48 protein-coding genes, 1 tRNA gene and 4 pseudogenes (1 of these 53 only partly in view) are annotated in these 56,198 nt (G+C 65.9%); 26 read left to right on the top strand and 27 right to left on the bottom strand.

Annotated features, from left to right (window positions below; genetic code table 11):
* Window positions 1-274 precede the first annotated feature (274 nt).
* Both ACFLEY_RS35035 and ACFLEY_RS35030 read left to right on the top strand, forming a co-directional pair.
* Window positions 275-2,071: a tetratricopeptide repeat protein gene (locus ACFLEY_RS35035; RefSeq protein WP_011085312.1), complete on the top strand. Its 1,797-nt coding sequence runs from the start codon at window positions 275-277 to the stop codon at window positions 2,069-2,071.
* Between the two features lie 28 nt (window positions 2,072-2,099).
* On the top strand, window positions 2,100-2,984 hold the full coding sequence (locus ACFLEY_RS35030) for a 4-(cytidine 5'-diphospho)-2-C-methyl-D-erythritol kinase (protein ID WP_038965922.1): 885 nt from the start codon (window positions 2,100-2,102) through the stop codon (window positions 2,982-2,984).
* 130 nt (window positions 2,985-3,114) lie between these two features.
* Here ACFLEY_RS35030 and ACFLEY_RS35025 read toward each other — a convergent pair whose 3' ends face one another.
* The 5 genes and pseudogenes from ACFLEY_RS35025 to ACFLEY_RS35005 form a co-directional block, all read right to left on the bottom strand.
* Window positions 3,115-3,993: an alpha/beta fold hydrolase gene (locus tag ACFLEY_RS35025; RefSeq protein ID WP_060910862.1), complete on the bottom strand. Its 879-nt coding sequence runs from the start codon at window positions 3,991-3,993 to the stop codon at window positions 3,115-3,117.
* Entirely contained in the window at window positions 3,986-4,618 is a 633-nt protein-coding gene (locus ACFLEY_RS35020) for a LysE family translocator (RefSeq protein WP_060910863.1), read from the bottom strand. Before ACFLEY_RS35020 ends, ACFLEY_RS35025 begins: the two co-directional genes overlap by 8 nt.
* A 44-nt stretch (window positions 4,619-4,662) precedes the next feature.
* Window positions 4,663-5,925, bottom strand: a complete 1,263-nt coding sequence (fabF, locus tag ACFLEY_RS35015; RefSeq protein WP_060910864.1) for a beta-ketoacyl-ACP synthase II — start codon at window positions 5,923-5,925, stop codon at window positions 4,663-4,665.
* Window position 5,926: 1 nt separating this feature from the next.
* Window positions 5,927-6,434 (bottom strand): annotated as a pseudogene (locus tag ACFLEY_RS35010) (winged helix-turn-helix transcriptional regulator).
* Window positions 6,435-6,840: 406 nt separating this feature from the next.
* On the bottom strand, window positions 6,841-7,848 hold the full coding sequence (locus tag ACFLEY_RS35005; protein WP_028175606.1) for a polyprenyl synthetase family protein: 1,008 nt from the start codon (window positions 7,846-7,848) through the stop codon (window positions 6,841-6,843).
* 132 nt (window positions 7,849-7,980) lie between these two features.
* Between ACFLEY_RS35005 and ACFLEY_RS35000 the strand changes: the two genes are divergently transcribed.
* From ACFLEY_RS35000 to glyS, 6 genes are all read left to right on the top strand, one after another.
* Entirely contained in the window at window positions 7,981-8,208 is a 228-nt protein-coding gene (locus tag ACFLEY_RS35000; protein ID WP_060910865.1) for a DUF2007 domain-containing protein, read from the top strand.
* Complete coding sequence (locus tag ACFLEY_RS34995; RefSeq protein WP_011085320.1) at window positions 8,201-8,962, top strand: tRNA1(Val) (adenine(37)-N6)-methyltransferase; 762 nt, start codon at window positions 8,201-8,203, stop codon at window positions 8,960-8,962. Before ACFLEY_RS35000 ends, ACFLEY_RS34995 begins: the two co-directional genes overlap by 8 nt.
* A gap of 216 nt (window positions 8,963-9,178) precedes the next feature.
* Window positions 9,179-10,087: a S49 family peptidase gene (locus ACFLEY_RS34990; protein WP_060910866.1), complete on the top strand. Its 909-nt coding sequence runs from the start codon at window positions 9,179-9,181 to the stop codon at window positions 10,085-10,087.
* A 116-nt stretch (window positions 10,088-10,203) separates the two neighbouring features.
* On the top strand, window positions 10,204-10,395 hold the full coding sequence (locus tag ACFLEY_RS34985) for a hypothetical protein (RefSeq protein ID WP_028175609.1): 192 nt from the start codon (window positions 10,204-10,206) through the stop codon (window positions 10,393-10,395).
* A 188-nt stretch (window positions 10,396-10,583) separates the two neighbouring features.
* Window positions 10,584-11,519 carry a glycine--tRNA ligase subunit alpha gene (locus ACFLEY_RS34980; protein ID WP_211433788.1) on the top strand — a complete coding sequence of 312 codons (936 nt, stop codon included), beginning with the start codon at window positions 10,584-10,586 and terminating at the stop codon, window positions 11,517-11,519.
* A complete protein-coding gene (glyS, locus tag ACFLEY_RS34975) occupies window positions 11,519-13,618 on the top strand; it encodes a glycine--tRNA ligase subunit beta (protein ID WP_060910867.1) in 2,100 nt (699 codons plus the stop codon). The genes ACFLEY_RS34980 and glyS overlap by 1 nt, the downstream gene beginning before the upstream one ends.
* A 306-nt stretch (window positions 13,619-13,924) precedes the next feature.
* Here the strand turns inward: glyS and ACFLEY_RS34970 are convergent, their stop codons facing one another.
* Window positions 13,925-14,278 (bottom strand): DUF1236 domain-containing protein, encoded by a 354-nt coding sequence (locus ACFLEY_RS34970; protein ID WP_038965925.1) that lies wholly within the window; start codon window positions 14,276-14,278, stop codon window positions 13,925-13,927.
* A 224-nt stretch (window positions 14,279-14,502) separates the two neighbouring features.
* Between ACFLEY_RS34970 and ACFLEY_RS34965 the strand changes: the two genes are divergently transcribed.
* From ACFLEY_RS34965 to ACFLEY_RS34955, 3 genes are all read left to right on the top strand, one after another.
* The gene (locus ACFLEY_RS34965; RefSeq protein WP_074077234.1) at window positions 14,503-14,658 is read left to right on the top strand and encodes a DUF3096 domain-containing protein; all 156 of its coding nucleotides are present in this window, start codon (window positions 14,503-14,505) and stop codon (window positions 14,656-14,658) included.
* 96 nt (window positions 14,659-14,754) lie between these two features.
* Window positions 14,755-17,691 carry a pyruvate, phosphate dikinase gene (gene ppdK / locus ACFLEY_RS34960; protein WP_060910868.1) on the top strand — a complete coding sequence of 979 codons (2,937 nt, stop codon included), beginning with the start codon at window positions 14,755-14,757 and terminating at the stop codon, window positions 17,689-17,691.
* A 520-nt stretch (window positions 17,692-18,211) separates the two neighbouring features.
* Entirely contained in the window at window positions 18,212-19,666 is a 1,455-nt protein-coding gene (locus ACFLEY_RS34955; RefSeq protein WP_060910869.1) for a cell wall hydrolase, read from the top strand.
* A 189-nt stretch (window positions 19,667-19,855) separates the two neighbouring features.
* On the opposite strand, the gene nadC is transcribed toward ACFLEY_RS34955, so the two are convergent.
* The 3 genes from nadC to nadA all read right to left on the bottom strand — a co-directional run bounded on the left by nadC (window position 19,856) and on the right by nadA (window position 23,647).
* On the bottom strand, window positions 19,856-20,734 hold the full coding sequence (gene nadC, locus ACFLEY_RS34950) for a carboxylating nicotinate-nucleotide diphosphorylase (protein WP_060910870.1): 879 nt from the start codon (window positions 20,732-20,734) through the stop codon (window positions 19,856-19,858).
* An 11-nt stretch (window positions 20,735-20,745) separates the two neighbouring features.
* Window positions 20,746-22,356, bottom strand: coding sequence for an L-aspartate oxidase (locus ACFLEY_RS34945; protein WP_060910871.1), 1,611 nt, complete (start codon window positions 22,354-22,356; stop codon window positions 20,746-20,748).
* A gap of 172 nt (window positions 22,357-22,528) precedes the next feature.
* Window positions 22,529-23,647 carry a quinolinate synthase NadA gene (gene nadA / locus ACFLEY_RS34940; protein ID WP_060910872.1) on the bottom strand — a complete coding sequence of 373 codons (1,119 nt, stop codon included), beginning with the start codon at window positions 23,645-23,647 and terminating at the stop codon, window positions 22,529-22,531.
* A 341-nt stretch (window positions 23,648-23,988) separates the two neighbouring features.
* Between nadA and ACFLEY_RS34935 the strand changes: the two are divergent.
* The 7 genes and pseudogenes from ACFLEY_RS34935 (at window position 23,989) to ACFLEY_RS34905 (ending at window position 33,494) form a co-directional block, all read left to right on the top strand.
* A pseudogene (locus tag ACFLEY_RS34935) lies at window positions 23,989-25,243 on the top strand (MFS transporter).
* 41 nt (window positions 25,244-25,284) lie between these two features.
* On the top strand, window positions 25,285-26,271 hold the full coding sequence (locus ACFLEY_RS34930) for an MDR family oxidoreductase (RefSeq protein WP_011085331.1): 987 nt from the start codon (window positions 25,285-25,287) through the stop codon (window positions 26,269-26,271).
* 113 nt (window positions 26,272-26,384) lie between these two features.
* Window positions 26,385-26,984 (top strand): hypothetical protein, encoded by a 600-nt coding sequence (locus tag ACFLEY_RS34925; protein ID WP_011085332.1) that lies wholly within the window; start codon window positions 26,385-26,387, stop codon window positions 26,982-26,984.
* 163 nt (window positions 26,985-27,147) lie between these two features.
* Window positions 27,148-27,381, top strand: coding sequence for a DUF6894 family protein (locus ACFLEY_RS34920; RefSeq protein ID WP_028175619.1), 234 nt, complete (start codon window positions 27,148-27,150; stop codon window positions 27,379-27,381).
* A 232-nt stretch (window positions 27,382-27,613) separates the two neighbouring features.
* Window positions 27,614-29,356: a methyl-accepting chemotaxis protein gene (locus tag ACFLEY_RS34915; protein WP_396604341.1), complete on the top strand. Its 1,743-nt coding sequence runs from the start codon at window positions 27,614-27,616 to the stop codon at window positions 29,354-29,356.
* A 205-nt stretch (window positions 29,357-29,561) separates the two neighbouring features.
* Window positions 29,562-31,532, top strand: a complete 1,971-nt coding sequence (locus ACFLEY_RS34910; protein WP_060910873.1) for a methyl-accepting chemotaxis protein — start codon at window positions 29,562-29,564, stop codon at window positions 31,530-31,532.
* Between the two features lie 273 nt (window positions 31,533-31,805).
* The gene (locus tag ACFLEY_RS34905) at window positions 31,806-33,494 is read left to right on the top strand and encodes a methyl-accepting chemotaxis protein (protein WP_211433787.1); all 1,689 of its coding nucleotides are present in this window, start codon (window positions 31,806-31,808) and stop codon (window positions 33,492-33,494) included.
* Between the two features lie 3 nt (window positions 33,495-33,497).
* Here ACFLEY_RS34905 and ACFLEY_RS34900 read toward each other — a convergent pair whose 3' ends face one another.
* The 6 genes from ACFLEY_RS34900 to ACFLEY_RS34875 form a co-directional block, all read right to left on the bottom strand.
* Window positions 33,498-36,203 (bottom strand): DUF2339 domain-containing protein, encoded by a 2,706-nt coding sequence (locus ACFLEY_RS34900; RefSeq protein WP_211433786.1) that lies wholly within the window; start codon window positions 36,201-36,203, stop codon window positions 33,498-33,500.
* A gap of 50 nt (window positions 36,204-36,253) precedes the next feature.
* A complete protein-coding gene (locus ACFLEY_RS34895) occupies window positions 36,254-37,222 on the bottom strand; it encodes an NrtR DNA-binding winged helix domain-containing protein (protein WP_028175624.1) in 969 nt (322 codons plus the stop codon).
* Window positions 37,223-37,241: 19 nt separating this feature from the next.
* Window positions 37,242-37,748 carry a tyrosine phosphatase family protein gene (locus ACFLEY_RS34890; RefSeq protein WP_060910876.1) on the bottom strand — a complete coding sequence of 169 codons (507 nt, stop codon included), beginning with the start codon at window positions 37,746-37,748 and terminating at the stop codon, window positions 37,242-37,244.
* A 141-nt stretch (window positions 37,749-37,889) separates the two neighbouring features.
* Window positions 37,890-38,504: a YfbR-like 5'-deoxynucleotidase gene (locus ACFLEY_RS34885; RefSeq protein WP_011085339.1), complete on the bottom strand. Its 615-nt coding sequence runs from the start codon at window positions 38,502-38,504 to the stop codon at window positions 37,890-37,892.
* Window positions 38,501-39,127 (bottom strand): DNA-3-methyladenine glycosylase I, encoded by a 627-nt coding sequence (locus ACFLEY_RS34880; protein ID WP_060910877.1) that lies wholly within the window; start codon window positions 39,125-39,127, stop codon window positions 38,501-38,503. The genes ACFLEY_RS34885 and ACFLEY_RS34880 overlap by 4 nt, the downstream gene beginning before the upstream one ends.
* Window positions 39,124-40,005, bottom strand: a complete 882-nt coding sequence (locus ACFLEY_RS34875) for a folate-binding protein YgfZ (RefSeq protein WP_028175625.1) — start codon at window positions 40,003-40,005, stop codon at window positions 39,124-39,126. The genes ACFLEY_RS34880 and ACFLEY_RS34875 overlap by 4 nt, the downstream gene beginning before the upstream one ends.
* 101 nt (window positions 40,006-40,106) lie before the next feature.
* Here ACFLEY_RS34875 and ACFLEY_RS34870 point away from each other — a divergent pair, with 101 nt between their 5' ends.
* The 5 genes and pseudogenes from ACFLEY_RS34870 to ACFLEY_RS34850 all read left to right on the top strand — a co-directional run bounded on the left by ACFLEY_RS34870 (window position 40,107) and on the right by ACFLEY_RS34850 (window position 44,237).
* Window positions 40,107-41,441, top strand: coding sequence for a dihydroorotase (locus ACFLEY_RS34870; protein WP_060910878.1), 1,335 nt, complete (start codon window positions 40,107-40,109; stop codon window positions 41,439-41,441).
* A gap of 180 nt (window positions 41,442-41,621) precedes the next feature.
* Window positions 41,622-42,493, top strand: a pseudogene (locus ACFLEY_RS34865) (sulfurtransferase).
* Between the two features lie 81 nt (window positions 42,494-42,574).
* Window positions 42,575-43,279 carry an RNA polymerase sigma factor gene (locus tag ACFLEY_RS34860; protein WP_028175628.1) on the top strand — a complete coding sequence of 235 codons (705 nt, stop codon included), beginning with the start codon at window positions 42,575-42,577 and terminating at the stop codon, window positions 43,277-43,279.
* A gap of 93 nt (window positions 43,280-43,372) precedes the next feature.
* Window positions 43,373-43,906, top strand: a complete 534-nt coding sequence (locus ACFLEY_RS34855; protein ID WP_060910880.1) for a DUF4142 domain-containing protein — start codon at window positions 43,373-43,375, stop codon at window positions 43,904-43,906.
* Between the two features lie 10 nt (window positions 43,907-43,916).
* The gene (locus tag ACFLEY_RS34850; protein WP_060910881.1) at window positions 43,917-44,237 is read left to right on the top strand and encodes a cupredoxin family copper-binding protein; all 321 of its coding nucleotides are present in this window, start codon (window positions 43,917-43,919) and stop codon (window positions 44,235-44,237) included.
* Between the two features lie 196 nt (window positions 44,238-44,433).
* On the opposite strand, the gene ACFLEY_RS34845 is transcribed toward ACFLEY_RS34850, so the two are convergent.
* From ACFLEY_RS34845 to ACFLEY_RS34830, 4 genes are all read right to left on the bottom strand, one after another.
* Window positions 44,434-44,700 (bottom strand): hypothetical protein, encoded by a 267-nt coding sequence (locus ACFLEY_RS34845; protein ID WP_008135624.1) that lies wholly within the window; start codon window positions 44,698-44,700, stop codon window positions 44,434-44,436.
* Between the two features lie 185 nt (window positions 44,701-44,885).
* Window positions 44,886-45,263, bottom strand: coding sequence for a TIGR02301 family protein (locus tag ACFLEY_RS34840; RefSeq protein ID WP_060910882.1), 378 nt, complete (start codon window positions 45,261-45,263; stop codon window positions 44,886-44,888).
* Between the two features lie 201 nt (window positions 45,264-45,464).
* Entirely contained in the window at window positions 45,465-45,899 is a 435-nt protein-coding gene (locus ACFLEY_RS34835; RefSeq protein WP_060910883.1) for an NUDIX hydrolase, read from the bottom strand.
* Window positions 45,900-45,902: 3 nt separating this feature from the next.
* Window positions 45,903-46,403: a hypothetical protein gene (locus tag ACFLEY_RS34830; protein ID WP_011085349.1), complete on the bottom strand. Its 501-nt coding sequence runs from the start codon at window positions 46,401-46,403 to the stop codon at window positions 45,903-45,905.
* Between the two features lie 63 nt (window positions 46,404-46,466).
* Between ACFLEY_RS34830 and ACFLEY_RS34825 the strand changes: the two genes are divergently transcribed.
* Window positions 46,467-47,231, top strand: coding sequence for an SOS response-associated peptidase (locus ACFLEY_RS34825; protein ID WP_011085350.1), 765 nt, complete (start codon window positions 46,467-46,469; stop codon window positions 47,229-47,231).
* Between the two features lie 85 nt (window positions 47,232-47,316).
* Here the strand turns inward: ACFLEY_RS34825 and ACFLEY_RS34820 are convergent, their stop codons facing one another.
* From ACFLEY_RS34820 to ACFLEY_RS34795, 6 genes are all read right to left on the bottom strand, one after another.
* Complete coding sequence (locus tag ACFLEY_RS34820) at window positions 47,317-48,510, bottom strand: CaiB/BaiF CoA-transferase family protein (protein ID WP_060910884.1); 1,194 nt, start codon at window positions 48,508-48,510, stop codon at window positions 47,317-47,319.
* A 36-nt stretch (window positions 48,511-48,546) separates the two neighbouring features.
* Entirely contained in the window at window positions 48,547-49,476 is a 930-nt protein-coding gene (locus ACFLEY_RS34815; protein WP_060910885.1) for a glycine reductase, read from the bottom strand.
* Between the two features lie 292 nt (window positions 49,477-49,768).
* Window positions 49,769-50,350, bottom strand: coding sequence for an NUDIX domain-containing protein (locus ACFLEY_RS34810; RefSeq protein ID WP_038965911.1), 582 nt, complete (start codon window positions 50,348-50,350; stop codon window positions 49,769-49,771).
* Between the two features lie 16 nt (window positions 50,351-50,366).
* The gene (locus tag ACFLEY_RS34805) at window positions 50,367-50,807 is read right to left on the bottom strand and encodes a GNAT family acetyltransferase (RefSeq protein ID WP_060910886.1); all 441 of its coding nucleotides are present in this window, start codon (window positions 50,805-50,807) and stop codon (window positions 50,367-50,369) included.
* Window positions 50,804-52,231 (bottom strand): FAD-binding oxidoreductase, encoded by a 1,428-nt coding sequence (locus ACFLEY_RS34800; RefSeq protein ID WP_211433785.1) that lies wholly within the window; start codon window positions 52,229-52,231, stop codon window positions 50,804-50,806. The genes ACFLEY_RS34805 and ACFLEY_RS34800 overlap by 4 nt, the downstream gene beginning before the upstream one ends.
* 76 nt (window positions 52,232-52,307) lie before the next feature.
* Window positions 52,308-53,297, bottom strand: a complete 990-nt coding sequence (locus ACFLEY_RS34795; RefSeq protein WP_060910888.1) for an L-threonylcarbamoyladenylate synthase — start codon at window positions 53,295-53,297, stop codon at window positions 52,308-52,310.
* 68 nt (window positions 53,298-53,365) lie between these two features.
* Between ACFLEY_RS34795 and ACFLEY_RS34790 the strand changes: the two genes are divergently transcribed.
* Window positions 53,366-53,442: transfer RNA gene (locus ACFLEY_RS34790), tRNA-Pro, on the top strand.
* A gap of 219 nt (window positions 53,443-53,661) precedes the next feature.
* Here ACFLEY_RS34790 and ACFLEY_RS34785 read toward each other — a convergent pair.
* A pseudogene (locus ACFLEY_RS34785) lies at window positions 53,662-54,171 on the bottom strand (site-specific integrase); the annotation flags it as partial.
* Between ACFLEY_RS34785 and ACFLEY_RS34780 the strand changes: the two are divergent.
* Window positions 54,097-54,396: a hypothetical protein gene (locus tag ACFLEY_RS34780; protein WP_060910889.1), complete on the top strand. Its 300-nt coding sequence runs from the start codon at window positions 54,097-54,099 to the stop codon at window positions 54,394-54,396. The pseudogene ACFLEY_RS34785 and the gene ACFLEY_RS34780 overlap by 75 nt on opposite strands.
* Before the next feature lie 825 nt (window positions 54,397-55,221).
* On the opposite strand, the gene ACFLEY_RS34775 is transcribed toward ACFLEY_RS34780, so the two are convergent.
* Window positions 55,222-56,198, bottom strand: partial view of an IS1380-like element ISBdi2 family transposase gene (locus ACFLEY_RS34775; RefSeq protein ID WP_060907971.1) — the 3' portion only. 367 nt of this gene lie beyond the right edge of the window; the window shows 977 of its 1,344 coding nt (coding positions 368-1,344); its start codon lies off the right edge, out of view; it ends in the stop codon at window positions 55,222-55,224.

Below are 56,198 nucleotides of genomic sequence, written 5' to 3'. Positions count from 1 at the left end.
GGTCACAAAGGGTGATCTGCCGCACGTTCGCGTGAGAACCGGGCCGCGGCCACCTGTCGCGGCCACGATAAGGCCATAGTGGCGGCGTCTTGGGGCGCTCTTGTCCGATTTGGGGCGTTCGGAGGCGATCGCCCGGTCCGAATCCTTGCGGTAAACCGCCAAAAGCGGCATTGTCCGGCCTGACGGTTCCGGGTCCCGATGCCACCGGCCGCGTTCGCATGCGAGACGGCTTTCTGCTGCAAACCCAGGCACTACCAACTCAAGGCGAGCCCTGATGCTTTCAAATCGTTTCAACCGCTGGACTGTCGCCGCCATCGCCCTCATGGGCACAGCGATCGCGACGGTCCCCGGCAGGGTCCTGGCGCAGACGCCGGATCATCCGTCCGATACGGCGGCGCAGTTTCCGACCCGGAACGATCTGAAGTCGCTCACGACCTCCGGCAGCTATCTCGCCGCCCGCCACGCCAGCGTCGAGCGCGACGCAACCTCGGCCGCCGCATTCTACCGCTCGGCGCTCCGCACCGATCCGAAGAACAACGAGCTGCTCGACCGTGCCTTCATCTCCTCGGTCGCCGACGGCGACATCGACGAAGCGGTCAAGCTCGCCGAGCGTGTCCTCACCATCGACAAGACCAACCGCGTCGCGCGCCTCGTCGTCGGTGTGCACGATCTCAAGATGAAGAAATACGCGACTGCGCAGACCAACATCAACCAGTCGATCCGCGGCCCCATCACCGATCTCGTCGCCACGCTGCTGTCGGGCTGGGCGGCCTATGGCGCCGGCGATTCCAAGGGTGCTGTCGCCACCATCGACAAGCTCGCCGGTCCGGAATGGTATCCGCTGTTCAAGGATCTCCACGCCGGCATGATCCTCGAACTCGCCGGCAAGGAGAAGGACGCCGGCACGCGCTTCGAGCGCGCCTACAAGCTCGACGATTCCATGCTGCGCGTCACCGAGGCCTATGCGCGCTGGCTGTCGCGCAACAAGGATGCGGCCGCCGCGACCACCGTCTACCAGGCCTTCGACAAGAAGCTCGCCCGCCATCCGCTGATCGTGGAAGGGCTGCGCGACACCAAGGCCGGCAAGAAGCTGCCGCCGCTGGTCGATTCCGCGCAGGCCGGCGCTGCCGAGGCCCTCTACGGCATCGGCGCCACGCTGACCCGCCGCGGCGGCGAGGATCTGGCACTGGTCTATCTCCAGCTCTCGCTCTACCTCCAGCCGACCCATCCGCTGGCGCTGCTCTCGCTCGCCGATCTCTATGAATCGGTGAAGCGGCCGCAGATGGCGATCAAGGTCTATGAGCGCGTGCCGTCGACCTCGCCGCTGAAGCGCAACGCGCAGATCCAGCTCGCCATCGATCTGGATTCCGCCGACCGCACCGATGAGGCGATCAAGATCCTCAAGGGCGTCACGTCAGAGGATTCCAAGGATCTCGAAGCCATCATGGCGCTAGGCAACATCGAGCGCGGCCGCAAGAAGTTCGGCGACTGCGGCGCGACCTATTCGCAGGGCGTCGACGTGCTGCCGGCCGGCAACGACAAGGCCAACAGCGTCTGGTACTATTATCGCGGCATCTGCGAGGAGCGCTCCAAGCAGTGGGCCAAGGCCGAAGCCGACATGAAGAAGGCGCTCGAGCTGCAGCCCGACCAGCCGCATGTCCTCAACTATCTCGGCTATTCCTGGATCGACCAGGGCGTGAACCTCGACGAAGGCATGAAGATGATCAAGCGCGCCGTCGAGCAGCGTCCCGACGACGGCTACATCGTCGACTCGCTCGGCTGGGCTTACTACCGCATCGGCAACTACGAAGAGGCGGTGAAGAACCTCGAGCGCGCGATCGATCTCAAGCCCGAGGATCCCACCATCAACGATCACCTTGGCGATGCCTATTGGCGCGTCGGCCGCACGCTGGAAGCCAAATTCCAGTGGTCGCACGCCCGCGATCTCAAGCCCGAGCCGGATGAGCTTCCGAAGATCGAGGCCAAGATCGCCAACGGCCTCACCGAGGACAATTCGAACTCTTCGGCCGCGCAGGCGGAGAAGAAGAAGGACGACGGCAAGGGCGGCTAAGCTGAGTGAAGTTGGGGGCGTGTCGCCGATGCCGGCGTTGATTGAAGAGGGGCGCGCGAAGGTCAATCTGAGCCTTCGCGTGGTCGGCCGTCGTGCCGACGGCTATCATGATCTCGAAAGCGTGGTGGCGTTTGCCGATTGCGCCGACCGGCTCACGTTGGAGCCGGGCGGCGAGCTGAAGCTCGCCACCACCGGGCCGCTGGCCGCAGCATGCGGCGATACTGCCGACAATCTCGTGTTCAAGGCCGCAAAGCTTCTGGCCGAGGCCGTGCCGAACCTGAAGCTGGGCGCCTTTGCGCTCGACAAGGTGCTGCCCGTCGCGGCCGGCATCGGCGGTGGCTCGGCGGATGCAGCGGCAGCGCTGCGGCTGCTGGCGCGTCTCAACAACCTGTCGCTCGATGATCCCCGCCTCCAGAAGGTCGCGCTCGCGACCGGCGCCGACGTGCCGGTGTGCCTGTATTCGCGCGCCTGCGACATGACCGGCGTCGGCGAGCAGCTGCTGCCGCTCGCGCTGCCGAGCATGCCCTGCGTGATGGTCAATCCGCGCGTGCCGGTCGCGACCAAGGACGTGTTCCAGGCGCTGGGCCTGCGCAACGGCGAGCTGCTGGTCGGCGCCACCTCCGTCATCGGAGCCCCGGCCTGGCCGGAGGAGGGCGCCTCGATTGCCGACTGGGTCGAGGTTCTCGAAACCGTCGCCAACGACCTCGAAGCCCCCGCGATGCGCATCGAACCTGTCATCGGCGAGGTGCTGGAGGCGCTACGCGACTCCGCCGGCGTCAAGCTCGCCCGCATGTCCGGCTCGGGCGCGACCTGCTTTGCGATCTATGGCGCGCCGGCCGAGGCCCATGCTGCCGCGGAAAAGATCCGGCGCGATCACCCCGGCTGGTGGGTGCATGCGGGGACGTTGAGCTAATTTAGGTATTTCTCCGACGACACTGCCGTAGGGTGGGCAAAGGCGCGATAGCGCCGTGCCCAACATGCATCCAAGTGACGCGATCGAAGTGGTGGGCACGCTTCGCTTTGCCCACCCTACGGCAGAGGAGCTAACCTGCGCCGTCCTCGGCCAGCCCGAGAAACCGCCGGATCTCACCCAACACCTCCTGCGGCTTGTCATGCTGCAGCCAGTGCCCCGCGCCGGCGATGGTCTCGACACGCGCCTGCGGGAAATAGCGCTCCAGGCCTGCTGCCCTGGCACCCGCCAGAAAGCTTTCGCCGGCATTCAGCAGCAGTGTCGGGCAGGCGATGCGCGACCAGAGTTCGACGTGATCGTCCGGCCAGAGCCGGTGCGGCGCAGAGGCGCGCTGGTAGGGATCGAACTTCCAGCTATAGGTGCCGTCCTCGTTCTGCCGCGCGCCGTGCGTTGCAAGATGCAGCGCGAGGTCGCGGGAGAGCCGCCTGTTGTGAAGCACCATCTGCGCTGCGGCATCCGCGAGGGTGGAATAGCGGCGCGGCGTGCGGTCGTGCAGCTTGTCGAGCTGGCCGACCCATTTGCTGATGCGCTCGTGCGCCGGCGGCTTCGGCGCGTCCGGCAACATGGTCACGCCGTCGAGCACGACCAGCTTCGCGACCTGCTCGGGGAACGATCCCGAAAAGATCAGGCTCACCATGCCGCCCATCGAATGGCCGACGAGAGTCACTTGGGGCGCTGCGACGCCGCGGACGAGCTGGGCGAGATCGTACACATATTCCGTCAGCGCGTAGCTGCCGCCCTTGGTCCAGTCGGAATCGCCGTGGCCGCGCAGGTCGGGCGCCAGCACGTGAAAATGCGGTTGCAGCGATCTGGCGATGACGTCCCAGCTGCGGCAATGATCGCGGCCGCCGTGGACCAGGATGAGGGGCGGCGCGCCCTCGTTGCCCCAATCGGCATAATGCAGCCGCAGGCCGTGCGATTCATAGAAGCGGCTTTGCGGGGCGCTAGCCATTTGCCGGCCGCCGCGCCAGCGCGAGCGAGAGTCCGAGGCCCGCGATGAAGACGCCGGAGCCCTGGGTGAGGCGCCGCATCAGGTGCGGCCGTCCGATCAGTTGCGTGCGCGTCGCGGACGCCATCAGCACCACGACGACATCGGCGAGTGTGTTCAGCGTCACCGAGATCGCGCCGAGCACGATGAATTGCAGCGTGGGGTTCGATCCCATGGGATCGAGGAATTGCGGAATGAAGGCAAGGAAGAACGCCGCGGTCTTCGGGTTCAGCGCCTCGACCAGCACGCCGTCGCGGAATGCGCGCCTGTCGCCGACGGGCTCGCTTTCGAGCGACAGTGCGCGGCCGGCGCTACGAAACGTCTTGATGCCGAGCCAGACCAGGTAGAGCGCGCCGACGAATTTGACGGCGCCAAACAGCTCGGCGCTGGCGAGAATGATGGCGGAGATGCCGAGACTGCCGGCGATGACATGAACCAGCCCGCCCAGCGCCGTGCCTGCGGTCGAGGCAAAGCCGCTGCCGCGCCCCTCGGACAAGGTCCGCGCCGCGACGTAGAAAATGCCGGGGCCGGGAATGGCGGCAATGAGAGACGCCGCGGCAAGGAACAGCCAGAAATTCGTGTCGGTCATCCTGCTGTCGTAGCGATGCTTGGGGCGATTGCAAGGCCCGTCGTTTAGTCCATCCGGCGGAAGATCACGCTGGCATTCACCCCGCCGAAGCCAAATCCGTTGGAGATGGCGTGCCGCATCGGCATCGGCCGCGCGCTACCTGAGACGATGTCGATGCCATCAGCGCTCGCGTCGGGGTTCTCGAAATTGAGCGTCGGCGGCGCGACCTGGTCGCGCAAGGCGAGCACGGTGAAGATCGCCTCCAGCCCGCCGGCGGCGCCGAGCAGATGGCCGGTGGCCGATTTGGTCGCGCTCACCGCGATGCTGCGGCTACGGCCGAACAGCGCGCCGATCGCGCCAAGCTCGCTTTCGTCACCGGCGGGCGTCGACGTCGCATGCGCGTTCAAATGCTGCAATTCGCCGGGCTCAAGCCGCGCCTGCTGCAGTGCGATCTCCATGGCGCGGCGCGCGCCGTCGCCATCGGGCGGCCCCGACGTCATGTGGTGGGCGTCCGCCGTCGTGCCGTATCCGACGATCTCCGCGATCGGTGTCGCGCCGCGCGCCAGCGCATGCTCGAGCGTCTCGATCACCAGGATGCCGGCGCCTTCGCCCATGACGAAGCCGTCGCGGTCGCGATCGAACGGGCGCGAGGCGCGCCTCGGCTCCTCGTTGAAGGAGCTCGACAGCGCGCGCGCCGCGGCGAAGCCGCCGAGGCTGACGATGTCGATGCAGGCCTCCGCGCCGCCGCAGATCGCAACGTCGGCCTCGCCGGCGCGGATCATGCGTGCGGCATCGCCGATCGCCTGGACGCCGGCGGCGCAGGCCGTGACCGGCGTTCCCAGCGGTCCCTTGTAGCCGTATTTGATCGAGACGTGGCCGGCGGCGAGATTGGCGAGGAACGAGGGGATCGTGAATGGCGAGAGCCGGCGCACGCCGCGCTGCTCGGTGATGCGCACCGCCTCCGCCATCGCCGGAAAGCCGCCGACGCCGGAGCCGATGACCGTCGCGGTCCGTTCCAGCGCGCTCGCATCCTGCGGCGTCCATTTGGCCTGCGCGACCGCCTCGGCGGTGGCGAGCAGCGCAAACAGGATGAAGCGGTCCATCTTGCGCTGGTCTTTCGGCGCGGCGGCCTGCGCGGGATCGAAGCCGCCGTCCGCATCGCCGGCCTTGTCGGGCACGAGGCCCGCGATGCGTGCGGGGAGCGCCTGCGCCCATTCGGGCAGGGGACGCAGCCCGCTTTGGCCGGCGAGCAGCCGGCGCCAGGACAGCTCGACACCGCAGGCGAGCGGCGACACCGCGCCCATTCCCGTCACGACGATACGACGCATGTCAGTCTCCAGCCGGCGCAATGGCCGGGTTCATGGCCTTGAGCGAAGCGAGCCGTTTGCGCATCCCGCGGCTGGCGCCCGGCCCAGCGATGATGACCGCATTGTCGAGCGTGATCGGCTGCATGTCGGCGGCATCGACCACGACCGGGTCGAACGGTCGACGATCGGCCCGGCTCGCCAGCAGAATGGATTCACCCTTCGGTGCGAGATGCCTGTTGCCCCAGGCGAGCAGCGCGGCGACCACGGGGAAGAAATCCCGCGCCTTGTCCGTCAGCACATATTCGTAACGCGGTGGCCGCTCGCTGTAACGGCGGCGGACGAACATGCCTGACGCGGTGAGATCGCCGCGACAGGATGTTCGGCGCGATCCCGAGATTTTGCGAGAACTCGTCGAACTTCGTCGCGCCCTGGAACGCATCCCGCAGGATCAAAATGCTCCACCATTCGCCGACCGTCTCCACGGCGCGGCCGACCGGGCATTCCAGGATGGAGGGGGATTTGGGCTGCATGGCGGGAGGATAGGAGAGTAACTTGCAAAATGCAAGTTACTAGGTGAGCAGCTTCATCGCGCGCGGGCGAGTTGTGCGATTGCGAACCTGTCTCTGTGATTTGAAAATGCGAATTGGCGAGCAGGGCTTGCGCGCCTTGCTCCGTCGTTGCGAGCGCAGCGAAGCAATCCAGACCGTTTCCGCGGAGGGACTCTGGATTGCTTCGCTGCGCTCGCAATGACGATCTGGGGGCAATGCGCACTGATCGAACACCGTCACCCTGAGGTGCTCGCCTCTTCGGCGAGCCTCGAAGGGCGACGGCCCGGGCCGTGCATCCTTCGAGGCTCCCGGCGCGATGCTTCGCATCGCGCCACTCGCGCCTCAGGATGACGGGGTTGATAGCAGAAGCAGAAAGACCCTCAGGCCGCTAATGCGACCGCGCCAGGCAGAACGCCACGACCTGCTCCAGCGCGCTCTTCATCGGCGACGACGGGAACAGTGCCAGGGCGTCCACCGCCATGGCGCCGTAGTGCTGGGCGCGGCTCAGCGTGTCCTCGAGCGCGCGGTGCTTGTTCATCAGGCCGATGGCGTGGTCGAGGTCGGAATCGCCGATCTCGCCGCGCTCCAGCGCCTTGATCCAGAAGGCGCGCTCGGTGTCGTTGCCGCGGCGGAAGGCGAGCACGACCGGCAGCGTGATCTTGCCCTCGCGGAAATCGTCGCCGGTGTTCTTGCCGAGCTTGGCGCTCTTGCCGCCATAGTCGAGCACGTCATCGACGAGTTGGAAGGCGATGCCGAGATTCATGCCGACCGAGCGGCAGGCGGTCTGTTCCGCCTTCGGGCGGTTGGCGATCACGGGGCCGACCTCGCAGGCGGCGGCGAACAACTCGGCGGTCTTGCCGCGGATCACGGCGAGATATTCGTCCTCGGTGGTCGCGGTGTTCTTGGCGGCCGCAAGCTGCATCACCTCGCCCTCGGCGATGGTGGCGGCCGCCGCTGAAAGAATGTCGAGCGCGCGGAGCGAGCCGACCTCGACCATCATGCGAAACGCCTGGCCGAGCAAGAAGTCGCCGACCAGCACGCTCGCCTCGTTGCCCCAGAGCATGCGCGCCGAGAGCTTGCCGCGGCGCATCTCGCTCTCGTCCACGACGTCGTCATGGAGCAGGGTGGCGGTGTGCATGAACTCGACGGAGGCCGCCAGCTTGATGTGGCCGTCGCCGGTGTAGCCGGCAAGGTTCGCCATGGCGAGCGTCAGCATCGGCCGCAGGCGTTTGCCCCCGGAGGAGATCAGATGGTTGGCGACCTCCGGGATCATGGTTACGTCGGAACCGGTCCGCGACAGGATCGTGGCGTTGACGCGCTCCATGTCACCGGCGACAAGGGCAACCAGCTCTTCGATCGACGCGCCGGGAGTTTCGAAAGGTACGATGACGGCCACGCCGGTCTCCAATATTTGCCCCGGAAGGGCTATTCTGATGGAAATACAATAGAAACTGGAGGCGGACGCGGCAAGTGCCGCGGAACCATTGACATTTGCCGCTTAACCCCTTTCAGGCAGGAGACCTGCGTTTTGCGTGAACTGGTTCGGACCAACGATATGGTGCTGGTGTCGGCGATCGGCGCGCTGCTCGACGGCGCCAATATCCATCATCTGGTGCTGGACCAGAACATGAGCATCATCGAGGGCTCGCTCGGCATTTTGCCGCGGCGGATCCTGGTCTATGAGGACGACGCCCAGGAGGCCCGGCAGCTCCTGACCGAGGCGGGGCTCAGCCACGAACTGCGCGGCGATGATTGAGGCCGACATCACCGAGGACGCCTTTCTCGGCGGCCAGTTGCGGCTGAAGCAGAAGCGGTCCGGGCATCGCGCCGGGCATGACGCCATCCTGCTCGCGGCGGCGACGGAGGCGAGAGCGGGCGACCGCGTGGTCGATCTCGGCGCCGGCATCGGCACGGCCGGGCTGGCGCTTGGCCGGCGCGTGGCGGGGATCAGGCTCAGCCTGGTCGAGATCGATCCGGAACTGGCGGAGCTCGCGCGCGCCAATGCGGCGGCGAACGCGATTGCCGCCGAGACGATCGTGCTCGACGTCACGGCCGATGCGCAGGCTTTCGTGGCACATGGGCTCGTGCCCGACAGCGTCGATAGTGTGCTGATGAACCCGCCCTTCAACGATCCGGTGCGCCATCGCGGCTCGCCGGACCAGGCGCGCCATATCGCGCATGTGGCGACGGAGGAGACGCTGCATGCGTGGGTGCATGCAGCGCGGCGTATCCTCCGGTCGAACGGTGTGCTGACGTTGATCTGGCGCGCGGATGGAATCGCCGAGATTTTGGCAGCGCTGTCACGCGGCTTCGGCAGCCTTGCGATCCTGCCGGTTCATGGCGAAGCGGGACGGCCCGCGATCCGCGTGCTGGTGCGCGCGATCAAAGGCGGCAGGGCGCCGACGCGCCTGCTGCCGGGCCTCATGCTTAACGAAGAGTCACACGTGCCTAAAAAAGAGGTGACGGATATTCTGGAGGGAAGGGCAGTCTTGCCGCTGGCGGAGCTGTGACGGCCTACTGCGGCAGCGATTCCGACTGCTGTTCTTGCGGGGACGTAAAGCGAATCGCCGTGAAAAGCGCACCGATCAGCATCAACAGCAGATAGATCTTCATGGCGTTTCCTCCGCTGCTTCATTGCAGCTTCCCGACGGGAATTCTGCAAAACACGTTCCAGGCACTTTCAATGACAGTCGCGTGATAAAAAATGGTTAAACAGAGGTAACGGCATGGCCGAACAATTGAACGATCGTGAGAGTTCCGGCCTGGCCGACAAGCTCATGCAATATCTGCCGGCGCGCTTCCGCCCCGGCACGGCGGTGGTGCCGGTGGTGCGGCTGTCAGGCGTGATCGGTGCAGTGACGCCGCTGCGTCCGGGCATGACGCTCGCAGGCGTCGCGCGGGTGCTGGAGCGGGCCTTCTCGATGCGGAACGCCAAGGCGGTGGCGCTGGTGATCAATTCGCCCGGCGGCTCGCCGGTGCAGTCGCGCCAGATCTATCTGCGCATCAAGCAGCTCGCGGCGGAGAAGAAGCTGCCGGTGCTGGTGTTCGTCGAGGACGTCGCGGCGTCGGGCGGCTACATGATCGCCTGTGCGGGCGACGAGATCTTCTGCGATCCGTCCTCGATCCTCGGCTCGATCGGCGTGGTCGGCGGCAGCTTCGGTTTTCAGGACGCGATCAAGCGGCTCGGCATCGAGCGGAGGCTCTATACCGCCGGCGCGCACAAGGCGATGCTCGATCCGTTCCTGCCCGAAAACCCCGACGACGTCGCCAAGCTCAAGGCGCTCCAGCGCGAGATCCACCAGATCTTCATTGCGCTGGTGAGGGAGAGCCGCGGCGCGCGGCTCAAGGGCGAGGACGACACCTTGTTCACCGGCGAATACTGGGCCGGCGCGAGTTCGATCGCGCTGGGGCTGGCCGACGGCATCGGCGATCTCCGCTCAACTCTTCGTGCCCGCTATGGCGAGAAGGTTCTCACCCCCGTGATCGCGCAGCCGACCGGGCTGCTGTCCGGCCTTCTGGGGCGCAAATCGCCCGGCGCAGGCCAGCTTTTGGCCCTGGAATCAATGGCCGGGCTGCCGGACGAGCTGATCTCGGCGGTCGAAACGCGGGCGATTTGGGCGAAATTCGGGTTCTAGGGCGCGGTCTTCCGCGCCATTTGGTCCCAAGGAGACTTGAAGCCGGGCCAATTGCGGCGCGGCCCGGTCTGCGCAAGAATGTCCGTGGGGGCTGAGCACTAGACAAGGATCGACAGATGCCGCCGTTCGTCGCTTTCGCGGGCGTCCTGGGCGGGCTTGCCGTGGTCCGCTGGGCCTACAAGACCGCTGTCCGGATCAACCAGGAGCTGGAGGAGATGCGCCTCGCGCGCGTCGCCGAGGCCGCCCATATGGGGGACATCCAGACGCTGAAGCGTGACCCCGTGACCGGGGCGTATCGGCCGGGTTAGCTGCACCTTCCACACGGCGTCATTCCGGGGCGGTCCGCAGGACCGAACCCGGAATCTCGAGCTTCCGGGTTCGCCCTTCGGGCGCCCCGGAATGACGGCCATTTCCACCCCCTTTGCCTTGATTCCCATCCCTGCCGTCGATACGGTCCCGCGCGATTCAAAACCCCCCGCGAGAGCCTGATCTGACGATGGACGCCTCCTTGCCCGCCCATATGCGCCCGGAACGCTCGTTCCAGGGCTTCATCCTCGCGCTCCAGCGGTTCTGGGCCGAGCAGGGCTGCGTGATCCTGCAGTCCTACGACATGGAGATGGGCGCGGGTACCTTCCATCCGGCGACCACCCTGCGCGCGCTCGGGCCGAAACCCTGGAACGCTGCCTATGTGCAGCCCTCGCGCCGGCCCAAGGACGGCCGCTACGGCGAGAATCCGAACCGGATGCAGCACTATTACCAATTCCAGGTGATCATGAAGCCGTCGCCGCCGAACCTTCAGGAGCTGTACCTGAAGTCGCTCGCCGCGATCGGCATCGATTCCGCCGTGCACGACATCCGCTTCGTCGAGGACGATTGGGAGAGCCCGACGCTGGGCGCCTGGGGCCTGGGCTGGGAATGCTGGTGCGACGGCATGGAGGTCTCCCAGTTCACCTACTTCCAGCAGGTCGCGGGCTTCGAATGCGCGCCGGTCGCGGGTGAGCTCACCTACGGGCTCGAGCGCCTCGCGATGTATGTGCAGGGCGTCGACCGCGTCTACGACCTCAATTTCAACGGCCGCGACGGCGACGCCAAGGTCACCTATGGCGACGTCTTCCTCCAGGCCGAGCGGGAATATTCGAAGCACAACTTCGAAGTTGCCGACACCGCGATGCTGTTCGAGCAGTTCAAGATGGCGGAAGCGGCCTGCCGGAAATATCTCGACGCGGGCTGGCGCGAGGGCAACCGGAAAGAGCACCTGATGGCGCTGCCGGCCTATGACCAGTGCATCAAGGCGAGCCATGTCTTCAACCTGCTCGACGCGCGCGGCGTGATCTCCGTGACCGAGCGGCAGAGCTATATTCTTCGCGTGCGCGAGCTGGCAAAGGCCTGCGGCGAGGCCTGGATCCATACTGAAGCGGGCGGAGCGGCCTGATGCCCGATCTTTTGCTTGAACTGTTCTCGGAAGAAATCCCCGCGCGCATGCAGGCGAAGGCGGCCGACGATCTGCGCCGCATGGTCACCGACAAGCTGGTCGCCGAAGGCCTCGTCTACGAGGGTGCGAAAGCCTTCGCGACGCCGCGCCGCCTTGCGCTCACCGTGCACGGAATCCCTGCGCGCCAGCCCGACCTGAAGACCGAACGCCGCGGACCGAAAATGGGCGCGCCCGATGCGGCCGTGCAGGGCTTTCTCAAAGCGACTGGTTTGAAGTCGCTGGACGAGGCCAAGATCCAGCGCGATCCGAAGGGCGACTTCTACATCGCGCTGATCGAAAAACCCGGCCGCGACGCGATCGACGTGCTTGCGGAGATCCTGCCCGTCATCATCCGCACCTTCCCCTGGCCGAAATCGATGCGCTGGGGCGCGCGTTCGGGCAAGCCGGGCTCGCTGAACTGGGTGCGTCCGCTGCACGCCATCACCGCGACGTTTGGGCTCGAGACCGAAGAGCCCGATGTCGTGAAATTCGCGGTGGACGGCATCGAAGCCGGCCAGACCACCTACGGCCATCGCTTCCTGGCGCCCGCCGCGATCAACGTGCGCCGTTTCGAGGACTATGAAGCGAAGCTGCTGGACGCGAAGGTCGTGCTCGATCCCGAGCGCCGCAAGGACGCGATCCTCACCGACGCCAAGCAACTTGCGTTCGCGCAGGGTTTTGAGCTCGTCGAGGACCAGAACCTGCTCGACGAGGTCGCCGGCCTCGTCGAATGGCCGGTCGTGCTGATGGGCTCGTTCGAACCGGAATTCCTGGCGACGCCCGCGGAAGTGATCCGCGCCACGATTCGCAACAACCAGAAGTGCTTTGTCGTGAGCGATGCCAAGACGGGCAAGCTCGCCAACAAGTTCATCCTGGTCGCCAACATCGAGGCGACGGACGGCGGCAAGACCATCATCGCCGGCAACGAGCGCGTCATCCGCGCGCGGCTTTCCGATGCGAAGTTCTTCTACGAGACGGACCTCAAAACCAAGCTCGATGACCGCCTGCCGAAGTTCGAGCAGATCGTGTTCCACGAGAAGCTCGGGACGCAGGCCGCGCGCATCAAGCGCATCGAGCGGCTCGCCGCCGAGATCGCGCCGCTGGTCGGCGCCGATGTTGCCAAGACGGCGCGTGCCGCGCATCTGGCGAAGGCGGATTTGCTGACCGAAGTCGTCGGCGAATTCCCGGAGGTGCAGGGCCTGATGGGCAAGTACTACGCGCTGGCCCAGGGCGAGGATGCCTCCGTCGCGGCGGCCTGCGAGGAGCACTACAAGCCGCAGGGCCCCGCCGATCGCGTGCCGACCGACCCGGTCAGCGTCGCGGTGGCGCTCGCCGACAAGCTCGACACGCTCGTCGGATTCTGGGCCATCGATGAGAAGCCGACGGGCAGCAAGGACCCGTATGCGCTGCGTCGCGCGGCGCTCGGCGTGATCCGGTTGATTGCCGAGAACACGTTGCGGCTGTCGCTCATGAAGGTGGCTGCGTCCGCACTCGCCGGCTTGTCGGTGAAGCCAGCCGATGTGCAGAAGCTTCCGGGTGACCTGCTTACCTTCTTCGCCGACCGCCTGAAGGTCCAGCTCCGCGAGCAGGGCGCGCGGCACGATCTCGTTGACGCCGTGTTCGCCCTCGGTGGCCAGGACGACCTGCTGATGATCGTTCGCCGCGTCGATGCGCTCGGCAAATTTCTCGAATCCGACGACGGCAAGAACCTGCTGGCCGGCACCAAGCGCGCCAGCAACATCCTCTCGATTGAGGAGAAGAAGGACAAGCGCACGTTCGACGGTGCGCCGGATGCTGCGCTCTACAGTCTCGGCGAGGAGAAGGCGCTGGCCAGGGCGATCGGCGAGGTGCAGGCGGAAGCCAGCACCGCCGTCGCGAAGGAGGACTTTGCCGCCGCGATGAGCGCGATGGCGAAGCTGCGTTCGCCGGTCGATGCGTTCTTCGACAAGGTTCGCGTCAACGACGACGATCCGAAGGTGCGCGAGAACCGCCTGAAGCTGCTCAACGAAATCCGCAGCGCCACGCGTGCGGTCGCGGACTTCTCGAAGATCCAGGATTGAGGCGCGGCCGCGCGGCAAACACTACTGTCATTCTGGGGCGCGCGAAGCGCGAACCCGGAATCCATTCATCGTCACGCGCTGTGGCCCGATGGATTCCGGGCCCACGCCTCCGGCGTGTCCCGGAATGACGGCTCTTGCTGAGGATAAAAAAGCCCCACCCGGCGGGGGAAACCGGGCGGGGCCTGATGTCCGATCCTAACACTGCACGCGTCAGCCTGATTTAACGCGCCGGACATCGAGTTGAACGATGCGTTTTCGAGCGAAGTGGATACCGGTTCGCTCGAAAGGAACGTGTCCGTCGAGGATCTAGTCTAGCACCTCGACGATGCGCCGCGAGCGCGGCTCGACCAGCACGGTCTCGCCGTTCACGACGGTGTAGCGATAGGTGGTGGCGCCGAAACGTTGCGGCACGTCATAATAGGTGACGCCGCTCTCGGGTAAGGTGGCGCCGACCACCACGCGATCCGGAATGCGAAAGGCCGGTACACGTTGTTCGACCACATAGTCGCGGAAGGCTGGCCGCTGCTCGACCGCGATCGTCGGGCCGCCGTCGACCACGACGGGCGCGCGTCCAACCGTAATGCCTGTTTGCGCCTGTGCCGCAATCGGCGCACCGAGCGCGACGCCAAGCGCTGCGAGAGCGAGAATCCTGTTCCGCATGGGCAACTCCTTCGACATGATTTCAGCCGGCGCCAGTGGCGCGACCGGTTGCCAATGCTGCGACGCGCGCGATGTTCCGGAAAATGCCTTGCCGCATTCGCGGCATTTTTGGGCAGTTTTCGCGAAGAGGGGAACTCGTGCGACCCCTAGTGCGTCTCTACCCGCGGAACCGGGTCCGCTATGATCCGCCCGCGATTCGCCCCACCACCACGGAAAGATAATTCATGCACATCACTGTCGCCCACATTTCGCCGATCCTGTCGTTGATTGCGGGCGTGCTCATCCTGATCATGCCGCGGCTTCTCAACCTCATCGTCGCGATCTTTCTCATCATAAATGGTGCGATCGGGCTCGGATTGTTGAAGTGGCTCCATCTCTAGGCCTTCATTTTCCGGAACTCTTCGACTTGCGCGGGCCTGCCCAAAGTGGTGTAAGGCGCGCGATTTCCCTTTCCTCTCGCAGGTTGTGTGCAAGCTATGGCCAAAGCCGCCTCGAAGCCTAAGAAAATACCAGCGAAATCAAAGTCCTCCGTCAAGGCGAAAGCCGCGCCGGCGGCTCGCAAGGCGCTTTCCAAGAGTGCCCCGAAGCCGATTGCCAAGCCCGCGGCCAAGCCGGCTGCGAAGCCCGCCGGCAAGGCGGTTTCAAAGGCTGCGACCAAGCCGGTTGCGCCGAAGGCCGCCGCCAAGGTCGCTCTGAAGCCGGCACCGAGCAAAGTTGCGCCAGCTGCAGCCAAGGCCGGCAAATGGGTGTTCACGTTCGGCGACGGCAAGGCCGAGGGCCGGACGGAGATGCGCGACCTGCTCGGCGGCAAGGGCGCCAACCTCGCCGAGATGGCCAATCTCGGCCTGCCGGTGCCCCCCGGCTTCACCATCCCGACCTCGGTCTGCACCTACTTCTACGCACACGGCAAGACCTATCCGAAGGAGTTGCAGTCGCAGGTTGAGAAGGCGCTCGACCATGTCGGCAAGTTGACCGGCAAGGTGTTCGGCGACACCAAGAACCCGCTGCTCGTCTCCGTGCGCTCCGGCGCGCGCGCTTCGATGCCGGGCATGATGGACACCGTGCTCAATCTCGGCCTCAACGACGAGACCGTGGAAGCGCTCTCGGAACTGTCGGGCGACCGCCGCTTCGCCTATGACAGCTACCGCCGCTTCATCACCATGTATTCCGACGTGGTGCTCGGTTTCGAGCATCATCATTTCGAGGAAATCCTCGATACCTTCAAGGACAGCCAAGGCTACACGCTCGACACCGACCTGTCCGCGGAGGACTGGGTCGAGCTGGTCGGCAAGTACAAGGACGCGGTCGCGCGCGAGACCGGGAAGAATTTCCCGCAGGATCCGCACGACCAGCTCTGGGGCGCGATTGGAGCGGTGTTTTCATCCTGGATGAACGCACGCGCGGTGACCTATCGCAAGCTGCACGACATTCCGGAATCCTGGGGCACCGCGGTCAACGTGCAGGCCATGGTGTTCGGCAACATGGGCGAGACGTCGGCGACCGGTGTCGCCTTCACCCGCAACCCCTCGACCGGCGAGAGCAAGCTCTACGGCGAGTTCCTGATCAACGCGCAGGGCGAGGACGTGGTGGCGGGCATCCGCACGCCGCAGGACATCACCGAGGAAGCGCGGAAGGAATCCGGCTCCGACAAGGCGTCGATGGAAGCGGCGATGCCCGAGGCCTTCAAGGAGCTGACGCGGATCTACACGCTGCTCGAGAAGCACTACCGCGACATGCAGGACATGGAGTTCACGGTCGAGCAGGGCAAGCTCTGGATGCTCCAGACCCGCGGCGGCAAGCGTACCGCCAAGGCGGCGCTGCGCATCGCGGTCGAGCTCGCCAATGAGGGCCTGATCACCAAGAAGGAAGCGGTGACGCGGATCGATCCGGCTTCGCTCGACCAGCTGCTGCATCCGACCATCGATCCCAACGCCAAGCGCGACGTGATCGCGACCGGCCTGCCAGCTTCGCCCGGTGCGGCTTCCGGCGAGATCGTGTTCTCCTCGGACGAAGCGGCCAAGCTTCAGGCCGACGGACGTAAGGTGATCTTGGTCCGCATCGAGACCAGCCCCGAGGACATCCACGGCATGCACGCCGCCGAAGGCATCCTCACCACCCGCGGCGGCATGACCTCGCATGCGGCGGTGGTCGCGCGCGGCATGGGCAAGCCCTGCGTCTCCGGCTGCGGCACCATCCGCGTCGACTACGGCCGCGGCACCATGAGCATCGGCTCGCGCACCTTCAAGACCGGCGACGTCATCACCATCGACGGCTCGCTCGGCCAGGTGCTCGCCGGCCGCATGCCGATGATCGAGCCGGAGCTGTCCGGCGAGTTCGGCACGCTGATGAAGTGGGCCGACCAGGTCCGCAAGATCGGCGTTCGCGTCAATGGAGATACCCCGGACGACGCCCGCACCGCGATCAAGTTCGGCGCGGAAGGCATCGGCCTGTGCCGCACCGAGCACATGTTCTTCGAGGAGACCCGCATCCGCACGGTGCGGGAGATGATCCTCTCGGAGGACGAGCAGTCACGTCGCGCAGCGCTCGCCAAGCTGCTGCCGATGCAGCGTGCCGACTTCGTCGAGCTGTTCGAGATCATGAAGGGCCTGCCCGTCACGATCCGGCTTTTGGATCCTCCCCTCCATGAATTCCTGCCGCACACCCATGCCGAGGTCGAGGAAGTGGCGCGCGCCATGAACACCGACCCGCGGCGCCTGGCCGACCGCGCGCGCGAGCTGTCGGAGTTCAACCCGATGCTCGGCTTCCGCGGCTGCCGTATCGCGATCGCTTACCCCGAGATCGCCGAGATGCAGGCGCGCGCGATCTTCGAGGCCGCGGTCGAGGCCGAGAAGCGCACCGGCAAGGCCGTGGGCCTCGAGGTGATGGTGCCGCTGATCGCCACCAAGATGGAGCTCGACCTCGTCAAGGCGCGCATCGACGCCACCGCACAGGCCGTGATGCGCGACACCAACACCAAGCTCGCCTATCAGGTCGGCACCATGATCGAGCTGCCGCGCGCCTGTCTGCTCGCGGCCGAGATCGCGGAGAGCGCCGAGTTCTTCTCGTTCGGCACCAACGATCTGACGCAGACCACCTACGGCATCAGCCGCGACGATGCCGCGAGCTTCCTCGGCACCTACGTGTCCAAGGGCATCCTTCCGATCGATCCCTTCGTCGCGCTCGATCAGGAAGGCGTCGGCGAACTGGTGAAGATCGGCGTCGCGCGCGGCCGCAAGACCCGCCCGAAGCTCAAGGTCGGCATCTGCGGCGAGCATGGCGGCGATCCCGCTTCCGTCGCCTTCTGCCACAATATCGGCCTCGACTACGTCTCCTGCTCGCCCTACCGCGTGCCGATCGCCCGCCTCGCCGCGGCGCAAGCCGCACTCGGCAAGGCGGTCGCGAGCCAGGCGTAAGGCGATTTGAAATGTTGAATGCGAAGAGGCGGGGCCCAACCCCGCCTCTTTCATTTTGAGCGGCACTCTTGCCACGCCGTCATTGCGAGCGCAGCGAAGCAATCCAGGATCCCTCCGCGGCGGCAGTCTGGATTGCTTCACTCCGCTCGCAATGACGAGACTGTTGAGCGCATGCCGCCACACTCTCGGTGTCATCGCCCGCGGGGCATGACTGCTGTGGTGTGGAAGCGCTGTGTGCAAACGCCAACACCGGGAACTCGTCGCGCGTGCCGTAATGATACGTGCGCGCAAGAGTTCCTTCACCATTTGCGTTGACCAGATGTTTACCGCTTCACGTGAGGCGGCATTTACCAAGGCGCATCATTGCCCCGTGAAAACACCTGCAATCGCTTGAGTGTGCCGCGCGCGCAACGCCGATTAACGCCCCGGCAACCTAAATTGGATACTTACGAAAAAGATCGAATTGCACGGATGTACTGCGGTTCGATTTGTCTGGCGTTAGCGTAGCGTGAGCGTATCGATGTCAGTGTTGCGTAACCATCCGAAGGGCGCGCGGTTCGCGTCCTTCGGCATCGGTCTCTGCATCTTCGCATTGATGCCGAGAGAGACCGGCTATCAGGATATTGCCTCGCTGCTGGCGCGTCAGCCCGGCGTCGCCGAGCGTTGGCAGAAGCAGGTGTATTCCGCGGCGTCCTCGATCCAGCTCGCCACCTACAGTTTTTCCCGCCCCATCGGCACCTCGGTTCCGCAGAGCGCGATGGTTCGCCTCGCCAGCCTCGATGGCCGTGACGTCACCGGCGCGATCAGCCGCAATCCGGCGCTTCAGGCGCCGCCGCGCTACCAGGCCGCCGACTTTCCCAAGGTCGATCGCTCCATGAAGGGTGATCACCTCGCTATCGTACCACCGACGACGTCTCCCGACGCTGCCGCACCGACCGCAGCCCCCGCGCAGGAAGATCCCGCGACGTCGAACAGCTCGGTGTTCGGCGCCAAGACCGCCGCGTTGCCGCAAGCGATGTCGCCGGAGTCCGCAGCCGCGCTCGACCCCGAGCTCCAGGAAGCGCTTCGCGCGCCGCCGTTGCCGCAATATGCCAATCCGCCGAAGGCCAGCGACCTTGCGCGCTCGTTCGCGGTTCAGCCGCTGGAGGCGCTGAAGCGGGCCACAGCGCCCGCCGCGCCTGCGCGCGATCCCTTCAGCATCAAGACCGCGAACCTGTTCTTCGGCAGTTCCTCGCTCGGCGGCAATCTCGAGAGCATCGAGAGCTGGCAGCCCGGCGCCGAGCCGCTGATCGTGATGCCCGACCCCGACATGAAGGTGACGGCCTCGCTGACGCCGCCGTCGGAAGAGATCGCCAAGGACATCGAGAGCGGCGAGAGCGTCGCGCCGAAGGGCGAGGTCAACGCCGACAACCAGCGCGCCAGGTCGCCGGCGGAGCGGCTCGCACTCGACGACAAGTCGCGCGCGAAATCCGAGAAGTGCCTCGCGGAAGCGGTCTACTTCGAGTCCCGCGGCGAGGCCGTGCGCGGCCAGATGGCGGTCGCGCAGGTCGTGATGAACCGCGTGTTCTCCGGCAAATATCCCGACACGGTGTGCGGAGCAGTCTATCAGAACAAGCACCGCCATTTCGCCTGCCAGTTCACCTTTGCCTGCGACAACAATCCCGACGTGATCCGCGAGCCCGAGATGTGGGAGCGCGCCAAGAAGATCGCGAAAGCGATGCTCGACGGCCAGATCTGGCTGCCCGAGGTCGGCAAGTCCACGCATTACCACGCCTATTGGGTGCGCCCGTCCTGGGTCGCCGAGATGAAGAAGATGTACAAGACCGGCGTGCACACCTTCTATCGCCCGCGCGCCTGGGGCGACGGCAGCGAGGAACCGAGCTGGGGCTCTCCGGCCCAGACCGCCGCACTCTCCGCCGAACTCACGCAGGAAGCCAAGAGCTCCGCCGAGATGGGTGTGAGCGAGCGGCGCTGAGATAGCTTACGGCTGTCGCCGCAAGCGCAGCCGTGCTCCCTCGCCCCGCTTGCGGGGAGAGGGTTGGGGTGAGGGGGACTCTCCACGGGGACGGTGAGAGTTAGACTCGCGGAGACTCCCCCTCACCCGGAATCCGCGCTTTCAGCGCGAATTCCGGCCTCTCCCCGCAAGCGGGGAGAGGCAAAGAAATCACGCCTCGATATCCAGTGCACAATCGAAATTCGGCGCCGAATGCGTCAGCGCGCCGGACGAGGCGTAGTCGACGCCGGTCGCTGCGATTGCGGCGATCGAGTCCAGCGTGACGCCGCCGGATGCTTCCAGCTTGAGCCGTCCCTCGCTCATCCGCACCGCCTCACGCAGCGTCGCAAGGTCCATGTTGTCGAGCAGCACGGCGTCAGCCATCCCCGTGTCCAGCACCTCGCGCAGCTGCGCCAGCGTATCGACCTCGATCTCGATCTTGACGAGATGGCCGGCGTGGGCGCGTGCGCGCTCCAGCACGGGGCGGATGCCGCCGGCGACCGCGATGTGGTTGTCCTTGATCAGGATCGCGTCGTCGAGGCCGAAGCGGTGGTTGAAGCCGCCGCCGCAGCGCACCGCGTATTTCTCCAGTGCGCGCAAGCCCGGTGTGGTTTTTCGCGTGCAGCAGATCCGCATCCTGGTGCCTTCGGTGCGCGCGACATAGTCCGCCGTCAGCGTCGCGACGCCCGACAGCCGACCGACGAAGTTCAGCGCGGTCCGCTCCGCGGTGAGAATGGCGCGCGCGGGACCGGAGATCGTCAGCACGAGCTGCCCGCGCGCTACGCGCGCGGCGTCGCGGACATGCGCGCGCACCTCGATGTCCGGCGACAGCTTTTGCAGCGTCGCCAGCGCCAGCGGCAGGCCGGCGATCACGCCGGACTGGCGCGCGACCAGGATCGCCTTTGCTGTTGTCGCCTCCGGGATCGTCGCGAGCGAGGTGATGTCGCCGGCGCGGCCGAGATCCTCGTCGAGCGCGCGGTGCACGGCCTCGTCGATCGCGAGCGGCGAGAGGAAGGCGTCGGGATAGAGCAGGGATGTCGGGGTGATCATAAAGGACTCCGTCAGGCGATCATGGGTTGCGCGGTGCGCGGCATTGGGCGTTCGGTGAGGTTTTCTGCGACCTCGCGCGCTGCTGCGAGGGTGGTCATCGTTCTCTTCGCCTGCGCGGGGAGATCAGCCGGATGATCGGAGCGGAAATGCGCGCCGCGGCTCTCGCACCGCGTCCAGGCCGCAGCGGCGACGAGCAGGGCTGTTGTCGCCATGTTGCGGACAGCGATGCTCGTTGCGTCACGTTCGAGCGCAGCGAAGCTGTGCACGGCCTCCGCAAGACCGTCACCGTGACGGATCACGCCGACATGCGCGCTCATCGTCGCGCGCAGCCGCTTCACGACCGCGGCATCCGGTGCGCCGCCGCGCGGCGCCACCAATGCGTCGGGAAGGCGGGCAGCCGAGGGGATGGCGCGGCCGGCGATGTCGTCGGCGATGCGTGCGGCGTAGACCACGGCCTCCAGCAGCGAATTCGAGGCGAGGCGGTTCGCGCCATGCGCACCGGTGGAGGACACTTCGCCGCCGGCCCATAGCCCGTCGATCGAGCTGCGGCCGCGCCCATCCACCGCGATGCCGCCCATGTGGTAGTGCGCGGCGGGCGCGATCGGGATGGCCTGCGTGGCGGGATCGATGCCGGCGGCGATGCAGCTCGCATGCACGGTCGGGAATTTGTCGGCGAAGCGCGCGCCCAGCGCCTGCCGAGCGTCGAGGAACGCGCCGCGCCCGGCCGCGATCTCGGCGAACACGCCGCGGGCCACGATGTCGCGCGGCGCGAGCTCGGCGAGCGGATGACGCGTCAGCATGAAACGCTCGCCATCGGCGTTGATCAGCGTCGCCCCTTCGCCGCGCAGCGCCTCCGTCGCCAGCGGTGCCGGATCGCGGCCGACCATGATGGCGGTGGGGTGGAACTGCACGAATTCAGGATCGGCGATCAGGGCGCCGGCGCGCGCGGCGATCGCAAGGCCCGATCCGCTTGCTTCAATCGGATTGGTGGTGACGGCATAGAGATGGCCGAGGCCGCCGGTCGCGAGCACCACCGCGCGTGAGGCGAGCAGGACCGGCGGGGCGGCAGGATTGCCGGCCTCGCGCAACTGAAGGCCGGAGACGGCGCCGTTTTCCGTCAACAGCGCTTCGGCGACGAAACCCTCGATCAGCCGGATCGACGGCGTTCGGCGCACAGCCTCGCCCAGCGCCGCGATGATCGCTGCGCCCGCGCCGTCGCCGCGCACATGCACGATGCGGCGCGCCGAATGCGCAGCTTCCCGCCCCACCGCGAGCCTGCCTTCGAGGTCGCGATCGAACGGCACGCCATAGGCGAGCAGGTCATGGATGCGCGGCGCGGCCTCGCGGGCGATCCCGAGCGCGACCGCCTCGTCGACGAGGCCGCCGCCGACCGCAACCGTATCTGCGGCATGTGCTTCCGGAGTATCGCCCTCGGCCACCGCCGCGGCGATGCCGCCTTGCGCCCATGCCGATGAGGCGCCCTGTCCGAGCGGTGCCGCCGAGATCAGCGTCACCGGCCGCGGGGCGAGTTTTAGCGCGCAGAACAGTCCGGCAAGGCCGCCGCCGACGATGACAACATCGTCGGTGCTGCGAGTGAGGTTGTGGATGTTGTTTGTTGTCATGGCTTTCTCCAAGCTCTCAACCGTCGTCCCGGCGAAGGCCGGGACCCATACTCCGCAGCAGTAGTTGTTTGGCTAAGCTGCTTGACGTCGTTCTCTGCAACCACACCTTCCTGTGGTTATGGGTCCCGGCCTTCGCCGGGACGACACTGTGGGTGTTGCTGCTGTTTGATGCTCAATTCTTCAGATTGATCATCCGCTCGACCGAGCGTCGCGCGCGCTCTGCAAGCGCGGGATCGATCGTCACCTCCTCGCGCAGCGTCAGCAGGCTCTCCAGAATGTTGGCGAGCGTGATGCGCTTCATGTGCGGGCAGAGATTGCAGGGGCGTAGCATCTCCACGTCGGGCAGCTCGGCGCGTACATTGTCGGCCATCGAGCATTCGGTGATCATCACCAGCCGCCGCGGCCGCTTCGCGCGCACCCAGTTGATCATGTGTGCGGTCGAGCCGGTAAAGTCGGCCTCGGCCAGCACGTCGGGCGGGCATTCGGGATGGGCGATGATCTGCACCGAGGGATCGGCCTCGCGAAGCTCGCGGAGCTCCCCGCCGGTGAAGCGCTCGTGCACCTCGCAGGCGCCCTTCCAGGCGATGATCTTCACGTCGGTCTTCGAGGCCACGTAGGTCGCGAGATAGCGGTCGGGCAGGAAGATCACACTCGGCGCATTGAGGCTCTCGACCACCTGCACCGCGTTCGACGAAGTGCAGCAGATGTCCACCTCGGCCTTAACCTCCGCCGAGGTGTTGACATAGGCGACGACGGGAACGCCGGGAAATTTTTCCCGGAGCAGGCGAACGTCGGCGCCAGTGATGCTGGCGGCAAGCGAGCAGCCGGCGCGCGAATCCGGAATCAGCACCGTCTTGTCCGGGTTGAGCAGTTTCGAGGTCTCCGCCATGAAGTGCACGCCGCACTGGACGATGATGCCGGCCTTCACCTTGGTGGCTTCGACGGCGAGCTGGAGCGAGTCGCCGCCGATGTCGGCGACGCAGTGGAAGATCTCCGGGGCCTGGTAATTGTGCGCAAGGATCACTGCGCCGCGCGCCTGCTTCAGCTCGTTGATCGCCTTGATGGTCGGCGCCATCAGCGGCCACTCGATCGGCGGGATCACGTGCTTCACGCGCTCATAGAGCGGCGCGGTGGCGCGCTCGACCTCGTCAGTCCATTCCAGCGAGGGCATCGGCAGTATCGATCCCGTTCGCGCCGGCGCGGCGCGTGGGAAGGGCGTGATCTGGTTCGTGGCTTGGCCCTGCGGCCGGTTGGCAAAGTCGTCGGGGCCGTAAAGTCCAGTGATCGGCATCAAAGCCTCCCGCTCGTGTTATTATGCTCAATTTGAGTATATTAAGAGCCCGAGAAATCCGGCCGAGAGGCCGGGTCGCACATCGTCATTGCCCTAATATGCTCAATCTGAGTAAATCAAAGATATCACGCATGGCCGGGAGTTGCTAGATCTCCTCGCACACATTCCCGTCAAGTCGCGCTCCGCGGCGCCGGACCAGGTCTGGTTGAAACGCAATGCTCGCGCGGCAGCCCTTCGGAGAACGCAATCATTTTTGACTTGGGATGTTCATGCATTTGCATTAAACGAGCTGACCTGTGGCTGCCTATTTCGGATCCGCCAACGACAAGATGAGGAACACCATGTCGACACAAGCGGGCGAACTCGGTCCGGTCTCGCGTTCCTCCACCTGGCGCACGCCGGCAATCATCATCCTCTGCGGCTGCGCCATCGGCATGCTCGGCTTCGGCCCGCGCTCGGCGCTCGGCTTCTTCGTGCAGCCGATGAGCCATGAGTTCGCCTGGGGGCGTGACGTGTTCGGCCTCGCCATCGCCGTGCAGAACCTGTTGTGGGGATTGGGCCAGCCGGTCGCCGGCGCGGTCGCCGATCGATTCGGCCTGTTCCGGGTGATGTGCGTCGGCGCGCTGCTCTATGCCGGCGGCCTGCTCCTGATGCGCTACTCCTCGACGCCGCTGTCGCTGAACCTCGGCGCGGGCGTGATGGTTGGCTTTGGTCTTGCCGGCTGCTCGTTCAACCTGGTGCTGTCGGCGTTCAGCAAGCTGTTGCCGCCCGAGAAGCGCGGCCTGGCGCTCGGCGCCGGTACTGCGGCGGGCTCGTTCGGTCAGTTCCTGTTCGCGCCGATCGGCGTCGCGCTGATCGACAATTTCGGCTGGCAGCAGGCGCTCACCGTGTTCGGCTTCCTGATGCTGCTGATCATTCCGCTGTCGCTGGCGCTCTCGACGCCGCCGGTCGCAAGCACGGCAAACGCGGCGCCTGCGGATGAGCAGACCTTCATGAAGGCGCTCGCGGAAGCCTTTGGCCACCGCTCCTATGTGCTGTTGGTGCTCGGCTTCTTCACCTGCGGCTTCCAGCTTGCTTTCATCACGGTGCATCTGCCGGCGTTCCTGGTCGATCGCGGCATCTCGACACAAACCGGCGGCTGGGTGATCGCGGCGATCGGCCTGTTCAACATCATGGGATCGCTCAGCGTCGGTTATCTCCAGAACTCGCTGCCCAAGCGCTACATCCTCTCGACCATCTATTTCACCCGCGCGCTTGCGACGCTGGTCTTCATCTCGTTCCCGATCACGCCGTTCCTCGGCGATCGCGTTCGGTGCGATCTCCGGCCTGACCTGGCTGTCGACGGTGCCGCCGACCTCGGCGCTGGTCGCGCTGATGTTCGGCACGCGCTGGCTCGCGACGCTCTATGGCTTCGCCTTCGTCAGCCATCAGGTCGGGGGCTTCCTCGGCGTCTGGCTCGGCGGCATCGTGTTCGAGCGGTTCGGTTCCTACACGCCGATCTGGTGGCTCTCGATCCTGTTCGGCGTGCTCTCGGCGCTGATCAATCTTCCGATCGTGGAGAAACCCGTCGCGAGAGCGGTTGCGCAGCCTGCCTGATCGGCTAAACATCACCGTCAAACAAGTCAGGGAGTTCAGCTGTGGCCACGTTCAAGGCGATCCGGATAGACAAGGCGGACAAGGGCACCACCGCGCAGCTTACGCAGTTCGACGAAGCCGAGTTGATGGAGGGCGACGTCACCGTCCGCGTCGAGTGGTCGACGCTGAACTACAAGGACGGCCTTGCGCTCACCGGCAAGGCGCCGGTGGTGCGCCGCTTCCCGATGATCGCCGGCATCGACTTCGCCGGCACGGTCGAGCAGTCCTCGCATCCGCAGTGGAAGGCCGGCGACAAGGTCGTCTGCACCGGCTGGGGCATGGGTGAGACCCATCTCGGCGCCTATGCCGAGAAAGCGCGGGTGAAGGGCGACTGGCTGGTCGCCCTGCCGCAGGGCCTGTCGGCGCGCGACGCCATGGCGATCGGCACTGCCGGCTTCACCGCAATGCTCTCGGTGCTGGCACTGGAGAAGCACGGCCTGTCGCCGAAGAGCGGCCCCGTGGTGGTGACGGGCGCGGCCGGCGGCGTCGGCTCGGTCGCGACCGCCGTGCTGTCCAAGCTCGGCTATCACGTCATCGCCTCGACCGGCCGCACCTCGGAAGCGGATTACCTGAAGCACCTCGGCGCCGCCGAGATCATCGACCGCAACGAATTGTCGGCGCCGGCCAAGCCCCTCGCCAAGGAACGCTGGGCGGGTGGTGTCGACAGCGTCGGCTCGACCACGCTGGCCAACCTCCTGTCGATGACGAAGTACGGCGGCGCGATCGCGGCGTGCGGCCTTGCCGCCGGCATGGACCTGCCGTCTTCTGTCGCACCTTTCATTTTGCGCGGAGTGTGCCTTCTCGGCATCGATTCCGTGATGTGCCCGATCGAGCCCAGGAAGGCCGCATGGCAGCGTCTGGCGTCCGATCTGGATCGGTCTAAACTATCTGAAATTACTCACGAAATTCCGCTCGCCGAGGTTTCCGAATGGGGCGCGAAAATCCTGTCCGGCCAGGTCCGGGGCCGGATCGTGGTAAAAATTGTCTAACGGCGTTCAGACTTTACCAACCAAGCTGCTTCAATGTCGCCATGGTTAGTATGGTAAGCAGCGGGTAAAGAGATAAGGCATCGCCCGCTGCGGGGGTCGGTTCGGAGTTGAGCATGCTTGCGCGTATTGTGTTGGGGGCTGTCACGGCTGCGGCGACGATTGCGCCGGCCATTGCTGGAGGCATGAACGCCGACGAGGCACGTCGCTTCGTCGCCGGCAAGGTGTTCGCCTTCACCTGTTTCGACGGCACCCGCGGCGCGGGCCGAATCCTGGATGACCTCGGCGCCGCCGGCGCCGTGCAGTTCTCGGGCGCGGGCCCGGTCCGCCATCTCCGCCTGCCCGGCAACACGCTCCAGATCCGTGGCCAGAACGTCTGCGCCTCGATCAAGGGCATTCCGTTCGAGCCCTGTTTCAACCTGGAAAAGACCGACGATCGCAGCTTCCGCGGCTCGGTGTCGGGCATGGGCTTCGCCTATTGCGACTTCCACCACCAGGGCGGCAACCAGATGCTGATGGCGCGCGCCGTCGCGCGGCCGCGCTCGCTGCGCTCTTCTGAGCACACGGGGTCGGTCGCTACGCCGAACACCGAGGTCGCCGCGCGCGTCGAGACCCCGCGTGTCGAGAGCAGCCGGCTTGAGCCGGTGAAATCGGAAAGCAAACCGGAGCCCGCGAAGAACGAAGGCCCGCTGGAGCTGCGCCGCTCGACCCAGTGAGCGGCTGCGCGGGACCGTCCGCGCACTTTCTCGTTGAAGACGTCCATCGAACACGAAGCCGCCGCGCCGTAGTCATACGGACGGCGGCTTTCATGCGTTGGTAGCTGTTCGCGTCCCAGTTTGCGTACGGCCGGGGGGCGCGGCCCGATAAAAGGGTTCAACGATGTCGCTGTACTTCTTCCGCATCAGTACCGGTCGCTATTCCGGCGCCGCCGATCAGCCGTATGAGTTCGAGGATCGCGCGGCCGCGTGGACCGAGATGACCGAGGTCTGCGCCAATCTGCTCGGCGGCATCTCGCGCACCCTGAAGCCGAATGCCGAGTGGTGCATGGAGCTGCTCGACGAGAACAAGAAGCCGGTGTTTCGCATCAGCCTCGTCGGGGAGACGGTGAACTGACACCGCCGCGAATGACGGCGCGGGCGTTAACGAACGCGAAGCATGCAAATCCGAGAAGCTTCATTTCGCTGCGCGTGAAACGTGTGGAAGTCCACAGATTTAAGCTGCGTTTTCCGTACTTCTACCTAAGACGCGAGGGCCCCGCTTAACGTTAATGAGTAACCTGCCGGTTAGCCTTCCCGGGATGTTCACGCGCTTCGTCGCGGCAATGCGTATCCCGGGGAAAAGTTCGATGATGGTCATTCAGAATCTGCGAATCGGCACCAAGCTCGCCATCACCTCCGCGCTGACAATTGGGCTCGTCGCGCTGATGATCTTCCTCCAGATGAGCGGCAGCACCGAGGTTCAGAGGCTCGGCAACGGAGTATCGGGACAGCAGACGATCGCGCAAAACGCCGCGGAAGCGAAGGCCTCGGTGCGCGGGATGCAAACCGGCATTCGCGACATCCTGACCTCGTCCTCGCCCGCGGAGATGCAGAAGGCGGTCACCTATTTCAACGACCGGCAGACGGCGGCCCTGAAATACTCCGGCGAAATGGCCAAGCTCTCGCGCTCGGCGGAAAATCGCAAGCGGATCGATCGCCTGACCGTGCTGATCGGCGAATTCGGCAAGGGTGAGCTGCAGATCGAAGCCATCCGCAAGCAGGAGCTAGCGCTCGATGGGAAGAAGGACGGCGAAGCGGCGGCGCAACTCGCAAAGCTCGTTGCCGAGGTCGATCGCATCCGCAAGGGGACGCTGGCGCCGATCAACGAAGAGATCTCCGAGCTGGCCAATCAGATCACCGACTTCGCCAAGCAGAGGAGCGTCGAGACGCGCACCGAGGCAGAGGCCGAAGCCGCGTCGGTTGCGCGGACGTCGCTCGTCACCGGCGTGCTGGTCGCGCTGGTTCTGATCGGTGCCTGCATCTTCTCCGTCTTCAGCATTGCGCGGCCGATGCGCGCACTCACGGCCGCGATGGAGAAGCTCGCCGGCGGCGACTTTTCCGTGGTGCTGCCAGGCCTCGGCCGCAAGGACGAGGTTGGCGAGGTCGCCGGTGCCGTCGAGAAATTCAAGATCGTATCCGAGCAGAAGGCGCGCGAGGAAGCGGAGGCCAAGATGCGGCAGGATCAGATCGCGGCCGAGCAGCGCAAGGCCGAGATGCGCAGGCTCGCCGACAGCTTTGAAGGCGCCGTCGGTGAGATCGTCGGCACGGTGTCGTCGGCCTCGACCGAGCTCGAGGCATCCGCGACGACGCTGACCTCGACCGCCGAACGCACGCAGCAGCTCACCACCGTGGTTGCAGCAGCCTCGGAGGAAGCTTCCACCAACGTGCAGTCGGTGGCGTCCGCGACGGAGGAACTGTCGTCCTCGATCACCGAGATCAGCCGGCAGGTGCAGGAATCCGCGCGCGTGGCGAGCGAGGCCGTCGGCCAGGCCCGCACCACGACCGAGCGCGTCAGCGAGCTGTCCAAGGCGGCGACGCGGATCGGTGACGTCGTCGAGCTGATCAACACCATCGCGGGCCAGACCAACCTCCTGGCACTCAATGCCACGATCGAGGCGGCGCGCGCCGGTGAAGCCGGCCGCGGCTTCGCTGTCGTTGCCTCCGAGGTCAAGGCGCTCGCCGAGCAGACCGCGAAGGCGACGGGCGAGATTGGCCAGCAGATCGCCAGTATCCAGACCGCGACCGAGCATTCGGTCGGCGCGATCAGGGACATCAGCGACACCATCGAGAAGCTGTCGGAGATTTCCTCGACCATCGCAGCGGCCGTGGAGGAGCAGGGCGCGGCGACGCAGGAGATCTCCCGCAATGTGCAGCAGGCCGCGCAAGGCACACATCAGGTCTCGTCCAATATTACGGACGTGCAGCGTGGCGCGAGCGAGACCGGATCGGCCTCCTCGCAGGTGCTGTCCGCCGCGCAGATGCTGTCCGGCGACAGCAATCGCCTCAAGCTCGAGGTCGGCAGATTCCTGGAGACGGTGCGCGCCGCCTGAGGGCGGCCGTCCTCACTGGTCACCCGACGGCTGCAACCGTCGCGCGAAGGTGCACGGTGTTCGCATGCGTTCGCGGCTGGATGCGCGATCAGAAGAGCTGCACGGTTAACCTTCCGGAAAAGCGATGCAGGCATCATCTCCGCAATATTCCGCGCGCCCAGCCGCCCTCCCTGCATTGCGTATCAATCGTCTTGGAGCACATTCCATGAGTGGCCTCTCCATTCGCCTCACCCACAAGGTCATGGCGATCGGACTGTTCGGACTGTTAGGTCTCGTCGCCTTCGGCGCGATCTACGAGATCGGCAGCCTTTCCCAGGACGCATCGCGCGACATTGCCAATCGTGCCCGCGCGATCGCCGATCTCGACAAGCAGCTCTCGATCGAGATGCTGGAGGCACGCCGCAACGAGAAGAACTTCTTGCAGCGCCGGGCCGAGAGCTACGCCAAGGCGCATGCCGAGCTGATCGGGCCGATCAACCGCGATTTCGATGAGGTGCAGCGGCTGATGGCGGCGGGCGGCATGAGCGTGCTGTCCGACAAGATGAAGCAGGCCCAGGACGGCTTCAAGCGATACGCGTCGGACTTCGGCGCATTGGTGGCCGCCGAGACCAGGCTCGGTCTGAACGAGACGGTCGGCCTGTCCGGTTCGCTCCGCGCCGCGGTGCACGACATCGAGGCCAAGCTGAAGGAGATCGACGATCCCAGGACGACGACCTGGATGCTGATGATGCGCCGGCACGAGAAGGACTTCATGCTACGGCGCGACCCCAAGTACATCGCCGAGGTGAAGAAGGCCGCGGTTGAATTCTCCAAGGCGATAGAGGTCGTCGCAATTCCGACGGCGGCGATGAACGACATCATGGCCAAGCTCCAGAAATACCAGTCCGAGTTCACGGCCTGGGCCGAGACCGCGCAGCAGAGCGCGGCCCTTGACGCCAGCATGATGAAGACCTTCCGCGAGGTCGAGCCTGTCATGGCGGAGGTGCGGACCGCGGTCGATGCGATGTCCAGGCGGGCGGACGCCGCCGAAGCTGCCACGCGCGAGGCCGTGCGTCTTTGGATGGTCGTCGCCTTCGGCGTCACCGTCATCGTGCTTGCCGCCGTCGGCTTTTTGCTGGGACGCTCGATCTCGAAGGCACTCGGTGCGATGATCGGTGCGATGACCCGGCTTGCGCGCGGCGAGCTCTCGATTTCCGTTCCCGGCGTCGGCCGCAGGGACGAGATCGGCGAGATGGCCGGTGCGGTCGAGGTGTTCAGGACCAACATGGCGGAAGCCGAGCGGCTGCGCGCCGAACAGGCGGAAGCGGACGCGCGCGGGCGCGAACAGCGCAAGGCCGACATGCAGCGGCTCGCCGACAGGTTCGAAGGCGCGGTCGGCGAGATCATCGAGATCGTGTCGTCGGCGGCAACCGAGCTCGAGGCGTCTTCCAACACGCTGACGCAGGCCGCCGAGCGCGGCAACGGGCTTGCCACCGCCGTGGCGGCGGCCTCGGAAGAGGCGTCCGCCAACGTGCAGTCGGTGTCATCCGCGAGCGAGGAGATGACCTCCTCGATCTCCGAGATCAGCCGCCAGGTGCAGGAATCGGCGCGCGTCGCCGACGTCGCGGTCGGGCAGGCCCAGCGCACCAATGCGCGCGTCGCCGAATTGACCAAGGCGGCCTCCCGGATCGGCGACGTGGTGGAGCTGATCAACACCATCGCCGCCCAGACCAACCTGCTGGCGCTCAACGCGACGATCGAGGCGGCGCGGGCGGGCGAGGCCGGCAAGGGCTTTGCGGTGGTCGCAACCGAAGTGAAGGCGCTCGCCGAGCAGACCGCGAAGGCCACGGGCGAGATCGGCCAGCACATCGGTGCGATCCAGGCCGCGACGGACGACTCCGTCGGCGCGATCAAGGAGATCGGCGACACCATCGCGCGGATGTCGGAGATCTCGTCGACCATCGCGGCCGCGGTGGAGGAGCAGGGCGCCGCGACGCAGGAGATCTCCCGCAACATCCAGCATGCCGCGCACGGCACCTCCGAAGTCTCGGCGAATATCGCCGACGTCCAGCGCGGTGCCGGCGAGACTGGAGCCGCCTCGGCGCAGGTGCATTCGGCCGCGCATTCGCTGTCTCAGGAGAGCAACCGGCTGAAGAGCGAGGTCGCGCGCTTCCTGGAGTCGGTGCGGGCGGCGTGACGGCGTTCCGTTCGATGTTGCGCTGCGTCGACCGCATCGCAACACGAGATATCAGTGCTGCCGCAACAGATGGTTGCAGGGACAATAACGACGAAGCGGGCGAGCCCGTAATTTTACGTAGGTTCCTGTTAACGCCTGTTTGCGATTATAGGCGCAATCTCACGGGATAAGAACCAGCCAGCATCGATGAATTGACTTCCGCCCTGTCGTCCGTCGCGACGATTGCGGCGCAGGTGATTCACGCGTTGCCGGGTATCATCGGGATTTGTCGTGATGTCGAAGTTGTCGATCGTCTTCAAACTTCTGGCCGTGTTGTCGGTCCTCGTGCTGTCACTCGCCGGCGTCGGCGTGACCGCGATCGGCACCATGCAGAACATCAATGCGCATACGGTCGAGATCGCGGAGAGCTGGCTGCCGAGCGTGCGCGCGCTCGGTTCGCTTCGCGCCGACATCAATGAGCTGCGCGTCGCGCTCCGTCTGCATCTGATGCAGGACAGCGCGGAAGGCAAGGATGCGGCCGAGAAGCGCCTCGCCTCGCTGCAGGGGCGCATCGACCAGACGCGCAAGGTCTACGAGCCGCTGATCACGACCGCCGAGGAGCGCTCGCTCTACGGGCAATGGACCAAGGCGTGGGCCGAGTATCTGAACGGCGTGCAGGACGTGATGGCGCTGTCGCGCAAGAGCGTCGGTCGTTTCCCGACCGAGGCCAACGAGCTGTTGCAGACCAAGGTCGCCAAGATGGCCCAGGCGGCCGATCCGTTGCTCCAGAAGGGCATCGAGCTCAACAACCGGGGTGCAGAGCTGGAGACCAAGCAGGCGGCCGACAGCTACGCCATGATCTTCCGCGTGCTGGTCGGCATCATCGTGTTCTCGGTCGTGATTGCGATCGCCGCCGCCTATTATCTCGTGCGCGACGTTTCGCGTGGTATTGCCTCGATCATCCGTCCGATGCAGTCGCTCGGCGAGGGCGACCTTTCGGCCGAGGTGCCGCATCGCGGCGAGAAGACCGAGATCGGCTCGATGGCGGATGCGCTCCAGATCTTCAAGGAAGCGCTGATCGCCAAGAAGGCTGCCGACGAGGCCGCTGCGGCCGACGCCGAAGCCAAGATCGAGCGCGGCCGCCGTGTCGATGCCATTACCCGCAGATTCGAAGCCATGATCGGCGAAGTCGTCGGCACCGTCTCCTCGGCCTCGACCGAGCTCGAGGCGTCGGCGTCGACGCTGACCAGCACCGCGCAGCGTGGGCAGGAGCTCGCGACCGTCGTGGCGGCAGCCTCCGAGGAAGCCTCCACCAACGTCCAGGCCGTGGCCTCCGCCTCGGAGGAGCTGTCGTCCTCGATCACCGAGATCAGCCGCCGCGTGCAGGATTCGGCGCGGATGGCGGCGGAAGCCGTCGAGCAGGCGGCGCGGACCAACGAGCGCGTCAACGCGCTGTCGCAGGCCGCCTCCCGCATCGGTGACGTCGTCGAGCTCATCAACACGATCGCAGGCCAGACCAATTTGCTGGCGCTGAACGCGACCATCGAGGCGGCGCGCGCCGGCGAGGCCGGCCGCGGCTTTGCGGTCGTCGCCTCCGAGGTCAAGGCATTGGCCGAGCAGACCGCGAAGGCGACCGGCGAGATCGGGGCCCAGGTTTCGGGGATCCAGGCGGCAACGCAGGAATCCGTCAGCGCCATCCAGGAGATCGGCGGCACCATCGAGCGGCTGTCCGAAGTGTCCGCGGCGATCGCCGCGGCCGTCGAGGAACAGGGCGCCGCCACGCAGGAGATCTCGCGCAACGTCCAGCAGGCCTCGGTCGGCACGCAGGAGGTCTCGGCGAACATCACCGACGTGCAGCGCGGTGCGATCGAGACCGGCGAGGCCTCGACCGAAGTGCTGTCGGCGGCGAAATCGCTGGCGACCGACAGCACGCGCCTCAAGGTCGAGGTCGCGCAGTTCCTGGATTCGGTCCGCGCGGCCTGATCTTCAACTTCCCGTCTGTGGAGCCGGCGGCGGAGCCTGCCGCCGGAACAGGATGCGCTGGTAGAGCCATCCGATCGCGACCAGCACGACGCCGAGGCACATGAACGACAGCGCGCGGTAAACGCCTGTCAGCGTCGACATGTCGATCACGAAGGCCTTCAGGATCGTCAGCGCGATGACGGCGGCGGACGCAAGCCGCGCGCGCTCCGAGTTGACGAGGATGCCGACGCCGAGCAGCACCACGCCGAAGGCGAGCCAGCCGATCGAGTAGGTGTATTGCTCGGCCCCCGTCGTCTCGCCGCTGGACAGGATCGGGCCGTGATAGAAGCGGCGGATCTCCAGCGTGACATAGGCGAGCGCGAACACGAGCGCGCCGCCAGCGATGGTGTTGGCATAGGCCTTGCCACGCTCGCCGACCACCGCATAGGACAGCAGCAGCATCAGCACCGCCGGCAGCGCGTAGCCGAGCAGCAGCAGGTTGAACACGGCGCCGCCGACGTCGATATGCCACAGCAGCGGGTTCTCCAGGATCAGTAGGCCGAACACGCTGATGAGCCCGCCGATGGCCGTGAGCACCACCGCGCCGACATTGTGCACGATACTGCGGCTGCGCAGCCTCAGCCGTTCCAGCCCGATCGCCATGGCGAACGCGACGCAGACTTGCAGCGCGCATTCGAGCAGCGACGGCGCAGACGTCATCTGGCCTCCAGTCGCAAAGTGCCGGATCTCCATGAAGGCGAGCAGCGCGGTGAACAGGATCGCGGCGGCTTCCACCATGCGCAGCGGCGCATCGTCGCCGCGGCGGCGCAGGAAGATGCTCGCGCCCCAGAACGAGACTGCCGGCAGGCCGTAGCCCCACAGCAGCCAATTGAAGATCGGCGTCGTGCCGACGGCATCGCCGACGATGCGCGGATCATAGACGATGCGCGCGGTGACGATCGCGGCGAAAATGGCCGCGAGCCGGCGCAGGACCGGGATCGGGCGCTGCAGCGAGATCCAGGCGGTGCCGAGCGACATCAGCGCCAGTGCAATCGTGAGCCAGCCCTTTTCGAGCGCGAAGGTCAGCGCCAGCGCCAGCGCGCCGAGCGTGCCGGTCGCGAACAGCGCGACGGAGGTCGCAGCCCCCGGCCGATCTTCGCGGCGCGCAAGCGCTTCGGTGGCGGCGCCAAAGGCGGCGGCAAGCAGCACCGCGAGGATCGCGAACGGGATCGAGCGATCCAGATGGGCAATGCGTGCATAGAGCGCAACGAGGATCGCAATTGGCGTGGCGACACCCGCCGCCGACCACACCACCGGAATGATCGCCGAGTTCGAACGGCCCTGCGCGAAAAAGCCGGCCATGCCGAAGCCGGCGGCGAAGATCGCAGCCATCACCAGATGCAGCGTCACGGAGCTGTCGGTCGCGACCGGTCCGATGCCGGGCAAGGGGCCGCCCGGCAGCACCAGCATGTCGGGATTGGCGCGCACCGCCCACTCGGCGAACACGATGAAGACGGTCGCCGCGGCCGCGCCCAGCGCGCCGGTCGCTGCCGGCGCGCGCCAGGCGACGAACAGCGTCGCACCGACGAGAAGCGTGAAGGCGATCAGCGCCAGATCCGCATGCGCGCTCGACAGCACGATCAGCATCGCGCCGAACAGATAGGCGCCGAGCGAGCTCGACGACACCGGCTCGATCTCGCCGTCCTCGATGCTGGGCCCGAACATGAAGCCGCAGACGACGAGCAGCGCAGCCAGCACGAATCCCGCGATCGCATGGAAGGCGTGCGGCGCGACCTGCACGTCACTGGTGTCCAGACCCGGGAAGATCCAGAGCACAGCGAAGGCGATCGTGGTCACCGCAAGCCAGCGCCACAGCCGGATGCGGGCAAGGCCGAAGCTCGCGGCGGTGACGATCGCAAGATAGATGTAGAGCGCCCAATAGTCCGGCTTGCCGCTGGAGACGAGGAGCGGGGTCACGAACGCGCCGACCACGCCGAGGCCGGCGAGCGCGGGCCCGTGCAGCAGGGCGGCGGCAAGCGTGCCGAGTGCGACGAGGCCGAGCAGCACGAAGGCGGTCGCAGGCACGAGGAAGCCATAGAGCGCGTAGGCGGCATAGATGGTCGCGAACGCGACGGCCGTGCCGGCCGCGGTGAGGATCGCGGGAATATTGGCGATCGGCAGCGCCGCGATGTTGGAGATGCTCTCCTTGCGCCGCGACCATTCGCCGGCGCCGAGCAGCGCGGCTGCGAACAGGCCGCCGAGGAACACGCGCACGCCGGGGCCGACGAGGCCGGCCTCGATCGAATAGCGCACCATGAAGAAGCCGCCGAGCGCGAGCGCAAGGCCGCCGATCCACACCACCCAGCGCGTGCCGAGACGCTCCTCGAAGCCAGGATCTCTAATATCAAGCGCCGGCAGCGGAGGCGGTGCATCGGCTCCGGTGCCCGCTTCGAGCGGTGGCGGCGCAGCCACTTCGGTGACGAGCGGCGGCGACGCCTCGGCCTCGGGCGCGAGCGGCGGTGGCTCGGCCGGAGTTGTCGCGGGCGCTTCAGCCTGCACCGGTGCGGGCATCAGCGGCGGCGGTTGCACTCGCCGTTGCGTGTAAACCATCTCTTCGAGCGAGCTCAGCCGGCGGCGCAGCTCGGCCGCCTGGTTGGAGGCCTTGATCGCGATCAGGAAGGCGATGATCGCAATGATCAGCGCAAAGACGTCAAACGGGCCGTCGAACATGAAGCCTCCAGGCAACCGGCGGGCAGGGGCCGATCGCGCAAATGTCATATCTAGCGCCGGGAGCGCATGCGCAAGCCCGGCGCGGGCCGCTCCTGGAGCACGTCGCGGCGGAAGCGGTAGAGCGCCGCCGGCCGTCCGCCAGTCTGTGTCGACATCACGCCGGTCGGTTCGACCAGGGCTTCCGTTTCGACCAGGCGGCGGAAATTCTGCTTGTGCAGGTGCCGGCCGGAGATCGCCTCCACCGTATGCTGCAATTCGGTGAGTGTGAACTCGGCGGGCAAAAGTTCAAAGACCACAGGACGATACTTCAGTTTTGCGCGCAGCCGCGCGATCGCGGTGGCGAGGATCCGGCGATGATCGAACCGCATGGAGGTGCCGAGTGCGGGAAGCGCCTTGCGTGCTAATGCCGCAGGTCGGCCGTCGCGCCGCGCCTCCTCGATCAGCCCGGCCTCATAGAGCAGCTCGTAGCGGTCGAGCACGCGCTCCTCGTCCCAGGGCGCGCCATCGAGGCCGAAATAGAACCGCACGCGGTCCCTGCGCGGCAATGCGCGCGTCGTCTCCGGCGTCTCCTGTTCCGCCCATGTCGTCAGCGCCGGGATGATGTCGCGGGCGATGATCGCCGGCGGCTCCTCGCGCCAGTCCTCCCAGGGGAGGAAGCGATACCACGGCTCGAAGCTCGCCCCGGTTGCTGCGAGTTCGCCGTCGACGGCGCGGGTGAGTGCGAGATATCCGATCGACACCATATGCGCGCCGGTGTCGCCGGCCTCCGCATGACGGCCGCGATCGCCGAACGTATAGAGCTGCTCGACGTAGCCGAGCCGCAAGCCCGCCTGCTCCTCGACCCAGGCGCGCAGGCCGATCTCGAAGGTCCGATGGCTCAGCGCATCGAACGGACCGAACGGCAGGCCCGCCAGGCCGTCGCTGCCGCGCGCGGTGAGGATCAGCGGTTCATGGTCTTCGATCGCGACGATCGCGGCGGTCAGGCCGATCTCGATCGGCGTCAGCAGCGTCTCGCTCATGCGGCTCACTTCGCTGCTGTCATTCGAGCTCGATCACGAAGGGGCGACCCTCGACCATCATCGCGCCAGGGCCCATCTCGTCGAGCGCGCGCAGCATGCGGCCCTCGCGTCCCAGCGCGCGGTCGGCGAGGCCGACGATGCGCCGGTTCGGCGATGCGATCGGCGAGGCCGCGCGGATCTTCTTCGCGATCTCGATCTCGTCGCGATGCGGATTGAGGGCGCAGGCCGCGGCGAAGGCGCTCGCGGTGGAGCGGCTGATGCCGGCGTAGCAATGCACCACCAGCGGCGCGCTGCGTTCCCAGCGGCGCACGAAGCTCAGCACCTGGTCGATATGGGCCTCCGACGGCGCGACAAAACCGTCCATCTCCTCGGTGATGTCGTCCATAGACACCTTGAGATGGTTGGCCGGCAGCACCGACACCGGCCGCGCCACCTGCTCGACATTGGCCATCACGGTCAGCACGTGGCTGGCCCCGGTGAGGCGGACGGTTTCGGGAAGCGCGGCGAGGGAACAGACGTGGATCATGGCGGACCTTTTCGTTGATTATAGCCGCGGCTGTAGGGTGGGCAAAGGCGCATCGCGCTGTGCCCTCCATTTCGCAACTGCGCTCATCTCGCCTTGTTTGGTGGGCACGTTTCGCTTTGCCCACCCTACGAAGGGATGACGCTACGCAAACACCGCGCCAAACCGCTCCAGGAACTGCTTCTCGGCCCGCGCCGCCGTCCAGGGCGTGAGATAGTCGCGCCGGACGCTGTCGGGCAGGCCGGGATCCTTGCCGAACAGACGCCTCGCCTCGGCATCGCTGAAGCCGGCAAGCTCGGTCGCTTCCAGATAAGCCGCGCCGCGATCGGCGGCCTTGATGGCCAGCGTGATCTCGTCGGGCAGCACCGGCGGCAGGCCGAAGCGGATGTGGATGGCGCCGAGCAGGCGCTTCTCGACCGCCTTGTAATGGCCGTCAAGCACGGCCTTGAACGGCGAGATCATGTCGCCGATCACGTATTCGGGCGCGTCGTGCAGCAGGGCTGCGAGCCGGACGCGCTGGTCCACGCGCGGCGTCTCGTGCCGCATCACGGTCTCCACCAGCAGCGTATGCTGCGCGACCGAGAAGATATGTGCGCCTGTCGTCTGCCCGTTCCAGCGCGCCACGCGCGCCAGCCCATGCGCGATGTCGGCGATCTCGATGTCGAGCGGAGAGGGATCGAGCAGATCGAGCCGCCGGCCCGACAGCATGCGCTGCCAGGCGCGGGACTCCGCGCCGCGTGCCGACTTCTTCGCGCTCATTTGACCTTGAGGCGCGGCTTGCGCTGCGTCTTGCCGCAGCTTGCGTGACAATGGCAGTCGACGAGATGGTCGTTGACCATGCCGGTCGCCTGCATGAAGGCGTAGACGATGGTCGGGCCGACGAACTTGAAGCCGCGCGAGGACAGCTCCTTGGAGATCTGCACCGACAGCGGCGTCGAGGCCGGCACGCTCGCCCTGGTCTTGAAGTTGTTGACCTTGGGTCGTCCGTCCATGAAGTCCCACAGCAGCTTCGAGAAGCCCGGGCCCTTCTCCATGATATTCAGATAGGACTTCGCGCTCAGGATCGCGCCGTCGATCTTGGCGCGGTTGCGCACGATGCCGGCGTCGTTCATCAGCGCGTGCACCTTCTTGGCATTGTAGCGCGCGATCTTCTCCGGCTGGAAATCGTCGAAGGCTTTGCGGAAATTGTCGCGCTTGCGCAAAATCGTGATCCAGGACAGGCCGGCCTGGAAGCCATCGAGGATCAGCTTCTCGTACAACGCGCGGTCGTCATACTCGGGCACGCCCCATTCTGTGTCGTGATAGGCGACGTAGAGCGGATCTTCGCCCGGCCAGGGGCAGCGGGTCAGGCCGTCGGGATGCAGGCGAGGGGCGCGGCTCATGCGGTGGGCTGCTTGGCTGGAATGCGTACGACTTCAGGTTCGGCGAGCGTCAAGGCAAGTCCGCCGGCCGTGAGCGGCTGGCCGGCGTCGAGCGCGTCGGCGACGCGGTCGATGCGCACCAGCGCGATGCCCTTGCCATCGGCAGAAGAGCCAATGGTGCCGACCGGCTTGTCGCCGGCGAGAATGGCAGCACCAATCTCGGGCGAGGGTCCGTCGAGCAGCACCTTGACGCTGCGGGTGCGCGCGGTGCCGCGATGCTGCATGCGCGAGACGACCTCCTGGCCGACATAGCAGCCCTTGTCGAAATCGACGCCGGCGAGGCGGTCCATATTGGTCTCGTGCGGGAATGCATCGCTGTACATGAAGTCGAGCCCGCCGCGCGGCACGCCAAGCGCGATGCGATGTGCCTCATAGGCGGCCGCGTCGACCAGCTCGGCACCGATGAGGTCGGACAGCTTCTGCTTGAGATCCTCGGGGATCAGGATGCGGTATCCGAGCCCGTCATGGCGCGGATCGGCGAAGGCAAGGTCCGGCTGGGCCGCGAGCGCGCCGTCCCAGGCGGCGAGCACGCCGAGATCGTCGGAGAGGTTTTCCACGGTGACCTTGGCGCGCAGCTTGTAGAATTTCAGCTTGGTCGCGAGGCCCTCGGCCAGCGCTTTGGGGCAGTCGATGAGGAACCCGCCGCCATGGCCGGCCGGCACCTCCGTGATCAGGAAATCGACGATGATCTTGCCCTGCGGCGTCAGCAGCGCGCCGAATCGCCCCAGGCCCGGCTTCAGCCTGTCGAGGTCGGTCGTGACGAGGCCGTTGAGGAAGTTGCGCGCATCCTCGCCCGCGACCTTGACCACGCCCCGGTCGGGAAGAAACGCTGATTTCATGAGAAAATCTCTTGCGACATGTTGCTCCGGAACGTAAGCCCGCAGCGCATAAACGACAAGACCTCGAGCCCTGCGCTTGGGGATGAGAGGGGCCTTCAGCCATGACCCAGCGTTTCGATGTGATCCTCAGGGGCGGCACTGTCGTCAACCAGGACGGCGAGGGCCTGCGCGACATCGGCATTGCGGGCGGCCGCATCGCCGAGATCGGCGCGCTGTCGCAAGCCTCCGCCGCCGAGGTGATCGACTGCAAGGGCCTGCACATCCTGCCCGGCGTGATGGACACGCAGGTGCATTTTCGCGAGCCCGGGCTGGAGCAGAAGGAAGACCTCGAGACCGGCTCGCGCAGCGCCGTGATGGGCGGCGTCACCGCCGTGTTCGAGATGCCGAACACGTCGCCCTTGACCGTGACCGAGGCCAGCTTCACCTTCAAGGTGAAGCGCGCCCGTCACCGCATGCATTGCGACTTCGCCTTCTTCATCGGCGGCACCCGCGAGAACGTGCAGGACCTGCCGGTGCTGGAGCGCGCGCCCGGCTGCGCGGGCGTCAAAGTGTTCATCGGCTCCTCGACCGGCGCGCTGCTGGTGGAGGACGACGAGAGCCTGCGCCGCATCTTCCAGGTGATCCGCCGCCGCGCCGCGTTCCACGCCGAGGACGAATACCGCCTCAACGAGCGCAAGCCGCTGCGCATCGAGGGCGATCCGCGCTCGCATCCGGTCTGGCGCGACGAGACCGCGGCGCTGATGGCGACGCAGCGCCTGGTCAAGCTCGCGCATGAGACGGGCAAGCGCATCCACGTGCTGCACATCTCGACCAAGGAAGAGATCGAGTTTTTGCGCGACCACAAGGACGTCGCATCCTGCGAGGCGACGCCGCATCATCTCACGCTGGTCGCGCCTGAATGCTACGAGCGGCTCGGCACGCTGGCGCAGATGAACCCGCCGGTACGCGGGGCCGATCACCGCGCCGGCATCTGGCGCGGCATCGAGCAGGGCATCATCGACGTGCTCGGCTCCGATCACGCCCCGCATACGCTGGAAGAAAAGCAGAAGACCTATCCCGCTTCGCCCTCAGGCATGACCGGCGTGCAGACGCTGGTGCCGCTCATGCTCGATCACGTCAACGCCGGCCGCCTGTCGCTGGCGCGGTTTGTCGATCTCACCAGCGCCGGCCCCGCGCGCCTCTACAACATGGCCTGCAAGGGCCGCATCGCGGCCGGTTACGACGCCGATTTCACCGTCGTCGACTTGAAGCGCAGCGAAACCATCACCAACAAATGGGTGGCATCCAAGGCCGGCTGGACCCCTTACGACGGCGTCCGCGTCACGGGTTGGCCCGTCGGCACCTTCATCCGCGGCCGCCGCGTGATGTGGCAGGGCGAGCTGGTGACGCCATCGCAAGGCGAGCCGGTGCGGTTTCTGGAGACGCTGAAGGCGTAGGCTTTGGCGCGCTGCGGCACGGTGCGTGCCTCAGACTCGGTGTCGTCCTGGCGAAAGCCAGGACCCATAACCCCGACCGGATATTGTTGCGAAGACTGGTGGCCAGATCTGCCCGCAGCCATATAGTGCTGTGGTAATGGGTCCTGGCTTTCGCCAGGACGACGTTGGAGAGGTCATCGCATGCCCCAACCGGCACCCCTCATCTCCACCGAACAACTCGCCGCCATCCTCGGCGATCCCGCCTTACGCCTCTACGACTGCACGACCTACAACGAACCGGTGCCGCCAGGCAGCGACGTGCCGTATCGCGCGGTGCCCGGCGACAAGACCTTCGCGGCGGGCCACATCCCCGGCGCCGATTTCCTCGATCTTCAGGGCGAGTTCTCCGACGCCTCCGCGCAGCAGTTCTTCATGATGCCCGGTGTGGCCCAACTCGAAGCCGCCTTCGGCCGCCACGGCCTCGATGCGTCCAAGACCATCGTGCTCTACAGCATCGGCACGATGATGTGGGCGACGCGGTTCTGGTGGATGCTGCGCTCGCTCGGCGTCGACGCGCTTGTGCTCGACGGCGGTTTCGACAAATGGAAGGAAGAGGGGCGACCGGTCGAGACCGGCACACCGCAGGGCTACCCCGCCACGACCTTCAAGGCCACACCGCGCGCGGGCTTCTTCGTCGACAAGAATGTCGTGAAGGCGCGGATCGGCGATCCCGCGACCGTGATCGTCAATGCGCTCGGGCCGCAGTTTCATCGCGGCCTCGAGCCGAGCCGCTACGGCCGGCCCGGCCGAGTTCCCGGCAGCGTCAACGTATCAGCCGCAACGCTCACTAATGCGGACAAGACGCTGACGAGCCTTGCGGATGCCGAAGCGATATTCGCCGCCCAGGGCGTTACGCGTGACAAGAGCGTGATCTGTTATTGCGGCGGTGGCATCTCGGCGACGATCGACCTGTTGCTGCTGACGCAGCTCGGCTTCGACAAGCTGACGCTTTACGACGCCTCGATGGGCGAATGGGCGAGGGATCCGTCGCTGTGCCGATCGAGACCGACTAGAGGAAGGTAAGAAAGTTGGGAACCTTTCCCTTGGGCCGGCATCCAATGTCGGGAACCAATGGAGACAAGCAGGTGACCGCAATGCAACGGACCGCAGCCGGCCTGTCCGCCGGAGCCAAGACTTCAGAATTCAGGGCCTCGGAGGCCGAACTGGTCGATCGTGCGCGAGGCCGCGACGAGTCCGCGCTCCGCGAGATCATGCAGGCCAACAACCGCAGGCTCTACCGCCTCGCGCGCGGAATTCTGCGCAGCGACAGCGAAGCCGAGGATGTGGTGCAGGAAACCTATGTCCGCGCCTTTACCCATCTCGATGGCTTCCGCGGGGAATCCGGGTTGTCGACCTGGCTGTCGCGCATCGCCATCAACGAAGCGCTCGGGCGGGCGCGAAGTGCCAGGCCCCATGTCGAGCTCGGCTCGGTGCCCGAAGCCGCGCTCGAGGCGCAGATCATCAAATTTCCCGTCTCACCCGCAGGCGATCCGGAAAGGACCATGGCCCAACGTGAAATCCAGCGCGTCGTCGAACGCGCAATCGACGAGTTGCCGGATGTCTTCCGCATGGTCTTCGTCGCACGCGTCATGGAGGGCATGAACATCGAGGAGACCGCCGATCTGCTCGGCGTGAAGCCCGAAACCGTGAAGACGCGGTTGCACCGCGCCCGCACCATGCTGCGTGAGAACGTCGAGAAGGAGATCGGTCCGGTGATGATGGATGCGTTCCCGTTCGCGGGCTGGCGCTGCGAGCGCCTGACCGTGTCGGTGCTGAAGCGGCTCGGCGTCGGCGGCTGAAGTTTTTCGGGAACGTTTGCGCGAAATTCCCATCCAACACCTGTGAAGCAACGCGCCGGCGGACCCCGTCCGGCAGCACAGGAGTGTCAAACCATGTTCATTCGACGGAGCGCGGCTGTTGCCGCAGCAATCTTGTTGTCGAGCCCCGCGCTGCTGCAAGGCGCCGGCGCAGCCGACAAGCCGACCGATCCGCAGATCGCCCATATCGCCTACACCGCGGGCGTGATCGACATCAACGCCGCCAAGCAGGCGCAGAAAAAGGCGCAGAACAAGGACGTCAAGGCGTTTGCCGAGGACATGCTGCGCGACCACGAGGCCGTCAACAAGCAGGCGCTCGCGCTGGTCAAGAAGCTGAACGTCACGCCCGAGGACAATGACACCAGCAAGGCGCTGTCGAAGCAGGCGAGTGACAAGCTGGCTGAGTTCGACAAGCTGAGCGGCGCGGCCTTCGACAAGGCCTATGTCGCCAACGAGGTCGCCTACCACAAGGCGGTCAATGGTGCGCTGGAGACCCAGCTGATTCCGTCGGCGAACAATGCCGAGCTGAAGAGCCTGTTGCAGACCGGCCTGAAGATATTCCAGGGCCATCAGCAGCACGCCGAGCACGTCGCGGCCGAGCTGAAATAGGGAGCGTGGGATGAAGCCGGGACGCCTCGCTTCGATCGCGCTTGCGATCATCTTCCTGCCGATGGCCGTCCCGGCGCACGCGGCGACCATCGAGATCACGATGGAGAACCTCGTGATCTCACCGACTGAGGTGTCGGCGAAGGTCGGGGACACCATCAGGTGGGTCAACAAGGACGTCTTCGCCCACACCGCCACCGCGAAGAACGGCGATTTCGACGTGACGTTGCAGCCCGAGAAATCGGCGGCGTTCGTTCTGAAGAAGGCGGGAGCGGTCGACTATTACTGCCGCTATCATCCCAACATGAAAGCGACGCTCAAGGTCGAGCCGTGAGGGAGCAGGGAGTGCATTCCCAATCGTGGCGGGAATATCTCCCGGTCATCGCGAGACTAATGCTTGTCCGGGGGAGCCGGCTTCCGTGCGATAAACGCAGCAGACTTCGCGAACCTGTTCACCAGATCCCGTTCGCCAAGTCATTCATCCGTAGACTGGCCCCGCCCGCGTGGCGGGGTCATTTTCGAAAAGGCGTTTACTGCCGGGAGATGTCGACGGAGAATTCGCCGTTGCGGATCCGGCCGGGAAAGCCCTCGACGAACTTCGCTACCGCGTCCTCGCCATAGGTGCCGACGAGCTCGGCAAAGGCCGCAAACAGGCTCGCCTGCGCCAGGCAGTCGCCGTCGACGCCGTCATGGCGCGCCTCGGCCCAGGCCTCGTTGAGATAGCTCAGTGCGGCCTGTTTCTGCTCGTGGTCGGGCAGCGGCGCGCGGGCGGGGGCGTAGGAAATCGGCTGGCTCATGAAATGCGATCAGGGCTGGCGCGCGATCCACGGCGATGCGCTGTGCGAGTGGTGTAGCACGCGTATTAACGCCCGCTAGGCCACATCTTTAAGAACGGTTAATGGCTGTGAACAAAGACGATGACAGGGTTCCCGTCGCCGTCATTCCGGGCTCGCGCTACGCGCGCCCCGGAATGACGGCGAGATCAGTTCGCGTAGCGCGCCGTGAGATCGCGCGAGATCTTCGAGCCTTCCTCGATGTAGCGGCGGATCGCGACGGTGGCGGCCGGCGTGCAGCTCCGGTAGGTCTGCTGGAAGCCGTTATAGCCGCGGTTGAAGCCGGCGATCATGCGGGTGCGGCGCTCTCCGGAGGGGGTTTCGGCATCGATCAGCGCCTGCATCTCGCTGCGCCATTTGTTGCCCTCGTTGGACCCGCAAATGCCGCGCAGATAGTGCAGGCCGCCGAGGATCTCCGCCAGCCGCTGCAAATCGGCGTCAAACGGCGCCGCCACGTCCTGGCCCCGGGCGGGCGCGCAGGCGCAGGTTAGAATCAGGGCAAAAATGGCCAGAAATCGCGTGGACATCGGCGGGGTGTATGCCCCCTCAGGGCGGCGGGCGCAAGGCGGGCTGCGCGGGCGGTGTGCTCCCTTCCCCGCTTGCGGGGGAGGGTTGGGGAGAGGGTGCCTCCGCTAGCGAGAACCCCCCAGAGGAGAAAGCCCTCACCCGTCGCTTCGCTCCGACCTCTCCCGCAAGCGGGAGAGGTATAGCGGCGCCCGCGGCTCGGCCTATGCCTCAATCAAGCGCGCGGCGGACTGAATGACCTCCTCCAGCCCCCCGGTCAGCTTGAGGTCGCCGAGGCTCGCCAGGGCATCGGGGGCGATCCAGCGGTAGTCGTCGAGCTCGTCGTTCAAAACCGGCTCCCGGGCCGCCCAGCGGGCGGCAAAGGACATGATCAGGTAGTGGCCGGCGCCGGCCGTGGCCGGCAGCACCTCGCGCCAGCCGGCGAGGCCAATGATCTCGATGGCGAGCCCGGTCTCCTCGTCCACCTCGCGCACCAGGGCCTGGTGCAGCGATTCGCCGAACTCGACCCGGCCGCCGGGCAGCGAATAGAACCCCTTGGCGGGCGATCGGGCGCGGCGGGTCAGAAGCACCTTGCCATCACGAAAAATCGCGGCGCTGACCGCAATCTGGGGATGGGTGGGCTGGACGACCGCAGACACGGCTCAGTTTGCCATGATGGTGTCGACGTCGGCTTCCGCCCCGCCATTGATGATGCCGCCGCAGGCAGCGATCAGCGGCTTGACCCAGAGGGTGGCCTGCTCGGCCAGGCGGACGCGGGTGGTGTCCTTCTCGACCTCGCGCATGGCCGAGCCGACCGCGGTCAGGATCGAGGTCATCGTGTCGGTGAGGTGGTCGAACTGGGCGCGCACGTTGGGATCGGCCTTCTCATAGGCTTCGATGGCGAGGTCGCGTGCCTTGAAGTTCGACGCCGTGAAATGCTCGGCATAGGACAGCGGCGACCAGGTCAGAAAGTCTTCGGCGCATTCCGGCATGTCAGGGACCATTTCGAGCAGCATCACCGCTTCATTGAAATGGTTGAGATAGTCGGTGGCAAGCCCGGTCCGCGGGTTGATGTTGGCCACGCGCAGTCGTTCGGCCCAGGCTGCTGCCTCGGGGCCCGTCTGTACATGCGTCCGCGCGGGTTGGGAGGCCATTGAGCTCATTCGCCGCAGTGTTAACGTTCGGGGTTAAAAGGACCTGAACGGACCCTATATAGACGCCCAAGGATGTGTGGACGCTTCGTCATAACTTCGGCCCCCGCGGCTTTGCGGCAACTGTTCGGCTATGTCGAGCAGCCGAATTTCCCGCCCCGGTACAATGTCGCCCCGACGCAACCGATTCCGGTCGTGCTGGTCGAGAACGGCGCGCGCCATTTCCGCCTGATGCGCTGGGGTCTGCTGCCGGGCTGGGTCAAGGATCCCAAAGGCTTTACGCTCCTGATCAACGCCCGCTCGGAGACGGTGCTGGAGAAGCCCGCCTTCAAACGCGCGATTCGCCGGCGGCGCGGCCTGATCCCGGCCGACGGGTACTACGAATGGAAGGCGGTGGATGGCCGCAAGCAGCCGTTCTTCATCCATCGGGCCGACGGCGCGCCGCTCGGCTTTGCCGCGGTGTTCGAGACCTGGGCCGGGCCGAACGGCGAGGAGCTCGACACGGTCGCGATCGTCACGGCGGCGGCGGGCGAGGACCTCGCCGCGCTGCATGACCGCGTGCCCGTGACCATCAGCCCGCGTGATTTCGAGCGCTGGCTCGACGTTCGCGGCGACGAGGTTGACGCGATCCTGCCGCTGATGATCGCCCCGCGCATCGGCGAATTCGCCTGGCACCCGGTCTCCACCCGCGTCAATCGCGTCGCCAATGACGACGAGCAACTGCTCTTGCCGATCAGCGCGGAGGAGATGGAGGCGGAGCTGGAGGCGTCGAAGCCGAAGAGGGTCGCGCGGAAGGCGGCGGCCGCGTCATCCGATGACGGGCAGGGGTCGTTGTTTTAGCCAAGCTGGCGCCATTCACTCCGTTGTCGTCCCAGATTTGCGCTGACGCTTGTCCGGGACGACAGCGGAGTTTTTTGCTGGAGAGTCACACAATCTCCCGCGCCCGCAGCGTCGCGATCTCCGCCGCATCGAAGCCCAGCTCGCCGAGCACCGCGTTGGTATCCGCGCCCAGCTCCGGCGCCATCCGGTCCAGCTTGCCGCCGCCATGCGCGAGCTTGAATCCGCTGCCGGCAAAACGCAGGCGGCCATAGGGCGTGTCCAGCTCCTGGATCGCACCGCGTGCCTGCACTTGCGGATGATCGATCACTTCCTCGACCTTCCAGATGCTGGCGCAGGGCGCGCCGGCGTCTTCGAGAATTGTCTCCCACTCGCGCGCCGGCTTTTTCGCGAGCGCCTCTTCGATGATGGCGCGCAGGGCCGGCTCGTTCTCGTTGCGCGCGAACCAGTCGGCGAAGCGCGGATCGGACAGCGTGTCCTCGCGGCCGAGCGCGCCCATCAGCGCGCGGTACTGTTTCTCGTTGTTGACAGCGAGCAGGATGTGGCCGTCGCCGCATTTGAACAAATTCGCGGTGGTCCGGCGGCTCACCGCCTGGTTGCCCGAGAGCTGCTGGCGATGGCCGGCGACCGACCAGTCCGCGATCTGCCCGGAGAGAAACGCCAGCGTCGCTTCCAGCATGGAGACGTCGATGAGCTGCCCCTTGCCGGTGCGGTCGCGCTGGTACAGCGCGCTCGATACGCCGAACGCGGCCGTGGCGCCCGAGAGCACGTCGCAGACCGCAAAGCCCGCGCGCGTCGGCCCCGTTTCAGGGTGGCCGGTGATCGCCATGATGCCTGACAGCGCCTGCATCTTGCCGTCATAGCCGGGCCGCAGGCGGTCCGGGCCGGTCTGGCCGAAGCCTGAGACGGCGCAATAGATCAGCTTTGGATTGATCGCGGACAGCGCCTCATAGCCGATGCCGAGCTTGTCCATCACGCCCGGGCGAAAGTTTTCCATGACGACGTCGACCTGGGCGGCAAGCTTCTTCACGATGGCGATCGCATCTGGCTTCTGCAAATCGAGCGTCAGGCTGCGCTTGTTGCCGTTGATGGCCTGGAACGCCGGCGCGAGCCCGCGCTCGGCCCATTCGCGGCTGAGCGGCGTGCGGCGCATGTCCTCACCCTCGCGCCGCTCGACCTTGATGACGTCGGCCCCCAGCAGCGCGAGCTGGTAGCTCGCATAGGGGCCGGCCAGCACTTGCGTGAAATCCAGGATCTTCACGCCCTCGAACGGTCGCGTCACGTCGCTCTCCCTTTTTGTTTTGGTTGCCGGAGGACGTCAGGCGGCGCGGTTGCCGCGCGCGATCTCCTTCTGCTTGTCGAATTCGGCGCGGCGGCGCGCCAGCTCTTCAGGCGAGAGCTGCGCGACATTGTTGTAGTCGAGCTTCCAGGAGGCGTCCTCGCTCCAGCGCAGCGGCGACTGCATCGTCGTCTGCGGACCGCTCGCGGTCTCGAGCAGCCTGAGTGCGAGCTCGAGCGTTTGCGCCTGCGAGGTGACGTCGTGCGGCTTGCCGGCGGAATTGCCGAGCGGGAAGTCGGAGAACAGGAAGCGCGGCACGGCGGCGTGCTCGATGATGTCCTTGGCGCAGCCCATGATCACGGTCGGAATGCCGTTCCGCTCCAGATGCCGCGCCACCAGCGCGGTGGTCTGGTGGCACACCGGGCAGTTCGGCACCAGCACCGCGACATCGACCTTGTCGGCAAGACAGCGCGCCAGAATCTCCGGCGCGTCGGTGTCGAGGGTGACGCGATGGCTGCGGTTGGTCGGCGCGCCGAAGAAGCGCGGGGCCACTTCACCGATCCGGCCCGCGGCGGACGCCTTCAACAGCTGCGGCAGCGGAAACCAGGTGCCGCTGTCGGTCGCCGAGGTGTGCTTGCGGTCGTAGCCGATGTGCGAGATGCGCAAATCGTGCGCTTTCGACGTGTCGCCGTCATAGACCTGGTAGAATTTGGCGCTGCCATTATACGCCGCGCCCGGCCCCTGGTCGCCCTTGGCGGGATCGTACGGCGCAGCCGTGGTGATGATGGTGACGCGCGATTGCGAAAGCGGTTTCTTCAGCGGCTGGAACGGCGCCTCGACATGATGCGCCCAGCGGTACGGCGTGGTGTAGCCGATCGCCGCGTAATAGTCGCGGGTGCGCTGCATGTAGGGGACGAGGGAGTCGTAGTCGGGCGCAAAGCCGAATTCGTCGTCGCGCGAAGCGGACATGGGCGCGTCTCCTGGTTCTTGTTGAGAGCCAGACTAGAGATAGTCGGCTGTGAGCTCAACAGGGGGAGGGGCGGCGCAGGCCAGAATTGCTCGCCGCGATGGCTCGCAGCGCGGCAGGTGCGCTCCCTCGCCCCGCTTGCGGGGCCGCGACGAGCTCCGCTCGCGCTCGGAGGGTTGGGGTGAGGGGGAGCCTCCGCGAGGATGGTGAGAGTTGGATTCGCGGAGGCTCCCCCTCACCCGATCGCTTCGCGATCGACCTCTCCCCGCAAGCGGGGCGAGGTGAAGACAGCACCTACCTGAACAGATGCAGCGCCGCATATTGCAGCAGCATGATCGCCTTGGCGTCGATGATCCGTCCGTCGGCGATCATCGCCAGCGCTTCGTCGATGCCAAGCTCCAGCACCTCGATGTCCTCGCCCTCGTGCTCGAGGCCCCCGCCGTCGCTGACGCGCATCTCCGGTTCGTATTCGGCGACGAAGAAGTGCAGCTTCTCGGTCACCGCGCCCGGGCTCATGAAAGCCTCGAACACCTTGTGGACGTGGTGCAGGCGATAGCCGGTTTCCTCCTCGGCCTCGGCGCGGATGCGCACCTCGGGAGAGGCATCGTCCAGTACGCCGGCCGCGGCCTCGATCAGGAGATCGTCGTAGCCGCGGATGAACACCGGCAGGCGGAACTGGCGCACCAGGATCACGGTGCGCCGCGCGCGATTGTAGGGCAGCACGGCGGCGGCGTTGTCGCGCTCATAGGTTTCCCGGTGCTGCGTCTGCCACTCGCCGTTGGCGCGCCGGTACTCGAACGTCGTGCTCTTCAGGGGAGTCCAGTTGTCCGAGAGCACGCGAACGTCCTTGATGCGGACGCGGTCGGAAATGGTCATGGCTGTTTTCCGGGAGCTAGGGAGTCGAAGCGCGGCCGTCGAGCCACTTCTGGAACATCAACGAGGTGGATTCCTCGAAGCCCAGCGACTGGTAGAACGCGTTGGCCTGCGCGTTCTCGCGGCGGACCAGGAGCTGGAGCTTGGCGATGCCGGCCTGGCGCAGCCAGTCCTCGGCCGCCGCCATGATCGCCCGGCCAAAACCGCGCTTGCGGCCATCGGGGTCGACGGCGACGTAATAGACCCAGCCGCGGTGGCCGTCATGGCCGACCATCACGGTGGCGACGATCGCGCCGGACTCACGGCCGATCAGCACGGTCGAGTTGTCGCGCCGCCGCGCCAGCGCGATGTCGGCATGCGGGTCGTTCCAGGGCCGCGTCAGGCCGCAGCGCTGCCACAGCGCGACGACCGGCTCGACGTCGGCGTCGCTGATCGCATCGATCGTGAGGGACACGCTCACAGCACCTTCCCCGGATTCATGATGCCGAGCGGGTCGAGCATCGCCTTGATGGCGCGCATCAGCTCGATCGCGGTCTTGTCCTTCACCTCGGGCAGCTCGTCGCGCTTGAGCACGCCGATGCCGTGCTCGGCCGAGATCGAGCCGCCCATGCGCAGCACGATCTCGAACACCACCGCGTTCATCTCGTGCCAGCGCGCCAGGTAGTCCGCGGTGTCGGCGCCGATCGGCTGGCTGATATTGTAGTGCAGGTTGCCGTCGCCGAGATGGCCGAACGGCACCGGCCGCGCGCCGGGGATCAGCTTCACCACGGCGGCATTGGCTTCGTCGATGAAGGCGGGCACTGCGGCGACGGGCACCGAGATGTCGTGCTTGATCGAGCCGCCCTCCGGCTTCTGCGCCGACGACATCTCCTCCCGCAGCTTCCAGAAGCCGTTGCGCTGGCTGAGGTTGGCCGCGATCACGGCGTCGTCGACGATCTCCTCCTCCATCGCGCGGGTCAGGATCGTTTCCAGCGGCGTGCGGGCATCGTCGCCCGGCGAAGACAATTCCATCAGCACGTACCAGGGATGCTTCTCTGCAAGCGGATCGCGCACGTCGATGCCGTGGCGGACCGAGAAGTCGACCGCCATCTCCGACAGCAGCTCGAAGCTCGTCAGCGCATTGGCGGCTTCGCCCTGCGCGATCGTCAGCAGCTTGAGCGCCGCGGCCGGCGAATTCAGCCCGACGAAGGCGGTCTCGACCGCCCGCGGCTTCGGAAACAGCTTCAGCGTCGCCGCCGTGATGATGCCGAGCGTGCCTTCCGCACCGATGAAGAGGTTGTGCAGATTGTAGCCGGTGTTGTCCTTCTTCAGCTTCGACAGCACGTTGAGCACGCGCCCGTCCGCGAGCACGACCTCCAGCCCCAGCGCCATCTCGCGCGCGACGCCATAGGCGAGCGCGGCGGTGCCGCCGGCATTGGTCGAGAGATTGCCGCCGATGGTGCAGCTGCCTTCCGCGCCGAGCGAGAGCGGAAACAGTCGGTCCACGTCGGATGCCTTCTGCTGCGCGATCTGCAGCACCACGCCGGCCTCGCAAGTCATGGTGTTGGAGGCGGTATCGACCTCGCGGATCTTGTCCAGCCGACGCAGCGACACCACGACCTCGCCATTGTGCGGGGTCTGGCCGCCGACGAGCCCGGTGTTGCCGCCCTGCGGCACCAGCGCGATTTTGTGCGCGGAGGCGAGCTTGCAGATTTCGGAGACTTCAGCGGTCGAGCCCGGACGCAGCACCAGCGGCGAGCGGCCGTGGAACAGATTGCGCTCCTCGGTGACATAGGCCTCGATGTCGGCCGCATCCGTGATCGCGTGGCGCTCGCCGACGATCTTGCGGAATTGCTCGATCAGCTCGGGCGCAAGCGGAGGAGTGGCAGGCTTGTTGATGTTCATTGTCTCGTCTCTACTTCGCTTATCTCTCGCACATGATCTTATCGGAAAACCGCTTCACACTTTTCCGGATCATGCGCTATCTCGCCACCGCAGCCCGGCGCAGCCGGTCATTGATCGCTTCGCCCAGATCGTCTTCGGGAATCGTCATCACCGCGATCGCCCGTGGCCCCTTCGCATCGAGGGCGCGAAGATAGCCGAACAGGTTGGCGGCGGCTTCATCGAGATCAGCGGTGGGCGACAAATTCATGACGGCCGCTGCGGCGTCAAGGCCGGGCAGGCGTGAAGGCCCGAACGCCAGCAGCGCCTCGCCCGGCGCCACCTCGCGCGCATTGAGCCGCACATTGGCGCGCGGCGCGTAATGCGAGGCCAGCATGCCCGGCGCCAGCGGCTGGCTGTCGTCGCTCCCGGCCTCGGCCGGCGGCCGCGCCAGGGCTGCGCCGAGCACGGCCTCGATCCGCTCGCGCGACAGTCCGCCGGGCCGGAGCAGCATCGGCGCGTTGAGGCAGCCGACAATGGTGGATTCGACGCCAACCGCGACCGGCCCGCCGTCGACGATCAGGTCGATTCGCCCGGAAAGGTCGCTCTCGACATGGGCGGCCAGCGTCGGCGAGACGTGGCCGGAGATATTGGCGGACGGCGCCACCACGGCCCCGCCAAAGGCGCGCAGGATCGCCTGCGCCACCGGGTGGGCGGGAATCCGGATCGCGACGGTGTCGAGGCCCGCGGTGGCGAGATCCGCCACCGGGCAGCCGTCCGTCTTCGGCACCACCAGCGTCAGCGGCCCCGGCCAGAACGCCTCCGCCAGCTTCAAGGCGCGCGCGTCGAATCGCCCGATGGCCTGCGCTGCGGCAATGTCGGCGACATGGGCGATCAGCGGATTGAAGGCCGGCCGCCCCTTGGCGGCATAGAGATGGGCGATCGCGGTGGCATTGGCGGCGTCCGCGCCGAGCCCGTAGACCGTCTCGGTCGGAAACGCGACCAGCCCTCCGGCGGCAAGCGTCCGGGCGGCGGCCCTGGCGGCGCCATCGCCAGCCGGTAAAATCAGCGTTTCAAGACCCGTTTTCACAGGGATAAAATTCCTCAACTCGGCCGCTTGCGGTGCGCCAAACCCGACGCTATAAGCCGGCCTCTTGTCGGAGTGTGGCTCAGCCCGGTAGAGCACTGCGTTCGGGACGCAGGGGTCGCAGGTTCGAATCCTGCCACTCCGACCAGAAATCATTAGGCTTTTTCTTCTGATTTCGATCCTCGGTCAAGTTGACCACCGTTTCGGCCACCGAAACGTACCGGCCTTTTTGGCCAATGGCTGTGGCCGCCCCCTGCAGAAAGTCTGGGTGGTGATGCCCATAGGTGTCCTGCAGGACCTCTGGAGACATGCCCAGGAACCCCGCCGCCTCCCAGATTGGCACGCCCCGCTGCATGAGCCATGTCGCCGCTGTATGACGCAGGGTGTGGGGTGTGACCCTCCCGGGTAGGCGGGCAAGCCCTACGGCGGTCTTGAAGCCCCTTTTCACCGAAGCGACCGGCTTGCCATTGAACTCCACAAAGCACTCTGCGATCAGCTTGCGGTTCCACCAACGCCGAAGGTGGGCGAGCAGCCGAGGCGGTATGGGGGCTGGCGTCTGACGCTTCTTTGTCGCGCGCTTGCCAATGGCCTTACGATAAAAAATGCCCCGCTCCAGATCCACGTAAGAGCGCCCAGTTATCGCATATGGCGACGCCGATGCGATCGCGCCTGCCCGAGTGCCAGTATACAGGCCGATCAGGATAAACCGCGCGATATGACGCAGAGGCCTTCGGTTCGTGGCGACCGGGCCGCCCTTCGACGTTCCCGAGTGTATCGTCTGTTTCTCACGATACCTCCAACAATGCCAAAGCAACGCTGCGGCCTCTTTGCGAGTCAGCCATCGCTCGCGTGCCTCACCTTTGAGAGGGAGCGACACCCGCACCACGCCGCGGTGAAAGCCCTCCTTGGCATGGTGGTTGATCGCGGCGCGCAGTGTCTCAAGATCACGGCGAGCACCACCCGGATTGCCACGATGCTTGGTGTAGCCCGCACAAGTCTGGGCATTAACTTGCGCCAGCTTCTTGCCACCCCAATACTCGTTGAGCCGTTCGATCCTCGGCTCAATCTCGTGTTGTTCACCGGGCTCGCCAATGTCGGTTAGGTAGATTGAGAGCACATCGGCGCAGTCGATGTCCTCTATGTCTCGTCTGTTTCGTCCGGGTCGATACTTACACGCGATATAGTCCGCGAGCGCCTGCTCTGCTTCTCGAGGCGGCTTTGTTCCAGGCGCGTTCGCAAGGCATCCCGTGGCGATATGTCGGTCACCGTCCCTGATGATCCAGACGGCCTGGTGGACGAGTTTGCCGTGAGTGTATCGCGCTTTTCGTTTGTAGAGTCGGGCGCCTTTACTTGGACGCGGCATTGATTCCTCATGTTTTTGATGTGCTGCAGTGTTGTGTAATCTTTACCCGCAATGCGCTCGACAACGAGACGTCCTCGCGCGGCTTCACGGCGCAAGCCAGATGCGCTCATGCTGCCATCTGGAAAAGCAAGGCGTGCGGCGACCGAAAGCCGTAAAGGCGCGTCGTCGGCCAGGTCCGGGGAGCTCGGAGAATTGTTCATTGCGCTTACAGAACTTGATTTGCACTTTCCCCAACTTGCTCCAAAATCACAGAGAAGCGATTGTCAAAGGAAGATTATAATGACAACCGAAGAAGGGGCTCTTCGATTTCAATCTCACGCAAAAGTCCCTCTGAATGAAACGGCTCCTTACGAAAGCTGCGGAATCTTTCTCAGTTTTCTCGCTTATCCTCATGCTAGCCCGTCCTATTCGTGAGAGTGCGGCTTTTGGGCCCGATTGATGCGGCCGCACATCTTGTCTGACGAGGCGCACAGGATTGCCTTCGGCTTTTCGCCGCCTGACGACCGGTACTTTGCAACGCGCTTGAGGGATGGGTTGGGCGAACGGGGGCGGACGCCCCGCCGGTCAAGGACCGAGCGGCAGCAGCGCGCCGGGCAAGCCGCAGATCAGGTCGGCTTCGGGACATGCCGCGGCAAACGCAAGGCGAATGCGGCTCGAGGTCTCGACCACACGGGCGGCGAGCTTCAAGAGCCGAAGACGCAGCGTCGCGAACTCGGCAGCGGCCAATTCCCGGACTTTGGGAATGGCCTCGCGCACGGTCAGCATCAGCCAATAAGCGGCCGTATGGAGCACGAGACGGACCTGGTTGGCGAGCGCCGAACGGCAGCTGGTGCGGTCGGAGGCGAGCTGTGTCTTATGCAGCTTGATCAGATTCTCTGCTTGGCCGCGCGCGCAATACAGGCTGTCGTAGATCCACTCGGCCGAGCCGACATCGAGGCTGGTGACGACGAAACGGATGTCGAGGCCGAGCATCGTCGCCTCAATACGGGCGACGGTGCGCCGTTCGCGATCCCAGGACTTTGCCTTGTGGCGCGTCTCGGTATAGCCACGCAGAACCGGCAGGTTCTCGATGGCGCGTCGGGTGCGGATGTCGTCGGCGACCTCGTCGACTTTTCTGGCGAGAGGCTTGGTGCCGGACAGACCGAAGATGTAGTCGATGCCGTTGGTCTCGCACCACGCCATGGCCTCCGGCCGGGCATAGTGCCCGTCGCCACGGAACGTAATTCGCGTGTTGTGCCACCGCGTCCGGATATGCCGTACCAGGCGGCGCAGAAGGGCACGCACCTCGACGCCGCCCGGCGTCTTGCCGGGCCTCAGCACGACCGCCACGGGACGGCTCTTCTCCGTGTCGTAGACGTGGATCGGCAGGAAGCAGCGTTCGTCATAATGAGCGTTGAACAGCGAGAGCTGCTGATGGCCGTGGACGACATCGCAGGTATCATCGATGTCGAGCGTGACGGATGCCGGCTCGCGCGGGTAGCTATCCATCCATGCGTCGACCAAAATGTAGGTCAGTCGGATCACGTCGCGCAGGCGCGGAG

The organism is Bradyrhizobium sp. YCK136, assembly GCF_044570075.1.
Lineage (GTDB): Bacteria > Pseudomonadota > Alphaproteobacteria > Rhizobiales > Xanthobacteraceae > Bradyrhizobium > Bradyrhizobium diazoefficiens.
This window is presented reverse-complemented; position numbering and strand designations above follow the sequence as displayed.

Excerpts from the sequence above, each read along its gene's own strand:
- ACFLEY_RS34985 (WP_028175609.1), top strand. The coding sequence starts at position 10,204 with ATGCCGCCGTTCGTCGCTTTCGCGGGCGTCCTGGGCGGGCTTGCCGTG.
- ACFLEY_RS35025 (WP_060910862.1), bottom strand. The coding sequence starts at position 3,993 with ATGGCTAGCGCCCCGCAAAGCCGCTTCTATGAATCGCACGGCCTGCGG.
- ACFLEY_RS34840 (WP_060910882.1), bottom strand. The coding sequence starts at position 45,263 with ATGTCCACGCGATTTCTGGCCATTTTTGCCCTGATTCTAACCTGCGCC.
- fabF (WP_060910864.1), bottom strand. The coding sequence starts at position 5,925 with ATGCGTCGTATCGTCGTGACGGGAATGGGCGCGGTGTCGCCGCTCGCC.
- ACFLEY_RS34880 (WP_060910877.1), bottom strand. The coding sequence starts at position 39,127 with ATGAGCCGCGCCCCTCGCCTGCATCCCGACGGCCTGACCCGCTGCCCC.
- ACFLEY_RS34830 (WP_011085349.1), bottom strand. The coding sequence starts at position 46,403 with ATGAGCTCAATGGCCTCCCAACCCGCGCGGACGCATGTACAGACGGGC.
- ACFLEY_RS35030 (WP_038965922.1), top strand. The coding sequence starts at position 2,100 with ATGCCGGCGTTGATTGAAGAGGGGCGCGCGAAGGTCAATCTGAGCCTT.
- glyS (WP_060910867.1), top strand. The coding sequence starts at position 11,519 with ATGCCCGATCTTTTGCTTGAACTGTTCTCGGAAGAAATCCCCGCGCGC.
- ACFLEY_RS34895 (WP_028175624.1), bottom strand. The coding sequence starts at position 37,222 with ATGAGCGAGACGCTGCTGACGCCGATCGAGATCGGCCTGACCGCCGCG.
- ACFLEY_RS34965 (WP_074077234.1), top strand. The coding sequence starts at position 14,503 with ATGCACATCACTGTCGCCCACATTTCGCCGATCCTGTCGTTGATTGCG.
- ACFLEY_RS34980 (WP_211433788.1), top strand. The coding sequence starts at position 10,584 with ATGGACGCCTCCTTGCCCGCCCATATGCGCCCGGAACGCTCGTTCCAG.
- ACFLEY_RS34850 (WP_060910881.1), top strand. The coding sequence starts at position 43,917 with ATGAAGCCGGGACGCCTCGCTTCGATCGCGCTTGCGATCATCTTCCTG.
- ACFLEY_RS34900 (WP_211433786.1), bottom strand. The coding sequence starts at position 36,203 with ATGTTCGACGGCCCGTTTGACGTCTTTGCGCTGATCATTGCGATCATC.
- ACFLEY_RS34955 (WP_060910869.1), top strand. The coding sequence starts at position 18,212 with ATGTCAGTGTTGCGTAACCATCCGAAGGGCGCGCGGTTCGCGTCCTTC.
- ACFLEY_RS34910 (WP_060910873.1), top strand. The coding sequence starts at position 29,562 with ATGAGTGGCCTCTCCATTCGCCTCACCCACAAGGTCATGGCGATCGGA.
- ACFLEY_RS34890 (WP_060910876.1), bottom strand. The coding sequence starts at position 37,748 with ATGATCCACGTCTGTTCCCTCGCCGCGCTTCCCGAAACCGTCCGCCTC.
- ppdK (WP_060910868.1), top strand. The coding sequence starts at position 14,755 with ATGGCCAAAGCCGCCTCGAAGCCTAAGAAAATACCAGCGAAATCAAAG.
- ACFLEY_RS34915 (WP_396604341.1), top strand. The coding sequence starts at position 27,614 with ATGATGGTCATTCAGAATCTGCGAATCGGCACCAAGCTCGCCATCACC.
- ACFLEY_RS34810 (WP_038965911.1), bottom strand. The coding sequence starts at position 50,350 with ATGACCATTTCCGACCGCGTCCGCATCAAGGACGTTCGCGTGCTCTCG.
- ACFLEY_RS34885 (WP_011085339.1), bottom strand. The coding sequence starts at position 38,504 with ATGAGCGCGAAGAAGTCGGCACGCGGCGCGGAGTCCCGCGCCTGGCAG.
- ACFLEY_RS34845 (WP_008135624.1), bottom strand. The coding sequence starts at position 44,700 with ATGAGCCAGCCGATTTCCTACGCCCCCGCCCGCGCGCCGCTGCCCGAC.
- ACFLEY_RS34905 (WP_211433787.1), top strand. The coding sequence starts at position 31,806 with ATGTCGAAGTTGTCGATCGTCTTCAAACTTCTGGCCGTGTTGTCGGTC.
- ACFLEY_RS34780 (WP_060910889.1), top strand. The coding sequence starts at position 54,097 with ATGCCAAAGCAACGCTGCGGCCTCTTTGCGAGTCAGCCATCGCTCGCG.
- ACFLEY_RS35020 (WP_060910863.1), bottom strand. The coding sequence starts at position 4,618 with ATGACCGACACGAATTTCTGGCTGTTCCTTGCCGCGGCGTCTCTCATT.
- ACFLEY_RS34995 (WP_011085320.1), top strand. The coding sequence starts at position 8,201 with ATGATTGAGGCCGACATCACCGAGGACGCCTTTCTCGGCGGCCAGTTG.
- nadC (WP_060910870.1), bottom strand. The coding sequence starts at position 20,734 with ATGATCACCCCGACATCCCTGCTCTATCCCGACGCCTTCCTCTCGCCG.
- ACFLEY_RS34815 (WP_060910885.1), bottom strand. The coding sequence starts at position 49,476 with ATGTCCGCTTCGCGCGACGACGAATTCGGCTTTGCGCCCGACTACGAC.
- ACFLEY_RS34970 (WP_038965925.1), bottom strand. The coding sequence starts at position 14,278 with ATGCGGAACAGGATTCTCGCTCTCGCAGCGCTTGGCGTCGCGCTCGGT.
- ACFLEY_RS34990 (WP_060910866.1), top strand. The coding sequence starts at position 9,179 with ATGGCCGAACAATTGAACGATCGTGAGAGTTCCGGCCTGGCCGACAAG.
- ACFLEY_RS34825 (WP_011085350.1), top strand. The coding sequence starts at position 46,467 with ATGTGTGGACGCTTCGTCATAACTTCGGCCCCCGCGGCTTTGCGGCAA.
- ACFLEY_RS35035 (WP_011085312.1), top strand. The coding sequence starts at position 275 with ATGCTTTCAAATCGTTTCAACCGCTGGACTGTCGCCGCCATCGCCCTC.
- ACFLEY_RS34945 (WP_060910871.1), bottom strand. The coding sequence starts at position 22,356 with ATGACAACAAACAACATCCACAACCTCACTCGCAGCACCGACGATGTT.
- ACFLEY_RS34925 (WP_011085332.1), top strand. The coding sequence starts at position 26,385 with ATGCTTGCGCGTATTGTGTTGGGGGCTGTCACGGCTGCGGCGACGATT.
- ACFLEY_RS34800 (WP_211433785.1), bottom strand. The coding sequence starts at position 52,231 with ATGAACATCAACAAGCCTGCCACTCCTCCGCTTGCGCCCGAGCTGATC.
- ACFLEY_RS34855 (WP_060910880.1), top strand. The coding sequence starts at position 43,373 with ATGTTCATTCGACGGAGCGCGGCTGTTGCCGCAGCAATCTTGTTGTCG.
- ACFLEY_RS34870 (WP_060910878.1), top strand. The coding sequence starts at position 40,107 with ATGACCCAGCGTTTCGATGTGATCCTCAGGGGCGGCACTGTCGTCAAC.
- ACFLEY_RS34920 (WP_028175619.1), top strand. The coding sequence starts at position 27,148 with ATGTCGCTGTACTTCTTCCGCATCAGTACCGGTCGCTATTCCGGCGCC.
- nadA (WP_060910872.1), bottom strand. The coding sequence starts at position 23,647 with ATGCCGATCACTGGACTTTACGGCCCCGACGACTTTGCCAACCGGCCG.
- ACFLEY_RS34860 (WP_028175628.1), top strand. The coding sequence starts at position 42,575 with ATGCAACGGACCGCAGCCGGCCTGTCCGCCGGAGCCAAGACTTCAGAA.
- ACFLEY_RS34875 (WP_028175625.1), bottom strand. The coding sequence starts at position 40,005 with ATGAAATCAGCGTTTCTTCCCGACCGGGGCGTGGTCAAGGTCGCGGGC.